We start from the raw sequence: 54,432 nt of genomic DNA, 5'->3' as shown, positions 1-54,432 counted from the left end.
AAGTCATCGACCGGATACCAGCCCGATCAAACGGTGCTCTCGCACCACGCGCCATGCCTGGCGCACACGCAAAAAAGCCCGGCAAAACCGGGCTCCTTCAAATTCCGTCGAGCAGAAGCGATTAGAGGCCGAGGCCGCCGAAACGCTTGTTGAACTTGGAGACGCGGCCACCGCGGTCCATGAGCTGCTGGTTGCCGCCGGTCCAGGCCGGATGCGACTTGGAATCGATTTCGAGGTTCATGACAGCGCCCTCCGAACCCCAGGTCGAGCGGGTTTCGTATTCGGTGCCATCGGTCATGACCACCTTGATCATGTGATAGTCGGGATGGATGCCTGCCTTCATAACAATCTTCCTGCGATACCGGAGTTCAATTTGCCGCATGCAGTTGCGGCCGACGAACCGATTGAATAAATGAAGCCGCAGTCGTGATGGCTACGGCTTCCCATTAGGATGCGGTGCCTATACATGAAGGACGCCGGGATAACAAGAGCCAACAGGCCGCATTGCGCGGGTCCTGCGGGCGATCGGAGACGATTTGGCAGAGCAGGTACGGGCTGAGGAAAACAAGAGGCGGTCGCTGCGGCCGCTCGGCAGGCTGACACCTTATGTCATGCGCTATCGCGGCATGGTCGCCGGCGCGCTGATATCGCTGGCGCTTGCCGCCGTCACCTCGCTGACACTGCCGCTTGCCGTGCGCCGCATGATCGATCACGGCTTCACCCAGTCCGACGGCCGCTTCATCAACAGCTACTTCGCCATGCTGATGGTCATGGCCGTCGTGCTCGCGGTCGCGAGCGCGCTGCGCTATTATTTCGTCATCACCATCGGCGAGCGCATCGTCGCCGATCTTCGCCGCGATGTCTTTGCCCATGTGACGAGGCTGTCGCCCTCCTTCTTCGACGTCAACCAGTCCGGTGAGATCGTCTCGCGGCTGACCGCCGATACGACGCAGATCAAATCCGCCGTCGGCGCCACCGCCTCGGTGGCGCTCAGAAACCTCATCCTCTGTCTCGGCGCGATGGGCATGATGATCGTCACCTCGCCGAAGCTTTCGAGCCTCGTCATCGGGGCGATCCCGCTGATCGTCTTCCCGCTCGTCGCCTTCGGCCGATCGGTGCGCAAGCGCTCGCGCGCCGCCCAGGATACGCTCGCCGAGGCTTCCGCCTTCGCCAACGAGACGATCGCCGCCACCCGCACCGTCCAGGCCTTCAACGGCGAGGATGCCGCAGCGACACGTTACGGCGCCGCCGTCGAATCCGCCTATGAAGCCGCCCGCGCCGCCATCCGCTCCCGCGCCCTGCTGACGGGGATTGCCATCACGCTGATTTTCGGCAGCGTTGTCGCCGTACTCTGGTTCGGCGCCCACAGCGTGCTTGCCGGCACGCTTTCGGCCGGCACGCTCGGCCAGTTCCTGCTCTATGCCGTCATATCAGCCGGTTCGCTAGGCGCGCTGTCGGAAGTCTGGGGCGAACTCTCGCAGGCAGCCGGCGCCGCCGACCGGCTGACCGAACTGCTCGACGAGGTCTCGCCGATCGCCGCCCCCACCAGCCCTGAGCCTCTCCCGTCGCCCGGCCGTGGCCGCGTCGAATTTTCCGGCGTGCATTTCGCCTATCCCTCGCGTCCTGGCAAATCGGCGCTGCATGGCTTAAGCTTCGCCATCACGCCCGGCGAGACCGTTGCTATCGTCGGCCCTTCCGGTGCCGGCAAGAGCACCGTCTTCTCGCTGCTCTTGCGTTTCTACGATCCGCAACAGGGCAGCGTGAAGATCGACGATATCGATGCGCAGCTGACGACACCAGACGAGTTGCGCCAGCGCATCGCCATCGTGCCGCAGGACGTCACCATCTTTGCGGCCTCGATCCACGACAATATCGCCTTCGGCCGTCCCGGCGCCTCGCGTGACGAGGTCCGCGCCGCAGCCCTTGCCGCCCAGGCCGATGAATTCATCACGCGGCTGGATCAGGGCTACGAGACCGAGGTCGGCGAACGTGGCATCACACTCTCGGGCGGCCAGCGTCAGCGCATCGCCATCGCGCGTGCCATCCTCAAAAACGCGCCCGTACTGCTGCTCGACGAGGCGACCTCCGCACTTGACGCCGAAAGTGAGACGCTGGTGCAGAAGGCGCTCGACGGCCTGGTCGACGGCCGCACGACGCTCGTCATCGCCCATCGCCTGGCAACCGTGCTGAAGGCCGACCGCATCCTCGTCATGGATCAGGGCCGCGTCGTCGAAGAGGGTACGCATCAGAGCCTGATCCGTCACGGCGGCATCTATGCCCGGCTGGCGCGGCTGCAATTCGACGCCGCCAACGAGGACGTGCTCGCCGCCGCGAAATAGCCGGCATGCGCATCTCTGCGAGCAGCGACTAAAGTCTGACCTCCACCGCGCTTCCCTGCGGTTGTTTTTCGCGCCTCCCGCCCTAACCTCTTCATTCCCTGGGGTGGGAATATTGCCGTTGAAATTCTTGGGAGGAGATAGGAATGGCGCTTTCCGATATGACGCGACGCACGAGCCTTGCGCTCGCTCTTGGCCTGACTGCAACGCTTGGTCTCGCCATGTCTGCCGCTGCTGCGGATTTTCCCGATCGCGCGATCACCATGGTCGTGCCCTTTGCCGCCGGCGGCTCGACCGACGTCGTTGCCCGCATCGTCGCGCAGAAGATGTCGGAGGATCTCGGCCAGCAGGTGATTGTTCAGAACGTCGCCGGTGCCGGCGGCAATCTCGGCGCCGGTAACGTCGCCCGCGCCGAACCGGACGGCTACACCATTCTGATGGGCACCGTCGCGACCCACGCGCTCAACCCGCTGATCCTCAAATCGACCCCTTACGATCCCGAGAAGGATTTCGCCCCGGTCTCGCTGCTTGTCGTCGTGCCGAACGTGCTGGTCGTCAATCCGGAATTGCCTGTAAAGACCGTGCAGGAGCTGATCGCGCTGCTGAAGGCCGAGCCTGACAAATACAGCTACGCCTCGTCCGGCAACGGCACGCCGCTGCATCTTTCCGGCGAACTCTTCAAGTCGATGGCCGGCGTCGGCATGCAGCACATTCCCTATAAGGGCGCCGGCCCGGCATTGAACGACGTCATCGGCAATCAGGTGCCGATCATGTTCGACAATCTGCCGTCCTCGTCCAGCCACATCAAGGCCGGCACCCTGCGGGCGCTGGCGGTGACGACAGCCGAGCGCGCGCCCTCCTTTCCCGATGTGCCCACGATCGCCGAGTCAGGCATTCCAGGCTACGAAACCTATACCTGGAACGCGCTTTTCGCTCCGGCGAAAACGCCGAACGACGTGGTGATGCGCCTCAATGCCTCGGCCAAAAAGGCGCTCGCCGACCCGGCCGTTGCCGAGCGCATGAAAGAATTCAGCGCCACCATCGTCGGCTCGTCGCCGGAGCAACTCGCCGCCCATGTGAAGGCCGAACTTGCGAAATGGGGACCGGTGGTCAAGGGCGCAAACATCCAGATGGAGTGAGACGAGCAGGCAATCGCTTGTCATCTCTTCGCTTGCGTCCAATCAGAGTGGTGACAATTGGACGCTAAGCAACCCAATTCTAATTAAGGCAGTGGAAAAGCTCGCCATTTTGATCTAGCCTCGCCGATGCTGATGGTTGCAATTCAGCGTTTCGGGAGACATCCATGTATAAATTCGAAGTTTATAAGGATAAGGCCGGCGAGTTCCGCTTCCGCTTCAAGGCATCGAACGGGGAAACCATGTTCCTTTCCGAAGGCTACAAGGCGAAGGCGTCCGCCATGAGTGCCATCGAATCCATCAAGAAAAACACGCCCAGTGCCGACGTCGTCGACCAGACGAAGGCCGAAGCCTGAGCAGCAGCAGTGGCGGCGCGAAGCGCCGCCCTGCCCGCGCCTCCCAGCGCCACCGGCCGTTGAGCCCGGCGCGTTTGCTTGTGACCTTGGCGCCATTTCTCTTTTTCGCATATTTTTTGAAGGCCCTGTCGAAATGATCGCTGGCCGCGCCTCATTGTCTCGGAACGGCCGAGCCGTTCCGCCGGGCGTCACTATGGGATATCGATTCTCTACACCGGGATGCCTGGATCAACGCCAACAACGAGATCAGGAGTTTTCTATGCAATATGCTCTCATCATTCGCGAAGCCCCTGAGGATTTCGCCCGCCGTGACGATCCCGCCTATCGCGACGGCTGGGTCGCCTACAGCAAGGCGCTTGCCCAGGCGGGAATCATGACCGGCGGCGCCGGGCTGACAGCGCCCGAGACCGGCACGGTCATACGCCGCAAAGGCGAGGATCACGATGTTCAAGACGGTCCCTATCCGGAAGGCAAGGAACAGCTCGGCGGCTTTTATCTGATCGACGTTCCCGACATCGACACCGCACTCGAATGGGCGACCCGCGTTCCGATCTCCGACAAGGGTTCGGTCGAGGTGCGCCCCCGCCTGCAGATGTGAGGTGACGATGCCGCCCGATGCCGGACGCGCCGCCGAACAGGTGGCGCGTCAGTCCTACGGCAAGCTGATCGCCTTTCTCGCCGCCCGCTCGCGTGACGTGCCGGCGGCGGAAGATGCCTTGTCGGAAGCACTGACTTCGGCGCTTCGCGTCTGGCCGGAACGCGGCGTTCCCGGCAATCCGGAAGCCTGGCTGCTGGTGGCCGCACGCCGCAATCTCATGCAGGCCGCCCGCCATCGCACCGTCGCGGCCAAGGCGCAACCGACGATATCGGTCGCCTTCGAAGAAGCGCAGGAACGCATGAACGAGGCCGGCAACGCGGTCTTTCCCGATGAGCGGCTGAAGCTGCTGTTTGCCTGCACCCATCCGGCCATCGACAGCTCCGTGCATACGGCGCTGATGCTGCAGACAATTCTCGGCATCGAGGCGAGAACCATCGCACGGGCCTTCGTCGTCTCGCCGGAGGCGATGAGCCAGCGGCTGGTGCGGGCCAAGGTGAAGATCCGCGATGCCGGCATTCCCTTCGCCGTCCCGCCTCGCCCCGCCTTATCAGGGCGGCTCGCCGCCGTACTTTCGGCGATCTACGCCGCCTACGGCCTCGGATGGGACGGTCTCGACGGCGAGGAAGAGCGCCATTCGCTTGCCGGCGAGGCGATCTGGCTCGGCAGAGCGCTTCTGGCAGTACTGCCGGACGAACCGGAGGCAATCGGCCTCCTCTCGTTGATGCTTCACTGCGAAGCCCGCCGCAGCGCCCGGCGCGACAGCGACGGCCGATATGTGCCGCTGGACGAGCAGGATATGGCTGCGTGGAACGCGATCATGATCACCGAGGCGGATGCATTGCTGCGCAAGGCCGGAGGTTTCGAGCGTTTCGGCGCCTTCCAGTGCCAGGCGGCAATCCAGTCCGTGCATGCCGCCCGCCGGCTGTCGGGAAAGACCGACTGGCAGGCGTTGACGACACTCTATGCGGCGCTGATGATGATGAAGCCGACGCTGGGTGCGCGTGTCAGCCAGGCTGCGGTGATCGGCAGGGCCTTAAGCGCCGCCGCCGGCCTGGAGCGGCTCGACCAGCTCGATCAGCGCGCGGTCGCAAGCTACCAACCCTACTGGGCGGTGCGTGCCTTTCTCCTGTCTGAGGCGGGCGACGATACCGCGGCGACCGACGCCTACATCGCGGCAATCGGCCTCAGCGAGAGTCCCGCCGTGCGTGACTTCCTGACAGGCCGGCTGAAGAAGGCGCGGCAGGCAATGTCACGCTGATCATTTCTCGGTCAGCTTCAGCTCGATGCGGCGGTTGGTGGAGCGCGCATCCGGCGTATCGCCCGGCGCGATCGGCTGGAACTCGCCGAAGCCCGCGGCAACCAGCCGGTCGGCCGGCACGCCCTGCGCGATCAGGAACTTAACGACCGAAATCGCGCGCGCTGAGGACAGTTCCCAGTTGTCGCGAAAGCGGCCCGTTCCGGCAAGCGGCACATTGTCGGTATGGCCGTCGACACGCAGCACCCAGTTGATCTCCGGCGGAATTTCCTTGGCGAGATCGAGAAGGGCGGCGGCAAGCTTTGCCATCTCCGTCTGACCCTCCGGATTGAGATCGGCGCCGCCCGAGGGAAACAGCACTTCCGACTGAAAGACAAAACGGTCGCCGACGATACGAATATTCTCGCGATCGGACAGGATCTCGCGCAGGCGGCCGAAGAAGTCGGAGCGATAACGGTTCAACTCCTGCACGCGCGCGGCGAGCGCCACGTTGAGGCGGCTGCCGAGATCGGCGATCTTCGTCTGCGAGACCCGGTCTTTCTCCTCCGACGCCTGAAGGGCGGCTTCGACGGCGGCGATCTGGCTGCGAAGTGCGGCAATCTGCTGGTTCAAGAGTTCGACCTGGCTGAGCGCCCGCTCGCTCACCTGCTTCTGCTCGTCGAGCTCCTGCGTCATGGTGCCGATCTTCTTCTGCGCCGCATCCTGACCGCCGGAACCGGCGCTCAGCAGCGCCTGCAGCCGCGAGCGATCGCCTTCGGCACTGGCAAGCGAGGCCTGCAGGTTGGCGACCGAATCCTGGAGATCCTGGTTGCTGCCCTTTTCGAGTGCCAGAAGCTGCGTCAGTTCGTTGATCTGGCTGTTAAGGCGACTGAGCACCTCATCACGCCCAGTGATCTCGCGACTGAGGATGAACTGCCCGACGACGAAGACCGTCAGCAGGAACATGATCGAGATGAGCAGCGTCGACAGCGCATCGACGAAGCCCGGCCAGTAATCCACCGTGCGTTCGCGGCGCCGATTGCGGGCAAGAGTCATGGCTTACTTGCCCTCGCTCGTTTCTGCCTGGCTGGCGCGGTCGCGCAAACGCTCGCCACGGTCGCCGCGATCGCCTGCCCGCTCCTGCACGCCGATACGTTCAGCAAGCCGGTCGAGCGTCCGGCGCATTGCCTTCGCCTCGTCCTGCTGCGCCTCGATCCAGTCGCGCAACATCTGCTGCTCGTTGCGCATGTTCTTGACGAGGCCTTGAATGCCTTCGGCAAGGCTCGCCATCGCGGCGACGGAGCGCTGGTTGCCGGTGCCACCCTCTTCGGAGACCTTGCGCAGATAATCGGAAAGCGCGCGCATGTCGTCCGAGGAAGCCCCGGCGACGGCGTCGAGAGCCGGGGCAAGGTCGGAGCCGACATCTGTGACCGAGGAGAGCCAGTTTTCCAGCTCCATGTAGAAGCGGTTCTGCGCGCGGCCGGCCTGCAGGTCGAGGAAGCCGAGAATGAGCGAACCGGAAAGGCCGAGCAGCGAGGAGGAGAAGGCCTGGCCCATGCCCGAAAGCGGCATCGAGAGCCCTTCCTTCAGCGCCGAGAGCACATCCCCCGTGCCGTTCGAGCTGGCATCGAGCGACTGGATGACGATGCTGATCGAGCCGATCGTGCCGATGAGGCCCCAGAAGGTGCCGAGCAGGCCGAGGAAGACCAAGAGGCCGATCAGGTAGCGCGAAACGTCGCGCGATTCGTCAAGGCGGCTGGCGACCGAATCGAGGATCGAGCGCAGCGCCGTCGTCGACAGCGCCATCGAGCTTTTGCGGCTGCCGATCAGCGCCCGCATCGGCGCAAGCAGCTTCGGATTGCGGCTGACCTTGTCGGCGCTGCCGGCGGCGCGGAACGAGTTGAACCAGCGCACTTCGGGGCGAAGCGCCAGTACATGATTGAAAACAAGAATGATTCCGACTGCTAGAACGCCGACGATCAGGCCGTTGAGGCCCGGATTGTGCATGAAGGCGGTCTGCGTCTGCCGGAAGAGGATGGCGGCGATAAAGCCGACGATGACGAGGAAAAGCAGCATCGTCCAGAGGAAGGGCATGGGACTGGAAAGCCTGTAGGCATAACCGCCAGCCGTCTTTTCGGTGGAGCCGATCTCCGCCACATTCACATTTTCCATAGGGTCCGCTGCCTCCGGCGTCATTACGGCCGGAGACTAGAGCAACATTGTGCCGAATTGAAGTATGCCGGGGCGAAAAGCGTGACTTTACAACAGCCGGATTTTCGTTCGCCTACTTGGCGGGAATCGGCCGCTTGACGACTTCGATCAGCGCCTTGTGGATGATCTCGTTGCCGGCGACGATCGCGCCGCTCTCCAGAATGGCTGTGCCGCCGTCCCAATCGGTGGCGAATCCGCCGGCTTCGCGGATGAGCAGGATGCCGGCCGCCAAGTCCCAGGGCGCAAGTTCCGCTTCCCAGAAACCGTCGAACCGCCCGGCCGCGACATAGGCGAGATCGAGCGTCGGCGAGCCCAGGCGGCGGATGCCCGCCACTTCGCCCATCACGTGGCGAAGCTCGACCAGGAACTTGCCGTGGTTGCGCTTGCCGAGCGCCGGCACGCCGCAGCCGATGACGCAATCCGACAGCGTCCGGCGCGCCGCGACGCGCAGGCGCCGGTCGTTGAGGAAGGCGCCACCGCCGCGCTCGGCGGTATAGAGTTCGTCGGTTGCCGGATTGAAGACGACGGCAGCGACGATCTCGCCGTTGCGTTCGAGCGCGATCGAGACGGCGAAGGCCGGGATGCCGTGCAGGAAGTTCGTGGTGCCGTCGAGCGGGTCGACGATCCAGCGATGCGCGCCGTCCGTGCCTTTGATCTCTTCGCTTTCCTCGCCGAGGAAGCCATAGGTGGGACGCGCCTTCAGCAGCTCTTCCCTGACGATCTTCTCGGCCTTGCGGTCGGCGGTGGAAACGAAATCGCCCGGTCCCTTCACCGAAACCTGCAGGTTCTGCACTTCGCCGAAATCACGTCCCAGCGATTTTCCCGCCTTGAGGGCAGCCTGAACCATGACATTGAGAAGAGCTGAACGGGCCATCGGCGCATTTTCCTTGGGACTGATACGAGGCGCGCTGCCAGGGGCGGGAAGTGTCCCTGAACATGCATGACAGGCAGCGCTGCTAAGATTGGCGGCCTCAAGACCACAAAATCGGGGAAATTTCAAGGGGAGGCATGCATGGCTGCCCTGCGGCGCCGGAAACCGCCGATTATGCTGAATGGATCAAATCCGGCGCAATCGCCCGAGACCACCCGCCCGGCTTGGATTCCCTCGACATCGATCTCAGAACTTCTGCTGCGTCATCAGCACTTCGCGGGCGATCTGATCGAGCGGCAGGATACGGTCGACGCCGCCCTTGGCGATCGCCTCCTTCGGCATGCCGAACACGATTGAGCTCGCCTCGTCCTGCGCCACCGTGTAGGCGCCGGCCTGATGCATCTCCAGCATGCCCAACGCACCGTCGTCGCCCATGCCGGTCATGATGATCCCCATGGCATTCGAGCCGGCCGAGCGCGCTGCCGAGCGGAACAGCACGTCGACCGAAGGCCGGTGGCGGGACACCAGCGGTCCGGTCTTCACGCTCACATGGTAACGCGCGCCCTGGCGCTCGAGCAGCATGTGCTTGTCGCCTGGCGCAATCAGCACATGGCCGCGCAGCACCGGATCGCCATCGACGGCTTCCTTGACCTCGACCTCGCAGAGACCATTCAGCCGCTTGGCGAAGGCGGCAGTGAATTTCTCCGGCATATGCTGGACGATGACCATACCAGGCGCATTGGCCGGCAATGCCTCCAGGAATTCGCGCAACGCTTCGGTGCCACCGGTGGAGGCGCCGACGCAGACGACCATCTCCGTCGTCTTCGCCATGGCCTGCCCTGTCGGCGGCGGCAGCATGACATCCGCCGACAGCTTCTTGGCCGGCGCTTCCGCAGAAGCCGGGCGGATGGTTCCGGCAGCGCGGCGCACAGTGGAAAGCCGCGCATGCGAGGCGCTCTTGACGACTTCGCGAATGCGCAGCGCGTCATCGGCAAGGCTGTCGGCGGCGCCGATCTTCGATTTCAGGATGACGTCGACGGCACCGGCCTCCAGCGCCTGGAGCAGCGTTTCCGAACCCGCTTCCGTCAGCGACGAACACATCACGACGGGGATCGGCCGCTGCGACATTAGCTTGCGCAGGAAAGTAATGCCGTCCATGCGCGGCATTTCCACATCGAGCGTGATGACGTCGGGGGTCTCCTCCAGCAGTTTCCGCGCCGCCATGAAGGGGTCTGATGCGACCGCCATGATCTCGATATCGGGGTCCTGCTCCAGCACATGGGTCAGCGTCTGGCGGACACTGGCGGAATCATCGATGATGAGAACACGGATTTTCTTACGCATGAATGCTCCTGGAGCATGGTGCCGAAAGATAGAGCATGCCGGCAATTCGAAGAAAAGCGGACATGCTCTAGATACGCTGAAACACCGTGTTCGAGACCTGCTTCAACGGCAGATCGAAACCGGTGATCGATTCGGAATGGCCGATGAACATGTACCCCCCCTTCGCCAGGCAATCGCAGAGGCGGTTGAGCACGCCCGCCTGGGTCTGCTTGTCGAAGTAGATTAGCACGTTGCGGCAGAAGATGACGTGCATCGGCTCGCCGATCGGATATTTCTCGTCCATCAGGTTCATGCGGGCAAAACCCACCTTGCTGCGCAGTTTCGGCGTGATGCGCACCTCCCGCCGATCCGGCTGCTTGGCCGTCAGCACATATTTGCGCTGCAGATCGCGCGGCACCGGCGCGATCAGATCTTCCGGGTAGATGCCCCGGCGCGCCGTCTGCAGCACGTCGGTGGAAAGATCGGTCGCCAGCACGCTGTAGGAGACGTCCTTGCGGCCCTCGGCGAATTCCGCCAGCACCATCGCCATCGTGTAGGGTTCCGCCCCCGTCGAACAGGCCGAGCTCCAGGTGCGGAGGGTCCGCGCGCCGCTGCCGGCGATCGCCGGCAGCGCTACGCTCTGCAGATAGTCGAAATGCTTGGCTTCCCGGAAGAAGTCGGTCTTATTCGTCGTCACCACGTCGATCAGGTAGACGGTTTCCTGGGCGAGGCCATCGTGATTGAACAGGAAGTCGCAATAATCGTCGAAGGTCGAATGATTGGTTGCGCGAAGGCGCCGCCTCAGCCGCCCTTCGAGCATCGTCAGCTTGGTCGGCGGCATCTTGATGCCGCTATAGTCGTAGATGAACCGGGCAAGCTTTTCGAAATTGCGCTTGCTGATCCGGTCGCCCGGCAATTGGCTTTCCACCGCTGCTGCCATACTCATAGAACGCAGTACTCCGGGTTGACGCGCGGTCAGGCCGCCGATTGCAATGCCGAGGCGTCCTCGCGCGACAAGAGCCGCGCGAGATCGATGATGACGACGAAACCGTTTTCACGGCGAACGACGCCGGCAATATAGTCCGAGCGCCAGCGCACGCCGATATCGGGCGCCGTCTCGATCTGGTCACGCCGGAACGGCGTGACCTCGAAGACACGATCGGCGACGAGACCGAGGGTAAGCAGCCGGCTTTCCAGCGGCACGTCGAGGACGAGCACCCGCGTATGCGGCGTCGGCACCGTCTTCGTCATGCCGAGCTTCAATCGAAGGTCGATCGTCGGCACGCCCTGCCCGCGCACGTCGCGCAGGCCGAGCAGATAGTCGGGACCGTTCGGAATCTTGAAAGCTTCCGCATAGTCGAGAATTTCCCGTACCACCTCAACCGGCACGGCGAAGATTTCCTCGCCGAGGCTGAAGGTCACGAATTGCGCTTCCAGAGGTGTCGGAGCCATGATCAGGCGCTTTCCTTGAATTCGGCGTCCCCATCATCGGGACCGCCCATGGAGAGATCGAGAGCAAAACCCTTTGCCCGTGCCTGCTGGCCGGCGACGCTGTTGGCCGCCGGTTTGCGGACACCGAACTTGCGGCCGGCGATGGGAGCCGAGCTGCGGACAATCACTTTTGCAGCCGGCGTGCGGGATTGGCGATCGCCTGCCGTATCGACCTTGAAGAAGGCGATCGAAGCCTGCAGTTCTTCGGCCTGGGAGGCAAGCTCCTCGGAGGTCGCCGACATCTCTTCGGAAGCGCCGGCATTCTGCTGCGTCACCCGGTCGAGCTGCTGGATCGCTTCATTGATCTGCGAAGCGCCGATATCCTGTTCGCGGCAGGCCGCGCTGATTTCGGAGACCAGCTCGGCGGTCTTGCGGATGTCGGGCACCAGACGGCCGAGCATATCGCCGGCATCCTGAGCGGCCTTGACCGTATCGCTCGACATAGAGCTGATTTCTGAGGCGGCCGACTGGCTGCGTTCGGCAAGCTTGCGGACTTCCGAGGCGACGACCGCAAAACCCTTGCCGTGCTCGCCGGCACGCGCCGCTTCGACGGCGGCGTTGAGCGCCAGCAGATCGGTCTGGCGGGCGATTTCCTGGACGATGCTGATTTTCTCGGCGATGGTCCGCATCGCCTGTACGGCACGCGATACCGCTTCACCGCTCATCTCGGCATCCTTGGCCGACTGGCGGGCGATCTTTTCGGTCTGCGCCGCATTGTCGGCGTTCTGCTTGATATTGGCCGCCATCTCTTCCATCGACGCGGAAGCCTCTTCGGCAGAAGCTGCCTGTTCGCTGGCGCCCTGCGACACCTGTTCGGAGCTTGACGAAAGTTCCTGGCTGCCGGCAGAAACATTTTCTGCGGCGGCGACCGCATCGGCGACAACACCACGCAGGCGCTCGACCATCTGCTCGAGCGCTATGCCGAGCGTGTCCTTCTCCGAAAGCGGCTTCGGAGACACCGTCAGGTCGCCGTCGGCGATCTGCGTGGCGATCTCGGCGGTAGTGCGAAGGTTATCCGTCATGGTGTTGATCATGTTGACCAGATCCTTGATCTCGTCATTGCTCCTGATCTCGACCTTCTGGTTCAGATCACCGATGGCGACGGCGCTGGCAACGTTCATGATCTTGCGCAGGCCGCTGTTGACGCCGAGCGCGATCCACAGCGCAGCGGCGAAAGCGATGAGGGAAGCCCCGATTGCGAGACCGACCAGCATGTTCCTCGTTGAGTTATAAAGAGCATCGGTATCGCTATCGGCTTGCGCCATCGACTTCTGCTGAAGCGTAACGAGTTTCCCGAAAACCTCTTCCATTTCCGCGACGAGGGCGCGAACTTCCCCAGAGGAAAGCGCCGCGGCCCCTGCTCTGTCGCCGCTTTGCTGAATGGAGGCTACTTTGTTGGAGCCTTCATCGAAGCGCTTGGCCAGTTCGATCAGCCGCTCCCAGAGGGGCTTGCCTTCAGCAGTTGCGAGCTGCAGGCCGCCTGTCGCGAAGCCGAGCATCTCATCGACGCTTTTCGCCGAATTCTGATAGTCCTTTTTGACGATTTCGGAATCCGTTTCCAGAAGCGCGTTCTTCTGCCAGCGGACCGCATCGAGCTCGGCAGTTTGCGCTTCCAGAGCCAGTTCCAGCCTTTTTGCAGGCCCGGAAACAAGGTCGCCGACAGCGTCGTTCAGCGAGCTGAGGCTGATGATTCCATAGACCGCGCTGCCCACCAGTAACAGGATAACAAAGCCGAAGGCGGCTGCGAGTTTAAGTTTGATCGTAATACGCATCTCAATATTCCTCTCTGAGAGCGAGGGCATTAATATGGTCCAGGCGGCGCGGCATCATGCAGCAAAGAAATTCCGGTCGGCGAAAACATGCCGCGGAAGGAAGGAAGTATACTTCCGCGCCGGCTCCCCCGAGCCGGAAGTCTGTGTCGCGGGCCAGGCTGGCCGGCCCGTGACGGTTGCAAACGGGGACAGCGCTCATGTGCTGCCCCGAGGGGCGCGCTATGCGCTCTCCCCTTCCAACTTCGAAGTGATGTGTCTGAAAGGGGGAAAGCGACTACATTCACTTCCCGGCAGCCGGACATCTATCGGTCGCAGCGCCAACGCCTACATGCGTTGGGGATATTCCGCCTCGGGCCACCGGAGCAGCCCGAGGGATCACCTGAGGGCGAAGGCGGTCGAGCGCCTCAGCCGTGGAGCGCTATGCGCTCTCCCGAAAATCGTCGTCGCCGGCATCAGGACCGCCCATCGACATGTCGAGAGCAAAACCCTTGAGACGCTGCTGCTGCGCCGAAACCGTCTGCCCGCGGCCCTGCGGCGCCGGTTTGCGGACAGCGGCCGGGGTTTTGAGCACCTTGACCGCAGTTTTTGGCTGCGCCTTGTGGGCGCCGGGCCGCGCGCTGCCGGCTGCATCGACCTTGAAGAAGGCGATCGACGTCTGCAGTTCTTCCGCCTGCGAGGCGAGCTCTTCCGAAGTCGCCGACATCTGTTCGGAGGCGCCGGCATTCTGCTGCGTCACCTTGTCGAGCTGCTGGATCGCCTCGTTGATCTGCGAAGCGCCGATATCCTGTTCGCGGCAGGCAGCGCTGATCTCGGAGACCAGCTCGGCAGTCTTGCGGATGTCGGGCACCAGACGGCCGAGCATGTCGCCGGCATCGGCGGCAGCCTTGACCGTATCGCTCGACATGGCGCTGATTTCGGCAGCGGCCGACTGACTGCGTTCGGCAAGCTTGCGGACTTCCGAGGCGACGACCGCGAAACCCTTGCCGTGCTCGCCGGCACGCGCCGCTTCGACGGCGGCGTTGAGCGCCAGCAGATCGGTCTGACGGGCGATTTCCTGGACGATGCCGATCTTCTGGGCGATCGTGCGCATGGCGTCGACGGCACGCGTCACCGCTTCACCGCTTATCTCCGCGTCCTTGGCCGACTGGCGGGCGATCTTTTCGGTCTGCGCCGCATTGTCGGCGTTCTGTTTGATGTTGGCGGCCATCTCCTCCATCGAGGCGGAAGCCTCTTCGGCCGAAGCCGCCTGCTCGGTGGCGCCCTGCGACACTTGCTCGGAGCTTGCCGAAAGCTGCTGGCTGCCCGACGAAACGTTTTCGGCAGCCGACAGTGCGTCGGCGACGACGCCGCGCAGACGCTCGATCATGATGTTGACGTTGCCCAGAAGCTCGCCGATTTCGTCATGGCCGGTGATCTCGGCCATCTTCGTCAGATCGCCTTCCGACACTTCGCGAACGACGGTGTTGGCGCGGCCAAGGCCCTTGCTGATCGTGTTGGCGATCCAGAAAGCGGTGAGAGCAGCGATCAGCAGGGCGACGGCGGCGACCGCAACCATCGTCGTGCGCGTCGTCTCATACTGGTTCTGGGCGCCATCGTCGGCAGCCTTCATGCGCTGCTTTTCAAGCGCCAGGATCTCGCTGAGCGTCGAGTCGATGTCGTTGGCAGCTGCCCGCGCCGTCGTGACGGAGATGGTGTTTGCGCCTTCGGCATTGCCGGCCTTCACAAAGTCGCGGATCTGATCGTCGGCCGCATCGAAGGTCTTGGAAAGTTCGGCGATGCGCGCCCAGCGCGCCTTGCCTTCTTCCGTCGCCAGCGCCAGCACCTGGCTGAACGCATTGGCGAAGTCCTTGCGAGCCTGATCGCCCTTCGCGATGGCGCCGGTCGTCTCGTCTGCGCTGCGCGCCGTAAGCAGGTTCTTCTGTTGGCGGATCGCCTCGAGCTGGGCAATATTGATCTGCTGCGCGAGATCGAGGCGAGCCGCCGGGCCGGCGAGAAGCCTGTCGATCGTGCCATTCAGCGATCCAAGGCTGAAGACACCGTAAGCGGCGGTGCCCACGAGCATCAGAATGATGAAGGTGAACGCAGTCACCAGTTTCGTCTTGATTGTCAGTCGCATCGTCAAACCCCCATGTTGACTTCATCCAGCGTCAAGTGACGGCGCGCGCCGTATTGTGCCTCGATGAAAAAATCGCCTGCAGATTGGGGAGAATGATGAACTCTCCGCCCCTCTTCACCAGGCAGTTGATGTAGTCGGCACGCCAGCGCATGCCGACGCTCGGCGGCGCCTCGCTCGCGGATTTTGCAAGCGTCGTTACCTCGTTCACCTTATCGGTTCTGAGGCCGACCAGCGTCTGCTCGCCCTGCAGGTCGATCTCGATGACGATGAAGCGGCTGTCGATCGTCGCCTCTGCCGCCTCCATGCCGAAGGCCAGGCGCAGGTCTGCAAGCGGAATGACCTTGCCGCGGAAATTGATGACGCTGGCGACGAAGGGCTGACTGCCCGGCACCGCGGTTTCCGGAAGCAGGTCCAGGATTTCCTGGACGATGACCGCTTCCAGCGCGAAGGTCTCGCCATTGAGATCGAAGGTCAGGACCTCGACTTCCTCGGCATAGCTCCAATGATTGTCGAAGCGTTCGACTGCTGCTGCTGCACTCATCCTGCTACCCGCAATTGCGCCTCCTGTTGCTGACCCGCGGCAACCAGATGCCCGACGTCGAGAATGAGGGCGACGCTGCCGTCGCCGAGAATGGTGGCGCCCGAAAAGGTCGCGACATCGTTGTGCAGTTTCGACATCGACTTGATGACCGTCTGGTGGTCGCCGATGATCTGGTCGACGACGAGGCCGACGCGCTCCGTGCCTGTGGAGATGACGACGACCTTCTGATGGACGTCGGGCTTGGTGCCGGTTCGGAAGAGGTCGCGCAGGCGTAGAAACGGCACCAGGCTGTCGCGCAGCGAGATGAAGCTGCGACCGCGCGAGCGGAGATCTTCCTCAAGCGACAATTCGAGGCACTCCTCGACCGCCGAGAGCGGGATGACGTAGCGGCCGGAACCGACCCGCACCAGCAGACCGTCGATAATGGCAAGCGTCAGCGGGATACGCAGCGACACTTCCGAACCCTGTCCCGGCACGCTGACGATGTCGATCGCGCCGCGAAGCGCTTCGACCGTCTTCTTGACCACGTCCATGCCGACGCCGCGGCCGGAAAGATTGGTGATCGCCGCTGCCGTCGAAAAGCCGGGAGCGAAGATCAGCTGCAGCAGCTCGGAGTCGGAAAGCGCCTGGCCGGGATGGATGAGGCCGGAGGATTCCGCCTTGGCGCGGACCCTTTCACGATTGATGCCTCGGCCGTCGTCCTTGATCGAGATGATCACTTCGCCGCCGGCCTGGCGGGCCGAAAGCGTCACCGTGCCGGCTTCGGTCTTGCCGGCGGCAAGGCGGTCGGCTGGTGTTTCGAGGCCGTGGTCGATCGAGTTGCGCACCAGATGCACCAACGGATCGGCCAGGCGCTCGATGACCGTCTTGTCGACTTCGGTCGTCTCGCCCTCCGTTACCAGTTCAATCACCTTGCCGGTCTCGCGGGCGAGATCGTGGACGAGGCGGCGGAAGCGGGAGAAGAGAGTGGCAACCGGTACCATGCGCAGCACCATCATCGTGTCGCGCAACTCGCCGGAGAGGCGTTCGATTTCTTCCGAGACGGAGCGCAGCGCGATATCGGCGCTGGCGCTGGCGAGCTGGCTGAGGCGCGACTGGGCGATGACGAGCTCACCGACGCGGTCCATCAGCTCGTCGAGACGTTCGGCCGGAACGCGGACATTCTCGGCCGCCTTCGCCTGGCTGACGGCGACTGGCGCCTCGCGCCTGGCCGGAACCGCCTCGACGGGACGGAACTCCGGGACGGCGGCCGGCGGAACCGGCGCCGCCGATATCCCGGCAATAGGGGCAGATGTCGGCTTGGCTTCGATCGGAGCGGCAGTTGCCGCTGCCGCGCCGTTAATCTCCTCGACGCTGAGTTCCATATCATCGAGCACGAAGATGAAGACATCGTCGATCGCCGAGCGATCCTGCTCACTGGTCAGCGTCACGTCCCAGGAAATATGGAGTTCGGTCGGAGTGAGCTCGTCGAGAGGCGGAATGGCCGATCTGTTGGCGCGCACGGTGCATTCGCCGAGATCGCGCAGCTCGTCCAGCAGGCCGAGCGGATTGGTGCCGTTGGCCATCGAATTGGCCGGCAGGCTGAAGCGGATGCGCCAGCTGTTCCTCTTCTTTGCCGGCGCTTCGCGCACGGCCGCGGGTGCGGAAACGGTGGCCGCCGCTTGAGCGGGCGCCTTGCCCCCGACGGCAGCCTGCAGCTGCGCCAGAAGTTTCTGGCCGATATCGCCGTGATCGGCGTCCGGCTGGTCGACGAGGGCGCGCATATGGTCCTGGGCGGCAAGAACGGCGGCGACCAGTTCGCTGGTCGCCGCAACCTCGCCCTTACGAACCCGGTCGAAGGCCGTTTCGCAATGATGGGTGAAGGCAGCGAGCGCCTCGAAACCGAACATCGCGCCGGAGCCCTTGAGCGTGTGGAGCCCGCGGAACACGGCGTCGACGAGATCCTTATTGTCGAGCTCGTGGGTCAGATCGAGAAGACCGGCCTCGATCGCTTCGAGGCATTCGGCTGCTTCCATGCGGAATACGGCGACCGGATCGAGCGTACTCATCTTCCGAGGACCTTTTTGACGATCTTCACGAGATTTTCCGGGTCGAACGGCTTGGTCAGCCAGCCCGTTGCGCCCGCCGCCTTGGCGCGAACCTTGAGATCGGCGTCCGATTCCGTCGTCAGGAAGATAATCGGAACGCCGGCCTGGGCCGGCAGCTTGCGCAACTCCTCGATCATCGTCAGCCCGTCCATGACCGGCATGTTGAGATCGGTCACGATCAGATCGAAGCTGCTGCTCTTTGCCTTCGCAAGGCCTTCTGCCCCGTCGGCGGCCTCGGTGACGGTGTAACCGGCATTGGTCAGCGTGACATTGGTGGTCAGGCGAATGCTGGCGGAATCGTCAACGGTCAGGATATTTGCAGTCATAATGTCACCTTTTTATGCAACCAGAAATTTTCGTCTTCTTTGTCGAAGGATTCGATGAAACCTGCGCGCTCAAGTACCTTCAGAACCGAGCCCCTGGCCGGCGAAGAAAGTTTGAACGTCTTTCCCTTGGCCTTTGCTTGGCGGCGAGCGGATTCGATGAGCTGAATGAAACTCAGATCCGCTTCAGCACTTTCGGGAATCTCGATGATGATTACATCACGGCTGTGAAATTCATCTGTAATCTTTGAATATAATTCGGACGCGCAGCGGATACTCAGCAAATCCGGCAAATTTATAGATTCGTAATATTGTTTTGGAGTATCCAACGCAGCCCCCTCGGCCAGAGAAATACTTGATGACCCTAAGAGGACTCTCACGACAGCGTTAATGCAGGGTAAACAGCGGTTGTATGAAACTACCGCATAACGAGTCCTGAGACTCCCCAATTTTCACCCGGAATAAGTTGTATTTTCCTCTCAAAATTTAGAACAAATAAAATAAAAGCAGTAGGTTAAGCGATGTTAACCAACCATGAGACTCGAGCGGCGCCTCCATCCATCTTTCGTTAATCACAACGCAGACGAGTCTGGCGCGTTTACCGGACGTTTCCATCCTACCCGTAAAAATAGAGTCAGATTAGCCTGTGTTTAAGAAAAGGTATAAATGTTGGCACACGCTCTGGTATCGCCGACCGCTACAGCCTACATGTCCGGGGGGGACATCGGCCGGACCCTGGAATCCGCCCGCAGCCGGGTCGAAGAACGTTTTCTCGAAGGCGGTACCGTGCTGCTCTCGGTGATGGATGTTCTCAACCGTCTGTTGAATTCTCTCGAGAGCGTCACCGCGGCGCTCGACAATAGCGAGTCGAGCGATACCGGCGCCGATCTCCGTGCCACGGTGGAGAGTCTGACGGTGCTGCCGGTCACCGAAGAAAATCGTCAACAGGCACTCGTCTCGCTGGCGCAGACCGGCAGGGAGCTGCGCAAATACGTCTCCGACATGCAGGAGACAATGCGCTATCTCAGAACTTTCGCCGTGACCGTGAAGATCACCGGCGCCGGCCTTGCCGAATTCGCCGGCTTCGCACAGGAGATCCTGGAGCGAATCTATTCCGGTACCGATGAAGTGAATCGTTTCGCCACGCATCTCGACAGCCTCGACAAGGAGGTCAAACTCGCCGCCTCCTTTAGCGCCAGTGTCTCTAAGGGTTACGCCGATACCGTTCCGGCCGTCGCGGCAGCCCTGCGCGACGACGCCGCCAAGATCGCCCAACACCGCAAGCATCTGGGCGTCGTCGCCCGTGAGGTCGGCGCGATCGCCCGCGGCGTCCAGAGCAAGGTCGCCTCGACGCTCTCTGCCCTGCAGATCGGAGACATCACCCGTCAGCGCATCGAGCATGTGCAGGCCACCCTTTCACTGCTTGAGGAATTCTTTGCCGGCGCGGAGGGCGCAAAGCTCGATGCCGGTGCGCGCAAGCGCCTGCAGAACGCCATCCACCATTTGACCGCAGCGCAGATGAGCGACATGTGCGCCAATTTCCAGCGGGATTCGGAGAACGTCGTCACGACGATCGCCAGTTTCGACCACGACATGCGGGAGATACTCAAGCTGCGCGACCAGATGAGCGGTAAGAGCGGCGAGGACGGCGGCAATTTCATGCGCGCGCTGGAATCCAGCGTTTCGGCCGCCCACGAAATTGTCCAGCAGGTCGACACGGCAAGCCGGCAGGCCGACCAGGTGAGCCAGTCGACGATCGGCACGGCCGCCAAGCTGTTTGAATCGATCGCCAACATCCGCGCCGTCAAGACCGACATCCATTACATGGCTTTGAACACCAACCTGCGCTGCAGCCGCCTCGGCGAGGAAGGCAGGTCGATCAACGTCGTCACCGCCGAGCTGCGCATCTTCGCCGGCAAGCTCGACGAATCCGCCGATGCCATCGTCACCGGCCTGCCGGCGCTCGAAGCGGCAGCCGGCCGCGTTGCCCCCGCCACCGATGTCGGGGCCGGCGGTCTGGGAGAAAGCCTGACGTCGGCCGTCGGCAACATCCGCTCCGCAGCCAATTTGATGGAAAACGAGCTGAAGGTGCTCGCCGAGAACGGCCGCGAGGTGGCCACCAAGATCAGCCTGCTGATCGGCAAGCTCGATTTCCAGCGCGATCTGGGCGAAGTCTTTGCCCGCTGCGCCGGTCTGCTCGAAAGCGCCGCAGGCACCGAGGTCGTCGATATCTCCGATCTCGCCGAGGCGATCGCCCCGCTCGACCGCAAGATCTTCAAGGCCTACACGATGGTCCAGGAGCGCAACATCCATCGCGACATCTTCCCGGCAAGCGAAGACAGCGCCCCCGCTCCCGCCGAGACTCCCAAGGCCGACACCGACGAGGATCTTTTCGCCGACGCGCTTTTTTAAAGCGGTCGGGAGGCCCGGCAACTAATTATCGCCGCCGGAACTTGTTGGCGGCCTCGATCGCCGCCTTCTGCTGATCGTCCTCGATGCCGAGATAGAAATCCTCGAGCGACGGATCGGCAAGCCCGGCCCGGCGCGACAGCACATACCATTTCGCCGCCTCGACCGGGTCGGGCGGCGTGCCGATGGCGTTGATGTAGAGATGGGCGAGCTTGTTCTGGGCCGCGACGTTGCCGCCATTGGCGGCAAGTTTCAGCCATTCGAAGCCCTTGACGTAATCCTTCGGCCCACCGACGCCGTTGACGAGCCAGATGCCGAGATCGAGCTGGGCCGTATCGAAGCCGGCGCGCGCCGCGCGCGCCATCCACTCGCGGGCGAGCTGCTTCTTTTCCTCCGGCAGGTCTTTCAGCGACGCATAGATCTGCGCCACGGCATATTGCGAATCGGCAATGCCCTGCTCGGCCGATTTCTCGTAGAACGGCAGAGCGAGCTTCAGCCCTTTCTCGCCGGGATTGTCGGCGACGACGATCTGCGCCCAGTTGAATTCCGCCGAAGGATTGCCGGCCTCGGCCGCCTTGTGCATGTAGTCGTCGGCTTTGACCTTGTCACGCGGCACGCCCTCGCCTTCCATCAGCATCAGCGCATATTTGAACATGGCCGCCGCATCGCCGCCTTCGGCCGCCTTGCCGTACCAAAAGGCCGCATTCTTCACGTCCTTCTTGACGCCGAGACCCTGCGACAGGATTTCGCCGATCAGCGTCTGCGCCGCCGCATCGCCGAGTTGGGCGCGCGGCAGCGCCTTGTCCATTGCCGTCAGGTAGTAACCGCGCTGGAAGGCGCCGTAAGCCTCGTCGACAGGTCCCTTATAATCCTTTTCCGGCGGCAGGTCCGGCAGCTTCGCACCCATGCGATCAAACACGCCGACACCATCGGAGGGCCGCACGACCGGGCCGGTTGGCCGGTCGGTGCGGAAAGTCGAAGTCGGCCCGGAGCCTGGCTGGTTTACGACGCTATCCGTTGCTTGCGCCAAGGCGACATCCGGCCCGGCCGCAACGACGGCGGCCATGCTGGCAAGGATAAATTTCAACAGGCGGGCGGTCTGGATCGGCATGAGCGCGATTTCAATCCTCAAACCGTGGCGCTTTTTCGTCAAGCAACGCGTTGACTTCGGCGACGATAGATGGCGCCCGGGCGGGCTCGCCGAAGACTGCCAGCCGCAGCGCCACGAACTCCGCTCCGGTCTCGGCGACGGCGAGCGCCGAAGCCGGATCGGTGCCGCCCATGACGATGCAGGGGATCTCGATCATCGAGGCCCACCATTCGCCGAGCGCAAGATTCTTCGGATGCGCCTCCGGCTTGATATCGCCGTCGAGCTTGCCGAAGAAGATATAATCCGGCCTGACTTCGCCGATCTCAAGCGCTTTATGACGGTCGGCTGCGTTACCACCGCCGACAATCAGCTTCGGCGCATGTTTGTCGATCGCTTCCGAAAGCGCCTCCGCATTGCCGGAAAGGTGCAGGCCATCGGCCTTCGCCCGGCCTGCAACACGGCTGTCGCCTGATATCAGCGCCGCCGCTCCGGCATTCTGGATCAGCGGCACCAGCTTCTCCGCATGTTTCTGGAAGGTGCCGTCGTCGAGCCCATATTGCGGCACGATCACCGAAGCGACATCGCCGCCCTTCAGCGCGTCGGCGACGATCCTCGCCTGCTCATCGGCATCGGCAATATCGGGTGCGATGAGCACAAGGCGGCAGCGGTTTTCCGGTTCGGTCATGAGGTCTTTCCGTTTCCTGCGAATTCCCCCTCGAAATCAGGGATCCGCACTCGTTTTGTGTGAGTAGTTCCGTTAGACGAGGCTTGCAAGAGGAGGACGCCGAAAGCATGCCGCAGGATTTGTCATTCTACTACGCCGCCGTGCCCGCCGTTCTGCTGGTGGGCCTCGCAAAGGGCGGCATGGGCGACGCTTTGTCGCTGATCGGCCTGCCCTTCCTCGCCCTCGTCGTCTCGCCGGTCGAGGCGGCGGCGATCCTGTTGCCGATCCTGGTCTTCATGGACATGATCTCGCTCGTCATCTGGCGCAAACACGGCGACTGGGCGACGCTGAAGATCATGCTGCCGGGCGCGGTCTTCGGCATTGCGCTCGGCTGGGCGACCTCGGCGCTCGTTCCGGGCAATATGCTGCGCATCGTCATCGGCGCGGTGACCATCCTCTTCTGCCTGCGCTATTTCTGGAACAATTACGGCCCGGGTGCCGGCAAGATCATTCCGCCGCGCGGCCAGCGGCCGGTGGCCGCCGGCCTCTGGGGCACATTTTCCGGTTACGGCAGCTTCGTCGCCCATGCCGGCGGCGCGCCCTTTCAGATCTATGCCCTGCCGCTGAAGCTACAGCCACGCGAATATACCGGCACCAGTGTGCGCTTCTTTGCGATCCTCAACGCCATCAAGCTGATCCCCTATTTCGCGCTCGGCCAGCTCGACACCCAGAACCTTGCAACCTCCGCGACACTTCTGCCCTTCGCGCCGCTCGCCACCCTTGCCGGCGCCTGGTGCGTGCGCCGCATGCAGCCGGCAATCTTCTATCCGTTCATGTATGCGATGGCCCTGATCGCCGCCTTGCTGATCGTGCGCGAGGGCCTTGGCTGGTAAGGATTCCCCCACGCTGCATTGCACAATTTCCTTGCTGCGGCCGCCGGTTTGACGTAGCGTTCCCGTTATGTCGAACACGGACCCTTTCTCTGCGATTGCCGATCCGAACCGGCGGTTTCTGCTGGAAGAGCTGCGCCGCGCACCGCGGACGGTCAACGAACTTGCCGAGGGCCTGCCGATCAGCCGTCCTGCTGTTTCGCAACATCTGAAGGCGCTGCTCGACAGCAACCTCGTCTCGGTGACATCTGAAGGCACGAAACGCATCTACACGGTCAACAACCGCGGTTTCGACAAGCTCAATTTATGGCTGGATCAGTTCTGGGCTTAAGGCATGTTCGCCTAAGCCTTATGGAACGCGATGCATATAATGCACCGCTGCTCGATGCCTGCGACGCAAAAGCGCCAGCCGCAATGCTGGCAGGCATCGGGCTGGCGCAAATCTGGTGTGAAATCACCGGGTCTTGCTGATTCTAGGCGGAATGGATGGATTTACCTTTTCTTTCGCAAGATGATCGACCGGCGACCCTTGGGAAGATCAGTGGACGGATGACTTGAGACGCTGAATCTCGTCCTTGATGCGCAACTTGCGGCGCTTGCATTCGGCAATTTCCGTATCGGAGATAGAGGGAGCTGTTCTGAGCGTATGCAACTCTTCCTCGAGAGCGACATGCTTTTTCTGGAGTGATTCAAGATGAGCTTGAACTGTCATTTGACCCTTCCTTCCTCTTACCCTCCCCGGCCATCATCGTCGGGGATTAAGGTGTCAACGGCCGGACTGTGACATATTTTTGAAGGCTTGTCGAAGGCCAAAAGATGAAGACTGAATGGCAATTTCATGATCAAGACTAACTAGCCGTTACCCGTATTTGGTGATAGGAGCTTGCGGAAATCATCGGCAGATCGGACAAGATCCGAGGACGATAACGGGGAATGCATATGGCCGATCAGGAACAGGCGGAAATCAGGCTCACGGTGGCGCGGCTGCGCCAGGAGCACGAGGATTTCGACGCCGCGATCAACGCCATGATCCAGATCGGATGCGATGCTCTGCGGATCCAGCGCATGAAGAAGAAGAAGCTCGTCATCAAGGACAGGCTCTCCAAGCTGGAAGATCAGATCATTCCTGACATCATCGCCTGAGAGGAATAGCAGCAACGATGACAGACAGACCGCTCGTCGCCATCATCATGGGCAGCCAGTCCGACTGGGAGACCATGAAGAACGCCGCCGACACGCTGGAGGCGCTGGAGATCCCTTATGATGCGCGCATCATTTCGGCGCACCGCACCGTCGACCGGTTGGTCAATTTTGCCAAGGGCGCGCGGGCGGAGGGTTTCAAGGTCATCATCGCCGGCGCCGGCGGCGCCGCCCACCTGCCTGGTATGACCGCATCGATGACGCCGCTGCCGGTTTTCGGCGTACCGGTTCAGTCCAAAGCCCTCTCCGGCCAGGACAGCCTTCTTTCCATCGTGCAGATGCCGGCCGGCATTCCTGTGGGAACGCTTGCCATCGGCAAGGCCGGCGCGGTCAACGCCGCCCTTCTCGCCGCCGCCGTCCTTGCCCTTTCCGACGAAGAAATCGCCGACCGGCTCGACGAGTGGCGCGAGCGCCAGAGTGCTGCCGTCGCCGAATACCCGATGGACGACCTATGACGGCAACAACGATCGGCATCATCGGCGGCGGCCAGCTCGGCCGCATGCTGGCCATTGCCGCCGCCAGATTGAATTTTCGCACGGTCATTCTCGAGCCGCAGACGGACTGCCCGGCCGCCCAACTCGCCAACCGGCAGATTACATCAGCCTATGACGATCCGGCGGCACTGGCCGAACTCGCCGATATCTGCGATGTCGTCACCTACGAATTCGAAAACGTGCCCGTCATGGCCGCCGAGACGCTCTCGGCAAGCGTGCCCGTCTATCCGCCGCCGAAGGCGCTGGAAGCCGCACAGGATCGCCTCGTCGAAAAGCGCTTTCTCAACGACTGCGGCATATCGACCGCCCGCTTCCACGCGGTCGACAGCCAAGCCGATCTCGATACGGCACTGAAGGATTTCGGCGGCCAGGGCGTGCTGAAAACCCGCCGTCTCGGTTATGACGGCAAGGGTCAGAAGGTTTTCCGCTCGACGGCCGACAGCGCTGATGGCGCCTATGCCGCGTTGGGCAGCGTGCCGCTCATCCTCGAAAGTTTCGTCGCCTTCGAGCGCGAGGTCTCGATCATTGCCGCCCGCGCCACCGACGGTACGGTCGTCTGCTTCGATCCCGCCGAGAACGTCCATCGCAACGGCATCCTCCACACCTCGACGGTTCCGGCCACGATCTCGCGAACGACGGCGGATGCCGCGCGCCGATCGGCCGAAACGATCCTCGCCGCATTGAACTATGTCGGCGTCATCGGCATCGAATTCTTCGTGCTTGCCGACGGCGGTCTGATTGCCAATGAGATGGCGCCGCGTGTCCACAACTCCGGTCACTGGACGGAAGCCGCCTGCGTCGTCAGCCAGTTCGAGCAACACATTCGCGCCGTTGCCGACCTGCCGCTCGGCCATGCCGAGCGCCATTCCGACTGTGTCATGCAGAACCTGATCGGTGACGATATCCTTGCCGTTCCCGACTGGCTGCGGCGTCCTGATACGCTGGTTCATCTCTACGGCAAGACCGAATGGCGCCCCGGCCGCAAGATGGGCCATATCACCACCTTGACGCGGAAATCGCCGGTTTTAACCTGAGAAAACACCGCAGCGCCTTGGGAAAAACACCTTCATGCGGTTGACATGGAAAAGGTGAAGAGGTATCTGCTCCCCCACCTAAACAGCGCGCCCGATGGCGCGCTTTTGATTGTTAAAGATACGGGCGAATGTGAATTCCCCCATAGAGATCGCGGATCAGAAAAATGAAGATCAAGAATTCGCTCAAGTCGCTCAAGGCTCGTCACCGTGACAACCGTCTGGTTCGCCGCAAGGGCCGCATCTACATCATCAACAAGCTGAACCCGCGCTTCAAGGCTCGTCAGGGCTGATTTCGCGCGTCCGGATCGCCCTGCCGCGTGAGCTTGCGCCGGCAGATATATCCGGTGGGTCGCTACGGTGATCACGTCAAATTTGTTTGATCTTCGGCGTTGGCGGGCTAATATGTCCGCCATGCGCTTTTTTGCTTTGACATCAGCGGCGCTGCCGCTCGCCCTCATCCTTCTCTCCGCCACTTTTCCGGCCACCGCCGCGGAAAAGCCGGCCGCAAAGAAGAAAGACGTCATCGTCGAGCAGGCGGATGTCAACTCTTCGCCAAAGCAGCATCTCGACCAGCTCTTCAGCCAGCTGAAGCGTGAGCGCGACCCCGACAAGGCCAGCAGCATCGCCAATGAGATCCGCATGGAGTGGAACGATTCCGGCAGCGCCACCATCAATCTCTTGATGCAATGGGCCGACAAGGCGATCGAGGAAAAGCGCAATCCCGCCGCGCTCGATTTCCTCGACGAGGCAATCGCGCTGAAGCCCGATTATGCCGAAAGCTGGAACCGTCGCGCCACGCTGAATTTCGTCATGGGCAATTATCGCAAGTCGATGTCCGACATCGAACGTGTGCTCGATCTCGAGCCGCGCCATTTCGGCGCGCTCTCCGGCATGGCGGCGATCCTCAGCAATTCCGGCAACGACCAGCTGACCTTGAAGGCTTGGGAGCGTTTCCTCGATGTCTATCCCGCCGAACGCACCGCACAGGAACAGGTCAACACGCTTGCCGAAAAACTCGCCGGCAACCGCACCTGATTCCCCGGCTGACATCTTGATGTCGGATCACGCCGCGCAATTTTAGAACCGTCGAAGAAAACGGTGCGGCGCTTCGCCCACCCCTCGTAAAACCGCCGCAACACGCCCGTTAAGATCATGCTTGCAGAAGTTTCCGCTCTTCTCGTCCCGCTCGCCGCCGCCATCGGTTACTCTTCCTACAAGGCGCGGCAATTCGAACACACCTATCCGAATATCGGCGAACTGACGGATGTCGGCGGCTACCGCATGAATGCCGTCCATATCGCGCGTCCCGAAAATGCCGACCTGCCCGCCCTCGTCTTCATTCACGGCGCCAGCGGCAATCTGCTCGATCAGGTCGTCGCCTTTCGCGCCGCACTCGAAGGCCGAGCGGAAATGCTCTTCGTCGATCGTCCCGGTCACGGTTATTCCGAGCGCGGCGGCCCGGAGAACGCTGTCCCCTCCGGCCAGGCCGATGCCATCGCCAGGCTGATGGAAAAACGCGGCATCGAAAAGGCTGTTATCGTCGGCCATTCCTTCGGCGGCGCGATCACCGCCGCCTTTGGCCTGCGCCATCCCGATAAGACATCAGGCCTGCTCTTTCTCGCACCCGCCACCCATCCCTGGCCGGGCGGCATCGACTGGTACTATCATGTCGCCACCGCCCCTGTTGTCGGCTGGCTCTTCAACCATGCGGTCGTCGTGCCGCTCGGGCTGCGCCGGCTGGAGCGCGGCACGCTGAACGTCTTTCGTCCCAATCCACGCCCGGCCGACTACATCGAAAAAACCGGTCCGTCGCTGGTGCTGCGGCCCAATGCCTTCCACAACAACGCTGCCGATTTCAAAAGGCTGCTCGCCTATGTAAAGGCATACTCGCCGCTCTATTCGCAGATCACCGCCCCGACCGTCATCATCACGGGCGACAGCGACGAGGTCGTCTGGGAGCACCTGCATTCGCGCGGCCTTGCCCGCGATATATCAGGCTCCGAACTCATCACCGTACGAGGCGTCGGCCATAAGCCGGACTATCTCGCAACCGATGTCGCCATCGCAGCCATGGAAAAGATATCAGGCAAGCCGCGCGACCTGCAGGCGGCCGCCCGCAGGGCTGAGGAGAGGCTCGCCGCTTCGCGCGAGCAGACGCGCGCAACCCTATCGTCACTGACGCCGGACGCTCTGCGCGGCGCCTGACGTCTCCGGCTGCAAAACCGAGCTCCTTGCTTAAAGCCAATCCCCTGCATTGTCTCGGGCTGCAGCGGCCCCATATGTTTCCATCATTGTCCATAGGAGGGGAAATCATGGGCCGTCTGCATATTGGGATGATCTCCGTCATATCGGCACTGTCGCTGAGCCTGACCTCGGCCTTCGCCGCGTCGCCCGCGCCAGTCGAAGCCGAGCACGGCATGGTCGTTACCGCCCAGCATCTGGCGACCGATGTCGGCGTCGAGGTGTTGAAAAGCGGCGGCAATGCCGTCGATGCGGCGGTCGCCGTCGGTTATGCCCTGGCGGTCGTCTATCCCTCGGCCGGAAATCTCGGCGGCGGCGGTTTCATGACCATCCGCCTGAAGGACGGCACCAAGACCTTTCTCGATTTTCGCGAACGCGCGCCGCTTGCCGCCACGAAAACCATGTATCTCGATGCCAAGGGCGATATCGTGCCGCGCGCCAGCCTCGACGGCTATCTCGCCGTCGGCGTGCCCGGCTCCGTCATGGGCTTCGAAACCGCGCGCGAGAAATACGGCACGAAATCGCGCCAGGATCTGATCGCACCGGCGCTCCGCTTCGCCAAAGACGGCTTCACGCTGGAACAGGGCGACGCCGCAAGCCTCGCCGGCAGCGCCAAACGTCTCGCCAAGGACGAGGCGGCGGCGAAGATTTTCCTGAAGCCGGACGGCAAGCCCTATACATCGGGCGAAAAACTCCAGCAGCCTGACCTCGCCGCGGTCTTGGCCAGCATCTCCGAAAAAGGTCACGATGCCTTCTACAAAGGCGCGCCGGCCGAAGAGATCGTCAAGGCGAGCCAGGCCAAAGGCGGCATCCTCGCCAGGCAAGATTTCGAGCAATATGCCGTGCGCGAGTTGAAGCCGATCGAGTGCAACTACCGCGGCTACGACATCATCTCCTCGCCGCCGCCCTCCTCCGGCGGCATCATCATCTGCGAGATCCTCAATGTTCTCGAAGGTTATCCGCTCTCCTATCTCGGCTATAACTCGGCCGAAACCGTGCACATCATGGTCGAGGCGATGCGCTATGCCTATGTCGACCGCAATGCCGCACTCGGTGATCCCGATTTCGTCGAGAACCCGGTCGAGAAACTGCTCGATAAGAAATATGCCTTGGAAATCGCCGCCAAGATCGACCCTTACAAGGCCGGCACGTCGGCGAACCTGAAACCGCTCGGCGGCAAGGAAAGCACCGAGACGACGCATTATTCGATCATCGACGACGAGGGCAACGCGGTTGCCGTCACCTATACGCTGAACGGCTCCTTCGGCGCCGCCGTCGTGGCGCCGGGCACCGGCGTGCTGCTCAACAACGAGATGGACGATTTCACCTCCAAACCCGGCGTGCCGAACCTTTACGGACTGGTGCAGGGAGAGGCGAATGCCATCGTGCCGAAGAAGACACCGCTCTCCTCGATGAGCCCGACAATCGTCACCCGGGACGGCAAACCCTTCATGGTGATCGGCAGCCCCGGCGGCTCGCGCATCATCACCATTACGCTGGAGGCGATCCTCAACGTCGTCGATTTCGGCATGGATATCAGCCAGGCAGTGAACGCGCCGCGTATTCACCATCAATGGCAGCCCGATAAAATCTATCTCGAACCCCATGCCATTTCGCCCGATACGGAAAAGACGCTTGCCGCCATGGGCTATAGCTTCGATGGCGGCAACGACGCGCCGCTCTGGGGCCAGGCCGCCGGCATCCTTGTCGGCGGCAAAAGCCTCACCGCCATCGAAAAGGGCGGCGGCGCCCGATATAACGGCGCCATGGACAGCCGTGCGGCTGAGGGATCGGCGAACGGTTATTGACGGTTGGCTGATCGCGGACGGCAATCGCAATCTCCATTCATGTCACGGTGACAAAGTCGCCGTTCACAATTGGTTTGCCGCGCCCTATGCATGGACGAACCCCGCAAGCAGGACGATTCCCAATGGCCAGCATTGAAATGATTGTCGCCGCCCGCGCCCGCCTGCGCGGTCATGTCAGGCGCACGCCGCTTCTCTCCTCTCCCTTCCTCAACGAGATTGCCGGCCGGCGCCTGTTCGTGAAGGCGGAATGCCTGCAGCATTCCGGCTCGTTCAAGTTTCGCGGCGGCTGGTCGGCCGTCTCCGGCCTCGATCCGGCGGTGCGCGCGAAAGGCGTCATTGCCTTCTCCTCCGGCAACCATGCCCAGGGCGTTGCGCTTGCGGCCAAGCTGCACAATATCCCCTCCGTCATCATCATGCCGAGCGATGCGCCGAAGCTGAAGATCGCCAACACCCGCGCCTTCGGCGCCGAAGTGGTGCTCTACGACCGTGTCAACGAAGACCGCGACGAGATCGGTGCGAGGCTTTCGGCCGAGCGCGGCCTGACGCTGATCAAGCCCTTCGACGAACCGCTTGTTATCGCCGGTCAGGGCACGACCGGCCTCGAAATCTCCGAGCAGGCGGAAGAGGAAGGCGTGACATCCGCCGAAGTCCTCGTTCCCTGCGGCGGCGGCGGATTGACCTCCGGCATCGCGCTCGCTCTCGAAGCCAGCGCCCCCGGCCTTCGCGTCCGCCCTTGCGAGCCCAAAGATTTCGACGACACCACCCGCTCGCTCGCCTCCGGCAGGATCGAACGCAACCTGTCGATATCAGGCTCGATCTGCGATGCGATCGTCACGCCGCAGCCCGGCAACATCACCTTCCCGATCCTCAAGCGTCTCGCCGGCCCCGGCATCGTCGTCACCGACGAGCAGGCGCTGCGCGCCATGGCGCTCGCTTTCGTCAGGCTGAAGATCGTCGTCGAGCCCGGCGGCGCGGTGGCACTCGCCGCAGCCCTTTTCCATGGTGAGGCGCTGGAAAGCGACACGGTGGTCGCCGTCACCTCCGGCGGCAATGTCGATGCCGATATCTTCGCCATAGCGCTCGAACGGTTCGGCTAAACAGCAAGCTGCCCGCCTGAAGATGGAACAGAGCCGCCGCCCTGCAGGAACTGCAGATGTGATGCACCCGGCCTGCGCGGCCGGATGCATCCTGTCCTCGCTAGTCTAGCGCTGCTGAAGCGCCCTGCGGATCGCGATCTCGACCGGCGAATAGGCGCCGTCTTGCCGTTCGAGCCGAAGCGGTTCGGAAGGGGCAAGGCTGGGCTGCGCCATGAAACGCGGCTCCTTGCCGCGATGCGTCTGCGCTGCGTGGATGAGGAACGGATGGCACAGATAGACTGCGCCCGCTCGCCCGGTCGCTAAGGCCAGCGGCCGGTCTTCCCCGACATGCTCCAGCCAGAGATGCGCCATTCCCGCTTCGCCCGCGGGCGCCAGAAGGCGGGCGATATCCTTGTGCGAGCCGATGCGGATGCGGGTCGGCGCATCCTCCTGCCCGACATCCGAGAACAGGAACAGCATCAGCAGCGCCCGTCCGCGGGAGGTGATATTCACCCGCCAGGCGGAAAAGTCCTGTTTCTCGTTCGGATCGGAACGCTCGCCGGGGAAGCTTACATCGACATGCCAGCCGGCGTCGCCCGGATCATCGGGGTGAGGAAAGCGCACTGGAAAGCTGCCGAGCCCATTGCGCGGCTCCCAGCGCCCTTTGCCGACGAGCTGGTCGAAGGCTGAATGCAAGACCGGCGTGTTGGCGGCCTTTTCGAACGGCCCACCGCCATAGCCGGCAAGCCGCACGACCGGCTGCGTCCACGTGTTGGGATCATCCGCAGCGAAGAGAATATCGCGCCACATGATGACGCGCGCCTCCTCGGCCAGCTCCCGGGGAAAAGCATCGTTGATCCTGACGAAGCCATGCTCGATGAATTGTTCGATCTGCGCGGCGCTCAGCGCCGGCGGGTAAACAGTTGGTGTCATGAAATCTCTCTATCGCCAAACCTGCCGGCTCTTTCCTTGGCCGGATGCAGGTGGTTGCAGTTCGCGGCAACGCGCCAGCCGGCAAGGCTGGTCAGCGGCCGCGTCTTCTGATGCCCGAAGGCAGAGCCTCTAGAGGCTCAGGAAGAAGACTGTCGCGATATTGAGGGTGATCATCTTCATAGCGGCCCGAAGCTACAGGCTCGCGCTCGAGGGGTCAATGCGGAGATGTCAGGCCAGCACCTCGCGCAACGCACCATGCACCGACTGCAGCACCAGTTCGCCAAGGCGCGCCGCAGCCGGCTGCGGTTCGGCTTCCGCCCGGTGCAGGACCAGACCGAGCTTCGGCAAATCGGGCAAGCCGACCGTCCCCGGCGCCAGCGGCCGCACCTTCGCCGGCAGGCCGATCGGCGTGCGGATGGTGAGGCCGAGGCCCGCCGCCGTCGCTGCCCAGAGGCCGCCGAGACTGGGGCTGACGAAGGCCAGTCGCCAGGAAATGCCGGCCTCGTCAAGCGCCCGGGTCGCCGCACTGCGCAGCAGGCACGGCGCTTCCAGCGAGGCGAGCGGCATCGGCTCGCCGCTGGCAGCTTGCCAGCCTGGCTGCCCCTCGGCAGGCCCGATCCAGCGCATCGGCACCTCGCCGATCCGCTCGCAATGCGCCGTCAGCGTCCCGTCGCTCCAGGCAAGCGCCAGATCGAGCTTGCCCGATGTGACGCGTTCGAGCAGTTCGGCATTGCGGACCACCCGCGCCTCGATCCGGACCTTCGGATGGGCGCGCGCGAAGCGGCCGAGCACTTCGGGCAGCAGCGTCTCACCGAAATCCTCCTGCAGGCCGAGCCTTACCCAGCCCTCCAGCTCGACGCTGTTGACGGCCGCAGCCGCCTCGTCGTTGAGTTCCAGCAGCCGCCTGGCATAGCCAAGCATCGTCTCGCCGGCGTCGGTCAGCGCCAGCCCGCGCCCGGCCTTGCGGAAGATCGGCGTGCCCGCTTGCTCCTCCAGCTTCTTCAGCTGTGCGCTGACCGCCGAGGTCGAACGCCCGAGCCGCTCGGCCGCCTTGGCGAAATTGCCGAGCTCCATGCCGATCGCAAAGGTGCGAAGCACATCGAGATCGAAGATCGTCCGTCGCATCATATAATCCCATTTTTCAGGATCATTAATCCATAACATTCTGATTTTCAGCATTATCGTGGCGTGCAATGGTTCTGCTGTCAAGGCCGGCAAACGGCTTGAACCATGGAGATCCCGATGCCCTTCGTTCGAATTTCCCTTCGCAAAGGCAAGTCGCCGGACTATCTCGGCGCACTCGCCGACAACATCCAGCGCGCCCTGGTAGAGACCTTTGATGTGCCCGAAAACGACCGTTTCCAGGCCATCCATCAACATGACGAGAATGAGCTGATCTTCGACCGCAGCTATCTCGCCGGCCCGCGCTCCAACGATTTCGTCTATATCTCGATCACAACAGGCAGGCCTCGAACGGCCGAGATGAAGGCGGCGCTCTATCGCCGGCTCGCCGAACGCCTGGCACAATCGCCGGGCCTCCGGCCCGAGGATGTGATGATCGTCATCAGCACCAGCGCAGCTGATGACTGGTCCTTCGGCAACGGCATGGCCCAGATGACTGACCCCGACTGGCGGCTGCGGGCAGCCGGAGGCCAGCAATGAGCGCTTCGAACCCGAAGGCGATGGCTGTCAGGCGCCCTGGCGAGGCGGTCCGCTCGCCGGAGGGCGTCGCAACGGCGCCCTTCTGGGTCGAGACGTTGCTCGAAGGCGGCGCCGACGGCGAAAATACCGCCATGCGCGCCACACTTGATCCCGGCACCATCACCCGCTGGCACACGCACCCCAGAGGCCAGTTGCTCTATGTGCTTTCCGGCCATGGACTGGCGCAGAACGAGGGCGGCCCGGTCGAAGAATTGCGTGCCGGCGACGCCGTCTGGTTTGCGCCCGGCGAGCGCCACTGGCATGGCGCAGCCGATGACAACCCCTTCAGCTATATCAGCATCCAGGCGACGGAAAACGGCAGCATCGTCGAATGGTTGCATCAGGTGGAGACACGATCATGATCGCCATGCAATACAGCTTCACCCTGCCCGCTGATTACGGCATGTCGATCATCGACCGTCGCATCCGCGACAAGGGTCCGCTGCTCGACGGCTTTCCCAATCTCGGCTTTAAAGCCTATCTCAGCGCCCGCAAGGGAGAGTTCGGCAGCCGCGACAATCTCTATGCGCCCTTCTATCTCTGGCAGAAGCCGGAGGGGGCAAGCGACTTTCTCTGCGGCCCGGGCTTCGAGGCGCTCACCAGCGCCTTCGGCTGGCCGCAGGTCAGGACCTGGATCGTCTGGCAAGCAGAAATCTCGGGCGATATCGCCTCAGCCAGGTTCGCCACGCGCGAAATCCTGCCGACGGAGCCTTACGCGCCGCTCGCCGATATCCGCCGCGCCGACAGCGCGCAGACGGAAGCAGAGATTGCGACGGGCGACGCGCTCGCCTCCGTCACCGGTTTCGAGCCGACGACATGGACGCGGGTTCGCTTCAGGCTATGGCGAGAGCTTCCTGAAATTGACGCCCGGACGCCGGCCTATCGCGTCGGTCACCTGTCCCTGGCTCGAGCCTGAACTCAGACGGTTGCCCGGCGATAGAAGGCGAGCGACCCGGCAAGGGCCAGCAGCGCCCCGCCGCAGGCCCGCTCCAGCCACATGGCGCCTGAAGTTTTCAGGAAACGCACTGCCTGCGAGCCGAAGAAGGCGTAGCCGAACATGATGACGAAATCGAGCGCGGGAAAAACCAGGGCCAGCAGCGCATACTGCGTTGCCTGCGGTTGGGTCGGGTCGATGAACTGCGGCAGGAAGGCCGAGAAGAACAGGTAGCCCTTCGGGTTGGTCGCCGCGACCATGAAGCTCTTCAGTCCGATCGAGAACGGCGATGTCGCACCCGCAGGCGCCCCGGACTTCAAAGCGGCATCGATCGTGCCCTTCGAACGCAGCAGCATGATGCCGAGAAAAGCGAGATAGGCGGCACCGGCCCATTTCAGCATCGAGAACCAGAATTCCGATGCTGCCAGCAGCGCGCCGAGGCCTATGGCGACCGCGCCGATCAGCACGAAATCGGAAAGCACCGCGCCGATCATGCCGGCGATTGCCCGGCGCAGGCCGTGTCGCGAACCGTTGGTCAGTGCCAGCAGCACCGTGGGCCCCGGCGTCGCGATGCCGACGAAGGAAACGGCTGCAAAAGCCAGAAGCGTGACGATATCCATGATGCTCCTCCCAAAACCAGAGCATGATGCCGAAAAGTGTCAGCGGTTTTCGGGCGACATCATGCTCAATTTTTTGATTGAAATCGAAACTTGCACGCTACGCGGTGCTTGGCAATGCCCGCTCTCACGTCGATACATCGCCCCGCGAACGCAAAAGCCCGCCGCCTCTTTGAGGCAGCGGGCTTTCGAAAGGATGCGATCGGATCAGATGCCGCTCTGGCCGTCGGAGCCGATATAGGCAATGCGGATCATGTTGGTGGCGCCGGGCGTGCCGAGCGGCACGCCGGCCGAGATGATGATACGGTCGCCCGGCTTGCCGAAGCCTTCGTCGGCGACGATGCGGCAGGCGCGGTTGACCATGTCGTCGAGATCGGTCGCATCATGGGTGACGACGCAATGCAGGCCCCAGACGATGGCAAGCCGGCGCGCCGTCTTGATGATCGGCGACAGCGCCAGGATCGGCACCTGCGGACGCTCGCGCGAGGCGCGAAGGCCCGTCGTGCCCGACGAGGTGTAACAGACGATCGCCGACAGCTTCAGCGTCTCGGCGATCTGGCGGGCAGCAAGCGAGATCGCATCGGCGCCGGTCGCTTCCGGCTGGGCGCGCTGGGCATAGATGATGCCGGGATAATGCGGCTCACGCTCGATGGCGCTGGCAATCGACGCCATGGTCGAGACGGCTTCGACGGGATAGTCGCCCGAGGCCGATTCGGCCGAGAGCATGACGGCGTCAGCACCTTCGAAGACGGCGGTAGCAACGTCGGAGACTTCAGCGCGCGTCGGCACCGGCGCCGAGATCATCGATTCCAGCATCTGCGTAGCGACGACCACCGGCTTGCCCGAACGGCGGCAGGCGCGGATCAGCTGCTTCTGAATGCCGGGAACCGCTTCGAGCGGCATTTCGACGCCGAGATCGCCGCGGGCAACCATCAAGGCGTCGGAAAGCTCGATGATTTCCTCGATACGCTCGAGCGCCTGCGGCTTCTCGATCTTCGACATCAGGCCGACACGGCCACGGGCGATCTTGCGCACTTCGGCAAGGTCGTCGGGACGCTGGACGAAGGAGAGCGCCACCCAGTCGACATCGTCGGTGGCGAGCACGGCGTCGAGATCGGCGCGGTCCTTGTCCGTCAGCGCGCCGACGCCGAGCAGCGTGTCGGGAAGGCTGACGCCCTTGCGGTCGGAGATGCGCGTGCCCGAAATAACGGTGGTGACGATGCTCTTGCCGTCGCATTTTTCGGCGCGGAGCGCGAGCTTGCCGTCGTCGATCAGCAGGCGGTGGCCGGGCTGCACCGATTCCAGGATCTCGGGATGCGGCAGATAGACGCGGTTCTGGTCGCCGAGCGCTTCGTTGTTGTCGAGCGTGAATGTCTGGCCGGGTTTCAGGTCGACCTTGCTGTCTGTGAATTTGCCGACACGCAGTTTCGGTCCCTGCAGGTCGGCGAGAATGCCGATCGGCCGGCCGGAGCGCGCTTCGACCGAGCGGATGCGCTCGATGAGCGTACGCATCAGGTCGTGGCTCGCATGGCTCATATTGATGCGGAAGACATCCGCACCGGCCTGGTGCAGCTTCTCGATCATCGATTCCTCGGAGGAGGCGGGCCCGAGGGTGGCGAGGATTTTAATTTTGCGATTACGCTTCATCAATTCTGGCTTTCTTGCGTCCCTGGGGTGTCGGAGAGCTGAACCATCCAGCTACCCTGGCGGCCCGTATCATATTCCTTGAATCCCATCTTCTGGTAACCGCGGGCATAACAATCCTGCACACCCGTGATCTTGAACTCGTTTTCCGCTACACACATCTGCACGTCACCCGTCCATCGTCCTCCGCGGGCAGCGTCCTCTGCGTAGAGATAATAATAGCGCGACTGCAATTCTCCCTCGATCAACGTGGCGCAGGTCGTTGCCGGCACCTGCCACCAGCCCTCCGTCATCCAGCCATCCTTGGCTCGATAGCCGATCGCGACGCCGACGAGGTTTTGCGTTCCGTTGCAGACGCGAAAATCGGCGCGTGCGGCATCTGCGAGAAAAAACGGCATGATGGCTGCAAGAGCGAACAGAGCGAGACGGACCAGCGGTCCGGACCGCGTGAGGAAACTTGGCGCGGCTTGGATCAACACGGCTCCCAAATAGCTCCACGGTTATTCGTATCCGTGCCTTCTTGCGCCGCCGTCAAGCGAAAGTCAACGCAATGCTAATCGATTATATTTCCTTTCGCAAACCACCCGTCGAGGCTCCGGCCCAACCTCTGACCGCCTGCGGCGCTTGAACCTGCCGCAGACGCATGCGATCACTGCGCCCGGCTGCACAATGAGGAACGGCAATTCCTGATGGACGACTTCCAATCCTTCGAAATCCTATCCGGCAAACATGACAAAGGCATGGTGATCCTCGCAGATCACGCGATGAACCGCCTTCCCGCCCGATATGGACAGCTCGGCCTGCCCGATGCGGCCTTTGCCCGCCACATTGCCTACGACATCGGCATCGAGGAGCTGACGCGCCAGCTTTCGGCGAAGCTCGGCGTGCCCGCGGTGCTCGGCGGTTTTTCCCGCCTGCTGATCGACCCGAACCGCGGCGAAGACGATCTGACGCTGATCATGAAAATATCGGATGGCGCCGTCATATCGGGCAATCATCCGATCACGCCGCAGGAATGGGACAACCGCATCGAAACCTTCCACCGCCCCTACCACAATGCCGTCGCCGCAACGATCGACAGCGTGGCGAACGCCACCGGCCGGGCGCCGCTGGTGCTGTCGCTGCACTCCTTCACTCCGGCCTGGAAAGGTATTCCCCGCCCCTGGCACGCCGCCGTGCTTTGGGATAGCGACCGTCGCGCCGTCGGCCCGCTGCTTGACATGCTGCGTGCCGATCCCGATCTCATCGTCGGCGACAACGAACCCTATGACGGCGCGCTGAAGGGCGATACCATGTACCGCCACTGCATGATGACAGGCATTCCGCATGCGCTGCTCGAGGTGCGCCAGGACCTGATCGCCGACGAGACCGGCATATCGGCATGGGCCGAACGCCTGGCGCCGATCTTTGCGGCGATGAATGCCGATCCCGCCTTGCACACATATGACGTGCACCTGTCGCGCACCGGCCCCTATTGAATATGAAAGGAGAGCGAGATGACCGCGCTCAGCAAGGAACAGCAGACCGAATTCGAGGCCGCCGCCTTCCGCCGCCTCCTCGCCCATCTCAGGGAACGCAGCGACGTTCAGAACATCGACATGATGAACCTCGCCGGCTTCTGCCGCAACTGCCTGTCGAATTGGTATCGTGAGGCCGCCGAGGCCGAAGGTGTCGCTGTCAGCAGGGACGAATCGCGCGAGATGGTCTATGGCATGCCGTATGAAGACTGGAAGAATCTTCACCAGAACGAGGCCTCGCCTGTGCAAAAGGCTGCTTTTGACCTGAACAACCCACACAAATAGCTCGGGCAGCCGACAACAGGCTTGACCGTGACGCCGCTTCGCGGCAGTCACGTGCATCCCAAATTGATCATCGAAAAATCAGGAGAACACGATGTCTGATGCTCATGGCGTCGCCCGCGACCAGCTTCGCGCTTTCATCGAGCGCATTGAACGACTGGAAGAAGAAAAGAAGACCATCGCCGACGACATCAAGGACGTCTATGGCGAAGCCAAGGGAATGGGCTTCGACACCAAGATCCTGAAGAAGGTCGTGGCGCTGCGCAAGAAGGACGAGCAGGAGCGCATGGAAGAGGAAGCCATCCTCGACACCTACCTGCACGCGCTCGGCATGATCGAGTCGCCGCCGGAAGGCTGATCGGCCGACATTGCCGATGTCGACAAGCCGTCGGGCCTTCCGGCGGCTTTTCTTTTGCGCGCCATGGGTTGCGCAACAGCTAAAAAGAAAAACCGCCGGATCGCTCCGGCGGTTTTTGATATTCCATGATTGACTGGCTCAGTTCGTGTTGAACTTGCGCACTTCCATGAAGTTCACTGCCGTGCCGCTGAAGCGGGCGGGATCGACCGAAGCGGTCTTGATGTTGAAGCCCTCGGCATAGACCGCGGTCGGCTGGGCGCGCATCGTCTGGCTGACGAAACGCGGCGCCTTGACCTGCTTGGAGGCCATTTCGAGGCGAGCATTGGTCAGGGCCCACTGCGAGATCATCTTTTCCGTCAGCTTCGGCTCGGTACGAACGCTCGTGCGGCTGGCATCGGCTGCGGCGGCTTCCTTCTGCGTCGGGCGGCCACCCTTGGCAGGAAGGCCCTGGGCCACGGCGCTTCCGGCAGCCGGCTCATCGAAGCCGTCGCCAAAGCTTGCCGATTTGGTCATCGGCGCCAGAGCCGCGAGCTCGAGCGGCGGCTTTGCGGCAGGCGCCTTTTGCGGCATCGCGGCGTTGATCGCCTGCTCTACCGTCATCTCAGGCGCGTGCGAGGCGACCTGGTTTTCTACACCCTTGTTCTGCTGGCCCTTATTCTGCTGATCGAGCGCATCGGCAACCGCGGGAGACAGCGCGTCCTGATCGGCTTCGTCAGCCTCTGCTTCCGGATCGGCATCGGCCGCAGCAAGAAGGTTCTCGGCAACGGCGGGCCGTTCGATCGGCGTCGGAACCGGCAGTCCGTTCGCGCCCGTCAGCATGTTGGGATCGGCCGAAGCAAGTTCGGCGTCGCCGGGTGCGCGGCGCTGGCCAAGGAGCGAGGGAACCGGGATGCTGTAGGCGCTGAGATCGGCAAACTGCTGCGGCTGGGCCTGATCGGCCGGAAGCGCTGCGGCAAGAGCCTGCTGCGCGGCATTACCCGAAGACGGCGCCACCAGCGCGCTTGCCACTTCGCTGCCGGCCGGCTGGTTGCCGAAGGCCGGGCGAACCTGCGGCACCGGCGCGTTCAGATCGGCAACTTCGGTCTGCTGCGGCTCGGCAGGCGCGGGTTCGGCCTTCGGCGGCGTCGCCTTGGCGACGGCGACAGGCGCCGAATCGTCGTTCTCGTCTTCCTGCTCGTCCGCTCCGCCGCCGAAGAGTGCTTCGAACAGCGTCTTATGCTTCGGCGCCGATTCGGAGGCGCTGGCGATCTCGATCTGCGTGCCGCTGACGCGGCGCTTGTAGTCGGCCATCGCCTGCTGATAACCCGGCAGCGGTTTGCCGTCGGCCGGAATATGGATGGTGTTGCCGTTCGGGAAAAGCCGGACCAGCTCGTCGCGGCTCATGCGCGGCCAGGCGCGAACGCCGCCAACATCCATGTGCACGAAAGGCGAACCCGACTTCGGATAGAAGCCGACGCCGCCGACCTGCATCTTCATGCCGATACCGCGCAGGGTCGCCAGCTTGACGTCGGGAATGAAGAAGTCCATCGCCTTGCCGAGCATGTGCTGGCTCTTTTCGGCAACGCCGGAGTTACGCGAGCGGCCGCGCAGCATCTCGTTGGTTCCCGGCGAACGGAAACCGCAGACGACATTGATATAATCCCTCGAACCGCTCTGGCGATAGACTTCCCAGATCAGGTCGAACAGGCGCGGATCCATCTTCGTCGGCTGGTTCTTGCGCCAGTCGCGGAGGAAGCGGTTCAGCTGCTCCAGACCCTTGGGGTCGAACTTGCCGTTGCGCTTGTAGGTGATGACGGCTTTTTCGCCGGTATGGATGAAATAGAGCTTGAGGCTGCGGGTGTCGCCCGCTGCCTCAGAAGGTGTACTGACGAATACTGGTGAGGAAACCGCGAGCGCCAGAAGGGCGGCCGCTGCCGTCCTTACTGCCTTTCCGCAGATGTCGGCGCACAAAGCACGCCAGCTCAAGCGCGAAGGCTTGGAATTCCCATTCAGATTCGGCAACTCGATCCCCGTCAGACAGACAATGTCCCGTACTGTCTCAGATGACTGTCAAATGCGGTCACACGATGGCAAAAATGCCACACATGATCAACCTTTTCTTTACATAGTGAACGAGCCACTAACAAGTGGTTTATGATCAGTAACAAATCGTGGTTGCCTTAGTCTTAACAAAAAGCGCTTAAGCCGCATCTTTCTGGGGATTGTCGGGGTCTATACCGTAGTCCTTGAGCTTGCGATAAAGTGTGGACCGGCCGATGCCAAGTTTGCGCGCCACTTGACTCATCTGTCCGCGATAGAATTTGAGTGCGAATCGGATGAGCTCCTCCTCGACATCGGCAAGCCTACGCACGTCGCCGGCAGGATTGACGCTGGCGATCGCGTTTTCGGAAGCTTCGGACAGGCGGTGGTGCACTTCTCCCGCGATCGATGCCCTGAAATCCTCACCATAATTGTCGTCGGGATCGAGGCCGGTATTGTCGGCAACGAGCGCCAGGTGATCCACGACTTCGTATTCCGGAAGCTGGGCGGCGATCTGCGGGAAGTCGGCCTCGGTCAGCTCCGGCCCTTCGGCCAGAACGACCGCACGGAAGATTGCGTTTTCAAGCTGGCGGATATTGCCCGGCCAGTCATAGGCGGTCAGCAACGCCAGCGCGCCTGCGTTCACCGTCATGCGGCGACCACTCTTCTGCTCGCTGGAGAAGCGCTCGGCAAAGACGCGCACCAGATTCGGAATGTCTTCCTTGCGTTTGCGCAGCGCCGGAATGGTGATCGGGAAGACGTTGAGGCGATAGTAGAGATCCTCGCGGAAATGGCCGTTCTTGACCTCCTCGATCAGATCCTTGTTGGTCGCCGAGATCAGCCGGACATTGACCTTGTGCGCGGTGCGCGCACCGACGGTCTCGATCTCGCCCTGCTGCACGGCGCGCAACAGCTTCACCTGCACCTCGAGCGGCAGGTCGCCGATCTCGTCGAGGAAGATGGTGCCGCCGTCGGCTTCCATGAATTTGCCGATATGGCGCTCTGTCGCGCCGGTAAACGCCCCCTTCTCGTGACCGAAGAGGATGCTCTCGACAAGATTATGCGGGATCGCCCCGCAATTGACGGTGACGAACGGCTTGTTCGAGCGGTCGCCGCCGGATTGGATGGCACGTGCCACCAGCTCCTTGCCGACGCCGGATTCGCCTTCGAGCACGACGGGAATGTTGGACTGGGCCGCCCGCTGCGCAAGATCGATGACGCGGATCATCGCCGGGCTTGCCGAGACGATGTCGTCGAAACCGACCGCGCCGGAGCGCGACCGGCGTCCGGCCCGCGCCTTGACCTCGCGCTGGTCGAGCTTCATCGCGTTCGAGATAGAGGTGGCGATGCGTTCGGGCGAGACCGGCTTGACGACGAAATCGAAGGCGCCGGCGCGCATCGCCTGCACCACCGTTTCGATGCCGCCCTGCCCCGTCTGCACGATGACCGGGATCTGCGTGCCGAATTCGTGCAGCGCGTCGAGAAATTCGAGGCCGGTCATTTCCGGCATCATCAGGTCGAGCACGATGACGTTGAAAAGGCCGCTGTCGCGTTTGACCATTTCGAGGCCGATGCGGCCGTTTTCCGCCTGGTGCACGACATGGCCGTGGCGCTCGATTGCGTTCTTGAGCAGACGGCGCTGCACCGGGTCGTCCTCGACCACGAGGATTTGCCCTGCTCCCTTGAGCTCATTGTAACCGGTCATTGTCGCTCCACTTCATGCGAAACCATGAAGCGCACTCTGGCAGAAAGGCTTGAACATCCAGTTTTGAGAAATAATTGCATTTTAACGATTGCAACGGGTCGTTTTCGTGCCGAAGCGACGCCTTTCATGCGCTGAATGGCCCTTGATACGGGGCCTTCTCACGCTTATTCAAGCAGACTGTTATGAAAGTGGAGAGGAATTGCGCCCATGAAAATCAAGCTCCCGCACGCCGGCCTTCTTTTGTCGCCAGCAGCGCCGGCTGGGGCCGCCGATCCGGCGCTCGGCGATCTGCCGGTCTGGAAGCTGCAGGATCTTTATCCCTCCGCCACCTCAACCGCTTTCGTCGCCGACATGGAAAAGGCCGGCAAGGCCGCGATCGCCTTTGAAGGGAAGTGGAAGGGCAAACTCGCTGACGCCGCGACGAAGACCGGCGCTGAGGGCATCGGCGCGGCGCTGAAGGAATATGAGGCGCTTGATGATATCATCGGCCGCCTCGGCTCCTTTGCCGGCCTCACCTATTTCTCCGACACCACCAACCCGGCGAACGGCAAGCTCTACGGCGACGTGCAGGCCAAGATCACCGAATTTTCCGGCCACCTGCTGTTCTTCGCGCTCGAACTGAACCGCATCGACGACGCGGTGATCGACGCCAGCATGGCCAATGATCCGGCCGCAGGACATTACCGCCCCTGGCTCATCGACCTCAGGAAGGACAAGCCCTACCAGCTCGACGACCGGCTGGAACAGCTCTTCCTCGAGAAGTCGATGACATCGGCCGCTGCCTTCAACCGCCTCTTCGATGAAACCATGGCGGAGCTTCGCTACGACATTGATGGCGAGAAGGTGCCGCTCGAAGTGGCGCTGAATCGGCTGCAGGAAAAGGATCCGGAAGTCCGCCGCAAGGCAGCCGTGGCGCTCGCCGAAACCTTCAAGGCAAATATCCGCACCTTCACGCTGATCACCAACACGCTTGCCAAGGACAAGGAGATCGCCGACCGCTGGCGCGGCTTCGAGGACATCGCCGACAGCAGACACCTGGCAAACCGCGTCGAACGCGAGGTCGTCGATGCGCTGGCAGCCGCCGTCCGCGAAGCCTATCCCCGCCTTTCGCACCGCTATTACAAGATGAAGGCGAAATGGCTCGGCATGGAGCAGATGAATTTCTGGGACCGCAACGCGCCCCTTCCGGAAACCTCCAGCGCCATCATTTCTTGGCCCGAAGCGAAGGACACGGTGCTTTCGGCCTACGGCAATTTCGCCCCCGAGATGGCTGATATTGCCAGGCGTTTCTTCGACGAGCAATGGATCGACGCCCCGGTCCGCCCCGGCAAGGCGCCCGGCGCCTTCGCCCATCCGACGGTTCCCTCGGCCCACCCTTACGTGCTCGTCAATTACATGGGCAAGCCGCGCGACGTGATGACGCTTGCTCACGAACTTGGCCATGGCGTGCATCAGGTTCTCGCCGGCGCGCAAGGGGCGTTGATGTGCCAGACGCCGCTGACGCTGGCCGAAACCGCGTCCGTCTTCGGCGAGATGCTGACCTTCCGTGCACTTCTGGAAAAGACCAGCGATAAACGCGAGCGCAAGGCGATGCTCGCCCAGAAGGTCGAGGACATGATCAACACCGTCGTGCGCCAGATCGCCTTCTACGAATTCGAGCGCCAGCTCCACACCGCCCGCAAATCAGGTGAACTCACCGCCGACGACATCGGCGAACTCTGGCTCTCGGTCCAGTCGGAAAGCCTCGGGCCGGCGATCAACATTTCGGAAGGTTACGAGACTTATTGGGCCTATATCCCCCACTTCATCCACTCGCCCTTCTATGTCTACGCCTATGCCTTCGGCGATTGCCTGGTGAATTCGCTCTATGCCGTCTACCAGAAGGCCGAGCAGGACTTCCAGGAGAAGTATTTCGAACTGCTGAGGGCCGGCGGCACCAAACACCACTCGGAACTCTTGAAACCTTTCGGCCTCGACGCCACCGATCCGTCGTTCTGGAGCCAGGGCCTGTCGATGATCGAAGGGCTGATCGACGAATTGGAGGCTTTGGATAGGGGCTAAGGCTCGGCCAAGACCAGAAAAAGCGAGTGCCGTGATAGGCTCAACCGCATTCTGCAACGTCCGCGAGGATCCATGACGGCACCCCACTCTCCCTCATTCCTGTGCTCGTCACAGGAATCCAGCGCGCCCAAGTCCTTGGGCGCCGGAAACTCCTTGTTTGCCGGAAATAGATCATTCACCGCGCGGACGCGCCGTGGCTGGATTCCTGTGACGAGCACAGGAATGAGGGAGGTGGGTGTTACTGCGGTCTCCGCCTACCGCAGCAAAACCATGCGTTTCGCGTCGCCCGGCATCGCAGAGAACAAAGCCGTCGCCAGCGTCGGATAACCAAGCAAGATGCGGCGAACAATGTCTGGCCCCTATATCCTCTTCCGCGACGACACATCGGGCCAGGTGATGCTTTTCGCCGAACCGGCCGAGATCATCGTCGCGCGAACGCGCGCCGAATTCTTTGCGGGCCTTTCCCGCATGGAGCAGGCCAAGGCCGAGGGCAAATGGCTTGCCGGCTACATGGCCTACGAGGCCGGATATTTCTTCGAAGACAAACTTGCCCCCTTCGCCGGAGAACACCGCGAAACCCCGCTGCTCTGTTTCGGCGTCTTCGACGCTCCGCAGCCGGATGGGCATCCGCTCGCCCAATCCAAACAGCGCCTCGAAAATGAGGAATTCCTCACCGCCCCGAAAGCCGCCTGGGATTTCCCTATATATAAGGAGCGCTTCGACCGCCTCCACAACCACCTGCGGCTCGGCGACGCCTATCAGGCGAACCTCACCATGCCGGTCGAAGCCCGCTGGAGCGGTGATCCCCGCGCCGCCTTCTGGTCGCTGATCGAACGCCAGCCGGTCAAATACGGCGCGCTGGTCGATCTCGCCGGTCCGGTCATCCTGTCGCGTTCGCCCGAACTCTTCTTCCGTACCGACGAACAGGGCTGGATCGAGACCCATCCGATGAAGGGCACGGCCAAACGCGGCGCCACCGCCGCTGAAGATGCCGAAATCATCGAGGCCATGCGCCGCGATATCAAGACGCAGGCGGAAAACCGCATGATCGTCGATCTCCTGCGCAACGACATCTCCCGCATCACCGAGGTCGGCACGCTCGACGTCCCGAAACTCTTCGACATCGAGACCTATCCGACGGTCCACCAGATGGTGAGCCATGTGCAGGCAAGGTTACGCCCCGGCCTTTCGATCCGAGACATCTTTTCCGCACTCTTCCCTTGCGGTTCGATCACCGGCGCGCCGAAGATCAGGGCAATGGAAATTCTCCATGCGCTCGAGGATGTCCCGCGCGACGCCTATTGCGGCGCAATCGGCATGATCTCGCCGACCGGCGCCATGCGGTTTTCCGTCGCCATCCGCACCATCACGCTTTTTGACGGCGGCAGGGCCGTCTTCAATGTCGGCGGCGGCATCGTCTTCGATTCCACCGCCGAGGCCGAATATGAGGAATGCCTGCTCAAGGCCCGCTTCGCCATCGGCGACCAATGGATTGCGCGATGATCGATTTTTCACTGATCGAGACGCTGCGCTGGCAGCCCGGCGAAGGCTTCATCCGCTTGAGGCTGCATCTCGCCCGACTTTCCCGCTCCGCCCGCCGCCTGGGTTTCCCGCAACCGATCGACGCGGCGGCCAAGCTCGACGACGCCGTTGCAGGTGCTGCCGGCCCGCTGCGCGTCCGCCTGACCTTCGACCCGCAAGGCCGCATCGCGGTGACGAGCGCCGCTTTCACGCCGCTCGCGCCCGATACCACCTGGACCGTACGCCTCGCCGAGACCCGTCTCGATTCCGCCGATAGGCTGCTGCGCGTCAAAACCACCCGCCGCGCCGTCTACGAGGCCGCGCGCGCCGAATATACGTCTGCCGAAGCCGATGAAGTCATCCTGTTGAACGAGCGCGGCGACGTCTGCGAGGGCACCATCACCTCGATCTTCCTGGATGACGGGACCGGCATGCTGCGCACCCCGCCGATCTCCTGCGGCCTGCTCGCCGGCGTGTTGCGCACCGAACTCATCTGCGCGCGCAAGGCGCGCGTCGGCCGCCTCACCCTTGCCGATCTCGATGCCGGCACGCTTTATGTCGGCAACTCGCTTCGCGGCCTGATCCGCGCAAGCCTTCTGAGAACTGACCATGTTCATTCTCTCCCTCACCTATCTCAAAGCCAACGATGAAGCCGACAGGCACATGGAGCCGCACATGGCCTGGGTGAAGGAGGGTTATGCCAAGGGCTGGTTCCTGGCCTCCGGCCGCAAGGTGCCGCGCACCGGCGGCGCGATCCTGGCGATCGGCGACCGCGCCGCAATCGAGGCCTATGTCGCCGCCGATCCCTTCACCATCCACGGCGTCGCCGAATACGACATCACCGAACTTGCGGTGACGACGACGGCCGAAGGGCTGGAAATCCTGAAACGCTGATTTTTACCGGGAGCCGGCCGGACATCCCGTCCGCCCGATATTTGTCCTTTCCCCCTCAACGCTCTTTATTGTGACGCGGATTTATGGTTAGAGCCGGTCACTTCGCATCTCTGCGGCAATTTCAAAAGAATTCTTCGGGCTGAACGCCTTCGTCCCCTTCCACAGGAGAAAAGAATGACGGAACAAAACTATCCGGTATATGCCGAAATCACCGGTCCGATCGTGATGATCGGCTTTGGCTCCATCGGCCGCGGCACCCTGCCCCTGATCGAGCGCCATTTCAAATTCGACAAGAGCCGGATGGTCGTCATCGACCCGCGCGAAGAGCCCTCCGACATGGAGATCCTGAAGAAGCACGGCGTTCGCCACATCAAGGAATATGTCACCAAGGACAATTACAAGGAACTGCTGAAGCCGCTGCTGACCGAAGGCGAAGGCCAGGGTTTCTGCGTCAACCTCTCGGTCGACACCTCCTCGCTCGACATTATCAAGCTCTGCCGCAAGCATGACGTGCTCTACATCGACACCGTCGTCGAACCCTGGCTCGGCTTCTATTTCGACAAGGGCATGAGCAACGCCGACCGCACCAACTATGCGCTGCGCGAAACGATGCGCAAGGAAAAGGCGAAGAACCCGGGCGGCGCCACCGCCGTCTCCACCTGCGGCGCCAATCCGGGCATGGTCTCCTGGTTCGTCAAGCAGGCGCTTGTCAACCTTGCCAACGACACCGGCCTGAAGTTCGACGAGCCGGACCAGCACGATCGCGAAGGCTGGGCAAAGCTGATGAAGAAGCTCGGCGTCAAGGGCGTCCACATCGCCGAGCGCGACACCCAGCGCACCAAGCACCCGAAGCCGCTGAACGTCTTCTGGAACACCTGGTCCGTCGAAGGCTTCATCTCCGAAGGCCTGCAGCCAGCCGAACTCGGCTGGGGCACGCATGAAGAGTGGATGCCGAAGAACGCCAAGAAGCACAAGAAGGGCAACAAGGCGGCGATCTACCTGGAGCAGCCGGGCGCCAACACCCGCGTGCGCACCTGGTGCCCGACCCCCGGCCCGCAATATGGTTTCCTCGTCACCCACAACGAGTCGATCTCGATTGCCGACTTTTTCACGGTTCGCGACAAGGACGGCGAAGTGACCTTCCGCCCGACCTGCCACTACGCCTACCATCCGGCCAATGACGCCGTGCTCTCGCTGCACGAGATGTTCGGTAATGGCGGCACGTCGCAGCCGGTTCATCACGTTCTCGACGAGGACGAACTGGAGGACGGCATCGACGAACTCGGCGTCCTGCTCTACGGCCATGAGAAGAACGCTTACTGGTACGGCTCGCGCCTGTCGCTGGAAGAAACCCGCCGCATCGCCCCCTATCAGAACGCCACCGGCCTGCAGGTCACCTCAGCCGTTCTCGCCGGCATGGTCTGGGCGCTGGAAAATCCGACTGCCGGCATCGTCGAAGCCGACGAAATCGACTACAAGCGCTGCCTCGAAGTGCAGACGCCCTATCTCGGCCCGGTCGAAGGTCACTACACCGACTGGACCCCGCTCGACGGCCGTCCGGGCCTCTTCCCGGAGGATATCGACACCAAGGATCCGTGGCAGTTCAGGAACATCCTGGTTCGCTGAGATCGCCCGCACAACCTCGAAGATGCCCGCCGCAAGGCGGGCATTTTTGTAACGCCTGCTGTCTAAATGCCGCCCGCCGCCCCTCCAAGGCTTGCCTTCACAGCGGGCGCGCGCCATGTTTTGCCCGAACTTGGCGGCTGTCCGCCGCGCCGATTCGCCGGGAGAAGCCTTATGAAAATCAGAACTGGTCTCGTTCTTGTCGGCGCAGCCGCCGCTCTTGCCGCCTGCGTTTCATCGGAGCCGCGCCGCCTGCCGGTTGCAACCGCACCCGTCGCCACCGGCGTCGAAGGCAACTGGAGCGATCCGAACGGCATCGTTTCCACCTTCCAGGGCGGTAACTTCACCACCCGCACGACCGACAGCAACCAGCTTCTTGCCTCGGGCACCTATATCAATACCTCACCGACCCTGGTGGAGATCAACATGACCTCGCTGGTGCGCAAGACCCAGTCCAAGGTCAATTGTGCGCTCGTCAATCCGAGCCAGCTCAATTGCACGTCCGATTCCGGCGCACAGTTCACGCTTTCCCGTCGCGGCTGAACGATCAGGCGATAGGCTAAGCACGCCATGCGGGCCTTCGCCTCTTACCTCATCCTGCTGCTCGCATTGCCGCTTGCGGCACTTGCGGTCGTTTCACCGGCCAACGAATATCGTGCCCAGGGCATCGCCGCTCCCGATTGCGACGGGCCGCTGCAGGTGCTGATCTTCGCCGTACCGGCGGTCCTGATCTATGGTGCAGGCGCGCTCCTTGCCTATCGGGCCGGCCGGCGCTTTCATCGCCTCGTTTCCCTTCTCTGCTTGATCGTCGCGCTCGCCATGGCTCCGAATATTGCGGAGGCCGTGCACGAACTCTATCGAAACGCCGCCGACGGCGAATGCCTGGGATAGGTAACCCGGCTTTTTTGCCCTGCCCCCTTGGAAAGCGCCTCGCCTGGCCCAGCTTTCTCTTGCGGTCGTGCATCGTCTGATGGAACATCCGCAGGCCGGGAAACCGCCCCGGCGCATAATGAAAGGGATCGGCGAGGGATCGGGGGGATCTTTCGCCTCAATCAGGAGAACAGGGATGACGAAGTCTTTCAGCTTCGGTCTTTTGACCGCGTCCATGCTGGCGCTCAGCACGGGCGCCGCCTTTGCAGATTACGAACTCAATATTCTTCATATCAACGATTTCCACTCACGCATCGAATCGATCAACAAGTTCGACTCCACCTGCTCGGCCGAGGAGGAAGGCAAGAAGGAATGCTTCGGCGGCGCTGCCCGCCTGAAGACCGCGATCGACCAGCGCCGTCAGGCACTATCCGGCAAGAACGTTCTCCTGCTGAATGCCGGCGACAATTTCCAGGGCTCGCTGTTCTACACGACCTATAAGGGCGCCGCCGAAGCCGAATTCCTGAACCTGATGAAGTTCGACGCCATGACCGTCGGCAACCATGAATTCGATGACAGCGAAGACGGGCTTGCAACCTTTCTCGACAAGGTACAATTCCCCGTCGTGACGGCAAACGTCAGGGCGACAGCCGCCTCCAAGCTCGGCGACCGCATCAAGCCCTCGCTGGTGCTCGATGTCGGCGGCCAGAAGATCGGCATCGTCGGCGCCGTCACCAACGATACAGCAGAGCTTTCCTCCCCCGGCCCGAACGTTACGATCGCAGACGACGTCCAGAGCATCACGTCGGCCATCCAGGATCTGAAGGGCCAGGGCGTCAACAAGATCATTGCGCTCACCCATGTCGGTTATCCCCGCGATCTCGCTTTGATCGCCAAGATCCCCGATGTCGATGTCGTCGTCGGCGGCCATTCCCATAGCCTGCTCTCCAATACCGACCCGAAGGCCGAAGGCCCCTACCCGACGATGGTCGACAATCCCGGCGGCTACAAGGTGCCGGTCGTTCAGGCCGCCTCCTACAGCAAGTATCTCGGCGATCTCGTCGTCAATTTCGACGACAACGGCGTCGTCAAGGATGCCAAGGGCGATCCGATCCTGATCGATTCCACCTTCACGCCCGATCCGGCTATCATTGCCCGCATCGCCGAACTGGCTAAACCGATCGAGGAATTGCGCAAGAAGGTGATCGGCTCCTCCGACAGCCCGATCGAGGGCGACCGCAAGGTCTGCCGCGTCAAGGAATGCTCGATGGGCAATCTGGTGGCCGACGCCATGCTCGACCGCACCAAGAACCAGGGCGTTACCATCGCCGTCCAGAATGGCGGCGGCCTGCGCGCTTCGATCGACGGCGGCGAGGTCACCCAGGGCGAGGTCATCACCGTCCTGCCGTTCCAGAACACGCTCGCCACATTCGAGCTGACCGGTGCCGATGTCGTCAAGGCGCTCGAAAACGGCGTCAGCCAGATCGACCAGGGCGCCGGCCGCTTCCCGCAGGTCGCCGGCCTGAAATTCTCCTTCGACCAGTCGAAGCCCGTCGGCAGCCGCGTCAGTGACGTGCAGGTTGGGAACGGCGGCAGTTTCGCGCCGATCGATCCGGCCAAGACCTACAAAATCGCCACCAACAACTTCATGCGGGCCGGCGGCGACGGCTATTCGATCTTCAAAGAGGGCCAGAACGCCTATGACTTCGGTCCGGATCTTGCCGATGTGACCGCCGAATATCTGGCCGCCCATTCGCCCTATAAGCCCTATACCGATGGCCGCGTCACAGAAATGGGCGCGATGGTAGCACAGGCGCCCGCTCCCGCGCCGGCAGCGCCTGCGCCGACAACCGAGCCCGCTCCTGCCCCTGCCGCACCGGCTGCACCAACACCTGCCGAGCCCGCCCCCGCTGCGCCAGCCCCGGCAACGCCGGCAGCACCCGCGCCCGCTGCCGAACCAGCGCCGGCAGCCTCCGCGCCTGCCGCGACGACGCCGTCCACCCACGTCATCGCCGCCGGCGACACCTTCTGGGATCTCGCGGTGACCTTTTACGGCGACGGCACGCTGTGGCGGAAGCTTTCGGATGCCAACGGCAAGCCGAACCCGCATCACCTGACGGTCGGCAAGGAGATCGAGGTCCCCGCCAAGTAAGACGATTTGTCCCGATGCCACTGGCCGGTCCGGGGTTTCCCGGGCCGGCTTTTCTTTCTATAGGGTGAACCACGATCTCGAGGCTGCGTATGAGCCGGCGGGACAAAAAGAGCGTTGGGGCCAGAATGACAGCAGATATTTCACTCCGCCCGACGGACCATCCGGCCGTCAAGTCAGGCAAGATCGGTGTCCTGCTGGTCAATCTCGGCACGCCCGACGGCACCGATTACACATCGATGCGCCGCTATCTCCGGGAATTCCTGACCGATCGCCGCGTCATCGAATGGTCGCCGTGGAAGTGGTATCCGATCCTGTTCGGCATCGTGCTCAACACCCGCCCTCAGAAGGTCGGCAAGGCCTATGAGCTGATCTGGAACAAGGAGAAGAACGAAAGTTATCTCCGCACCTACACCCGCAACCAGTCGGAACTGATGGCCGAGCGCCTGAAGGATCTTGATAACGTCAAGGTCGACTGGGCGATGCGCTACGGCACGCCGTCGATCGCCGCGCGCATCGACGCGCTGAAGCAAGAGGGCTGCGACCGTATCGTGCTCTTCCCGCTCTATCCGCAATATGCGGCAGCGACCACCGCCACCGTCAACGACAAGGCGTTCCAGAAGCTGCTCTCGATGCGCTGGCAGCCGGCGCTGCGCACCGTGCCTGACTATCATGATGACGAGACCTATATCGAGGCGCTGGCCAAGTCCGTCGAACGGCATCTGTCGACGCTCGACTGGAAGCCGGAGATGCTGCTCGCTTCCTTCCACGGCATTCCGATGTCCTATTTCAAGCAGGGCGACCCCTACTACTGTCAATGCCAGAAGACCGGACGGCTGCTGCGCGAGCGGCTCGGGCTCAGCAAGGATAACTTCATGGTCACCTTCCAGTCGCGCTTCGGGCCGGAGGAATGGCTGCAGCCCTATACCGACAAGACGGTGGAGAAGCTCGCCAAGGACGGCGTCAAGCGCATCGCCGTCATCAATCCCGGTTTCGTTTCCGACTGTCTGGAGACGCTGGAGGAGATCGCCGAACAGGCCGCCCATTCCTTCCATGAGAACGGCGGCGAGAAGTTCGCGCATATTCCCTGCCTCAACGACGGCGAGGACGGCATGAAAGTGCTGGAAACGGTCGTTCGCCGTGAATTGCAGGGCTGGGTCTAAGAAACTTTTCAGAAAGCAGCACCGCACGGATAGCTGGCGAAGCCCCGTATAACCCAACCGAGACGAAACCTCCGCCTCACACGGATGTGTGGCATCCGTGTGGCATTTCTTCCTCGCAAAGAACATGCTACCCCACCACATCAGTGTATGGGCGCACGCGCCGATAGGAGGAATTCTTCATGCTGTTCGGCGGCTTCGACATCGTCGTGATCGTGCTTGTCATCTTCGTCATCCTGGTGCTCTTTGCCGGGATCAAGACCGTGCCGCAGGGCTACCGCTATACGATCGAGCGCTTCGGGCGTTACACCCGCACGCTGGAGCCAGGCCTCAACCTGATCACCCCCTTCATCGAACGCGTCGGCGCCAAGTTGAACGTCATGGAGCAGGTGCTGAACGTGCCGACCCAGGAGGTGATCACCAAGGACAATGCCTCGGTTTCGGCCGATGCCGTCTCCTTCTATCAGGTGCTGAACGCCGCCCAGGCTGCCTATCAGGTCTCCAACCTCGAAAACGCCATCCTCAATCTCACCATGACCAACATCCGCTCGGTCATGGGTTCGATGGATCTCGACGAACTGCTCTCCAACCGTGATGCGATCAACGACCGGCTGCTGCGCGTCGTCGACGAGGCCGTGCATCCCTGGGGCATCAAGGTCACCCGCGTCGAGATCAAGGACATCCAGCCGCCGCGCGACCTCGTCGATGCGATGGCCCGCCAGATGAAAGCCGAGCGCGAGAAGCGCGCCCAGGTGCTGGAGGCAGAAGGCTCGCGCAACGCGCAGATCTTGAGAGCCGAAGGCGCCAAGCAATCCGCCATCCTCCAGGCCGAAGGCCAGCGCGAAGCCGCCTTCCGCAACGCCGAAGCCCGCGAGCGCCTGGCCGAGGCCGAGGCCAAGGCGACGAAGATGGTCTCCGAGGCGATCGCCGCCGGCGACATCCAGGCGATCAACTATTTCGTCGCGCAGAAATACACCGAGGCGCTCACCTCGATCGGTTCGGCACCGAATTCGAAGATCGTGATGATGCCGATGGAAGCCTCTTCCATCCTGGGCTCGCTCGGTGGCATCGGCGCCATTGCCCGCGAAGTCTTCGGTGATGACGGCAACAGCCCGTCAACGCCGCTGCCGGTACCGCCGCGTC

Annotated in this window: 55 protein-coding genes (1 of these 55 only partly in view); 32 read left to right on the top strand and 23 right to left on the bottom strand. The window is 62.5% G+C overall.

Annotated features, from left to right (window positions below; genetic code table 11):
* Positions 1–121: 121 nt before the first annotated feature.
* On the bottom strand, positions 122–343 hold the full coding sequence (gene rpmE / locus CO667_RS10620; protein ID WP_003566413.1) for a 50S ribosomal protein L31: 222 nt from the start codon (positions 341–343) through the stop codon (positions 122–124).
* A 193-nt stretch (positions 344–536) separates the two neighbouring features.
* On the opposite strand from rpmE, the gene CO667_RS10615 reads away from it, so the two are divergent.
* The 5 genes from CO667_RS10615 to CO667_RS10595 all read left to right on the top strand — a co-directional run bounded on the left by CO667_RS10615 (position 537) and on the right by CO667_RS10595 (position 5,684).
* On the top strand, positions 537–2,339 hold the full coding sequence (locus tag CO667_RS10615; protein ID WP_097618332.1) for an ABC transporter transmembrane domain-containing protein: 1,803 nt from the start codon (positions 537–539) through the stop codon (positions 2,337–2,339).
* A gap of 143 nt (positions 2,340–2,482) precedes the next feature.
* Positions 2,483–3,475: a tripartite tricarboxylate transporter substrate binding protein gene (locus CO667_RS10610; RefSeq protein ID WP_097618331.1), complete on the top strand. Its 993-nt coding sequence runs from the start codon at positions 2,483–2,485 to the stop codon at positions 3,473–3,475.
* Positions 3,476–3,639: 164 nt separating this feature from the next.
* A complete protein-coding gene (locus CO667_RS10605; RefSeq protein ID WP_003566419.1) occupies positions 3,640–3,828 on the top strand; it encodes a YegP family protein in 189 nt (62 codons plus the stop codon).
* Positions 3,829–4,087: 259 nt separating this feature from the next.
* On the top strand, positions 4,088–4,426 hold the full coding sequence (locus CO667_RS10600) for a YciI family protein (protein ID WP_097618330.1): 339 nt from the start codon (positions 4,088–4,090) through the stop codon (positions 4,424–4,426).
* Positions 4,427–4,433: 7 nt separating this feature from the next.
* Positions 4,434–5,684 carry a DUF6596 domain-containing protein gene (locus CO667_RS10595; protein WP_097618329.1) on the top strand — a complete coding sequence of 417 codons (1,251 nt, stop codon included), beginning with the start codon at positions 4,434–4,436 and terminating at the stop codon, positions 5,682–5,684.
* Here CO667_RS10595 and CO667_RS10590 read toward each other — a convergent pair whose 3' ends face one another.
* The 12 genes from CO667_RS10590 to CO667_RS10530 all read right to left on the bottom strand — a co-directional run bounded on the left by CO667_RS10590 (position 5,685) and on the right by CO667_RS10530 (position 18,724).
* On the bottom strand, positions 5,685–6,716 hold the full coding sequence (locus CO667_RS10590) for a peptidoglycan -binding protein (protein WP_097618328.1): 1,032 nt from the start codon (positions 6,714–6,716) through the stop codon (positions 5,685–5,687).
* 3 nt (positions 6,717–6,719) lie between these two features.
* A complete protein-coding gene (locus tag CO667_RS10585; protein ID WP_097618327.1) occupies positions 6,720–7,832 on the bottom strand; it encodes a MotA/TolQ/ExbB proton channel family protein in 1,113 nt (370 codons plus the stop codon).
* Between the two features lie 112 nt (positions 7,833–7,944).
* Positions 7,945–8,745, bottom strand: coding sequence for an inositol monophosphatase family protein (locus CO667_RS10580; RefSeq protein WP_097618326.1), 801 nt, complete (start codon positions 8,743–8,745; stop codon positions 7,945–7,947).
* Positions 8,746–8,988: 243 nt separating this feature from the next.
* Positions 8,989–10,086, bottom strand: a complete 1,098-nt coding sequence (locus CO667_RS10570) for a chemotaxis response regulator protein-glutamate methylesterase (RefSeq protein WP_097618325.1) — start codon at positions 10,084–10,086, stop codon at positions 8,989–8,991.
* A 67-nt stretch (positions 10,087–10,153) separates the two neighbouring features.
* Complete coding sequence (locus tag CO667_RS10565; protein WP_097618324.1) at positions 10,154–11,011, bottom strand: CheR family methyltransferase; 858 nt, start codon at positions 11,009–11,011, stop codon at positions 10,154–10,156.
* Positions 11,012–11,040: 29 nt separating this feature from the next.
* A complete protein-coding gene (locus tag CO667_RS10560; protein ID WP_097618323.1) occupies positions 11,041–11,517 on the bottom strand; it encodes a chemotaxis protein CheW in 477 nt (158 codons plus the stop codon).
* A gap of 2 nt (positions 11,518–11,519) precedes the next feature.
* Positions 11,520–13,328, bottom strand: a complete 1,809-nt coding sequence (locus tag CO667_RS10555) for a methyl-accepting chemotaxis protein (protein WP_097618322.1) — start codon at positions 13,326–13,328, stop codon at positions 11,520–11,522.
* A 418-nt stretch (positions 13,329–13,746) separates the two neighbouring features.
* Positions 13,747–15,444 carry a methyl-accepting chemotaxis protein gene (locus tag CO667_RS10550; RefSeq protein ID WP_097618321.1) on the bottom strand — a complete coding sequence of 566 codons (1,698 nt, stop codon included), beginning with the start codon at positions 15,442–15,444 and terminating at the stop codon, positions 13,747–13,749.
* Between the two features lie 31 nt (positions 15,445–15,475).
* Positions 15,476–15,985, bottom strand: coding sequence for a chemotaxis protein CheW (locus CO667_RS10545; RefSeq protein ID WP_097618320.1), 510 nt, complete (start codon positions 15,983–15,985; stop codon positions 15,476–15,478).
* Positions 15,982–18,033, bottom strand: coding sequence for a chemotaxis protein CheA (locus tag CO667_RS10540; RefSeq protein ID WP_097618319.1), 2,052 nt, complete (start codon positions 18,031–18,033; stop codon positions 15,982–15,984). Before CO667_RS10540 ends, CO667_RS10545 begins: the two co-directional genes overlap by 4 nt.
* Complete coding sequence (locus CO667_RS10535; RefSeq protein ID WP_097618318.1) at positions 18,030–18,398, bottom strand: response regulator; 369 nt, start codon at positions 18,396–18,398, stop codon at positions 18,030–18,032. Before CO667_RS10535 ends, CO667_RS10540 begins: the two co-directional genes overlap by 4 nt.
* Positions 18,395–18,724, bottom strand: a complete 330-nt coding sequence (locus CO667_RS10530) for an STAS domain-containing protein (RefSeq protein ID WP_065281217.1) — start codon at positions 18,722–18,724, stop codon at positions 18,395–18,397. The genes CO667_RS10535 and CO667_RS10530 overlap by 4 nt, the downstream gene beginning before the upstream one ends.
* Positions 18,725–19,064: 340 nt before the next feature.
* Between CO667_RS10530 and CO667_RS10525 the strand changes: the two genes are divergently transcribed.
* Positions 19,065–20,807: a chemotaxis protein gene (locus CO667_RS10525; protein WP_179874110.1), complete on the top strand. Its 1,743-nt coding sequence runs from the start codon at positions 19,065–19,067 to the stop codon at positions 20,805–20,807.
* Positions 20,808–20,832: 25 nt separating this feature from the next.
* On the opposite strand, the gene CO667_RS10520 is transcribed toward CO667_RS10525, so the two are convergent.
* Positions 20,833–21,915 carry a tetratricopeptide repeat protein gene (locus CO667_RS10520; RefSeq protein ID WP_097618316.1) on the bottom strand — a complete coding sequence of 361 codons (1,083 nt, stop codon included), beginning with the start codon at positions 21,913–21,915 and terminating at the stop codon, positions 20,833–20,835.
* A gap of 10 nt (positions 21,916–21,925) precedes the next feature.
* Positions 21,926–22,579: a thiamine phosphate synthase gene (locus CO667_RS10515; RefSeq protein WP_097618315.1), complete on the bottom strand. Its 654-nt coding sequence runs from the start codon at positions 22,577–22,579 to the stop codon at positions 21,926–21,928.
* Between the two features lie 107 nt (positions 22,580–22,686).
* On the opposite strand from CO667_RS10515, the gene CO667_RS10510 reads away from it, so the two are divergent.
* Both CO667_RS10510 and CO667_RS10505 read left to right on the top strand, forming a co-directional pair.
* Positions 22,687–23,451 carry a sulfite exporter TauE/SafE family protein gene (locus CO667_RS10510; protein ID WP_097618314.1) on the top strand — a complete coding sequence of 255 codons (765 nt, stop codon included), beginning with the start codon at positions 22,687–22,689 and terminating at the stop codon, positions 23,449–23,451.
* A gap of 67 nt (positions 23,452–23,518) precedes the next feature.
* Positions 23,519–23,779, top strand: a complete 261-nt coding sequence (locus CO667_RS10505) for a metalloregulator ArsR/SmtB family transcription factor (protein WP_003542830.1) — start codon at positions 23,519–23,521, stop codon at positions 23,777–23,779.
* 207 nt (positions 23,780–23,986) lie between these two features.
* Here CO667_RS10505 and CO667_RS10500 read toward each other — a convergent pair whose 3' ends face one another.
* The gene (locus CO667_RS10500) at positions 23,987–24,160 is read right to left on the bottom strand and encodes a DUF465 domain-containing protein (protein ID WP_097618313.1); all 174 of its coding nucleotides are present in this window, start codon (positions 24,158–24,160) and stop codon (positions 23,987–23,989) included.
* Between the two features lie 227 nt (positions 24,161–24,387).
* Between CO667_RS10500 and CO667_RS10495 the strand changes: the two genes are divergently transcribed.
* The 8 genes from CO667_RS10495 (at position 24,388) to CO667_RS10460 (ending at position 31,322) form a co-directional block, all read left to right on the top strand.
* The gene (locus CO667_RS10495) at positions 24,388–24,591 is read left to right on the top strand and encodes a YdcH family protein (RefSeq protein ID WP_003566445.1); all 204 of its coding nucleotides are present in this window, start codon (positions 24,388–24,390) and stop codon (positions 24,589–24,591) included.
* Positions 24,592–24,608: 17 nt separating this feature from the next.
* The gene (gene purE / locus CO667_RS10490; protein WP_097618312.1) at positions 24,609–25,103 is read left to right on the top strand and encodes a 5-(carboxyamino)imidazole ribonucleotide mutase; all 495 of its coding nucleotides are present in this window, start codon (positions 24,609–24,611) and stop codon (positions 25,101–25,103) included.
* Positions 25,100–26,176 carry a 5-(carboxyamino)imidazole ribonucleotide synthase gene (locus CO667_RS10485; RefSeq protein WP_097618311.1) on the top strand — a complete coding sequence of 359 codons (1,077 nt, stop codon included), beginning with the start codon at positions 25,100–25,102 and terminating at the stop codon, positions 26,174–26,176. The genes purE and CO667_RS10485 overlap by 4 nt, the downstream gene beginning before the upstream one ends.
* A 164-nt stretch (positions 26,177–26,340) precedes the next feature.
* A complete protein-coding gene (ykgO, locus tag CO667_RS10480; protein ID WP_003566454.1) occupies positions 26,341–26,466 on the top strand; it encodes a type B 50S ribosomal protein L36 in 126 nt (41 codons plus the stop codon).
* Between the two features lie 112 nt (positions 26,467–26,578).
* Entirely contained in the window at positions 26,579–27,211 is a 633-nt protein-coding gene (locus CO667_RS10475; protein ID WP_097618310.1) for a hypothetical protein, read from the top strand.
* A gap of 117 nt (positions 27,212–27,328) precedes the next feature.
* The gene (locus CO667_RS10470; protein ID WP_097618309.1) at positions 27,329–28,381 is read left to right on the top strand and encodes an alpha/beta hydrolase; all 1,053 of its coding nucleotides are present in this window, start codon (positions 27,329–27,331) and stop codon (positions 28,379–28,381) included.
* Positions 28,382–28,488: 107 nt separating this feature from the next.
* Positions 28,489–30,225, top strand: a complete 1,737-nt coding sequence (gene ggt / locus CO667_RS10465) for a gamma-glutamyltransferase (RefSeq protein ID WP_097618308.1) — start codon at positions 28,489–28,491, stop codon at positions 30,223–30,225.
* Positions 30,226–30,347: 122 nt separating this feature from the next.
* Entirely contained in the window at positions 30,348–31,322 is a 975-nt protein-coding gene (locus tag CO667_RS10460; protein ID WP_097618307.1) for a threonine/serine dehydratase, read from the top strand.
* A gap of 105 nt (positions 31,323–31,427) precedes the next feature.
* Here CO667_RS10460 and CO667_RS10455 read toward each other — a convergent pair whose 3' ends face one another.
* Both CO667_RS10455 and CO667_RS10450 read right to left on the bottom strand, forming a co-directional pair.
* A complete protein-coding gene (locus tag CO667_RS10455; RefSeq protein ID WP_097618306.1) occupies positions 31,428–32,234 on the bottom strand; it encodes a phytanoyl-CoA dioxygenase family protein in 807 nt (268 codons plus the stop codon).
* Positions 32,235–32,462: 228 nt separating this feature from the next.
* Positions 32,463–33,359, bottom strand: a complete 897-nt coding sequence (locus tag CO667_RS10450) for a LysR substrate-binding domain-containing protein (RefSeq protein ID WP_097618343.1) — start codon at positions 33,357–33,359, stop codon at positions 32,463–32,465.
* A gap of 117 nt (positions 33,360–33,476) precedes the next feature.
* Here CO667_RS10450 and CO667_RS10445 point away from each other — a divergent pair, with 117 nt between their 5' ends.
* The 3 genes from CO667_RS10445 to CO667_RS10435 are packed head-to-tail and all read left to right on the top strand — an operon-like array spanning position 33,477 to position 34,851.
* Positions 33,477–33,896 (top strand): tautomerase family protein, encoded by a 420-nt coding sequence (locus tag CO667_RS10445; RefSeq protein WP_097618342.1) that lies wholly within the window; start codon positions 33,477–33,479, stop codon positions 33,894–33,896.
* A complete protein-coding gene (locus CO667_RS10440; protein ID WP_097618305.1) occupies positions 33,893–34,297 on the top strand; it encodes a cupin domain-containing protein in 405 nt (134 codons plus the stop codon). Before CO667_RS10445 ends, CO667_RS10440 begins: the two co-directional genes overlap by 4 nt.
* Positions 34,294–34,851, top strand: a complete 558-nt coding sequence (locus tag CO667_RS10435) for a DUF4865 family protein (protein WP_097618304.1) — start codon at positions 34,294–34,296, stop codon at positions 34,849–34,851. The genes CO667_RS10440 and CO667_RS10435 overlap by 4 nt, the downstream gene beginning before the upstream one ends.
* A 2-nt stretch (positions 34,852–34,853) precedes the next feature.
* Here the strand turns inward: CO667_RS10435 and CO667_RS10430 are convergent, their stop codons facing one another.
* From CO667_RS10430 to CO667_RS10420, 3 genes are all read right to left on the bottom strand, one after another.
* Positions 34,854–35,489: a LysE family translocator gene (locus CO667_RS10430; RefSeq protein ID WP_097618303.1), complete on the bottom strand. Its 636-nt coding sequence runs from the start codon at positions 35,487–35,489 to the stop codon at positions 34,854–34,856.
* A 204-nt stretch (positions 35,490–35,693) separates the two neighbouring features.
* Complete coding sequence (gene pyk, locus CO667_RS10425) at positions 35,694–37,133, bottom strand: pyruvate kinase (RefSeq protein WP_097618302.1); 1,440 nt, start codon at positions 37,131–37,133, stop codon at positions 35,694–35,696.
* Positions 37,133–37,618, bottom strand: a complete 486-nt coding sequence (locus CO667_RS10420; RefSeq protein ID WP_097618301.1) for a DUF1036 domain-containing protein — start codon at positions 37,616–37,618, stop codon at positions 37,133–37,135. The genes pyk and CO667_RS10420 overlap by 1 nt, the downstream gene beginning before the upstream one ends.
* 201 nt (positions 37,619–37,819) lie before the next feature.
* Between CO667_RS10420 and CO667_RS10415 the strand changes: the two genes are divergently transcribed.
* The 3 genes from CO667_RS10415 (at position 37,820) to CO667_RS10405 (ending at position 39,287) form a co-directional block, all read left to right on the top strand.
* The gene (locus CO667_RS10415; protein WP_097618300.1) at positions 37,820–38,608 is read left to right on the top strand and encodes an N-formylglutamate amidohydrolase; all 789 of its coding nucleotides are present in this window, start codon (positions 37,820–37,822) and stop codon (positions 38,606–38,608) included.
* A gap of 18 nt (positions 38,609–38,626) precedes the next feature.
* Complete coding sequence (locus tag CO667_RS10410) at positions 38,627–38,932, top strand: DUF1244 domain-containing protein (RefSeq protein ID WP_097618299.1); 306 nt, start codon at positions 38,627–38,629, stop codon at positions 38,930–38,932.
* A gap of 91 nt (positions 38,933–39,023) precedes the next feature.
* Positions 39,024–39,287, top strand: coding sequence for a DUF2312 domain-containing protein (locus CO667_RS10405; RefSeq protein ID WP_003585771.1), 264 nt, complete (start codon positions 39,024–39,026; stop codon positions 39,285–39,287).
* Between the two features lie 138 nt (positions 39,288–39,425).
* Here CO667_RS10405 and CO667_RS10400 read toward each other — a convergent pair whose 3' ends face one another.
* Positions 39,426–41,288 (bottom strand): DUF882 domain-containing protein, encoded by a 1,863-nt coding sequence (locus tag CO667_RS10400; RefSeq protein WP_097618298.1) that lies wholly within the window; start codon positions 41,286–41,288, stop codon positions 39,426–39,428.
* Positions 41,289–41,466: 178 nt separating this feature from the next.
* Positions 41,467–43,011, bottom strand: a complete 1,545-nt coding sequence (locus CO667_RS10395) for a sigma-54 dependent transcriptional regulator (RefSeq protein WP_097618297.1) — start codon at positions 43,009–43,011, stop codon at positions 41,467–41,469.
* Positions 43,012–43,218: 207 nt separating this feature from the next.
* Between CO667_RS10395 and CO667_RS10390 the strand changes: the two genes are divergently transcribed.
* The 10 genes from CO667_RS10390 to CO667_RS10340 all read left to right on the top strand — a co-directional run.
* Positions 43,219–45,072 (top strand): M3 family oligoendopeptidase, encoded by a 1,854-nt coding sequence (locus tag CO667_RS10390; RefSeq protein ID WP_097618296.1) that lies wholly within the window; start codon positions 43,219–43,221, stop codon positions 45,070–45,072.
* Positions 45,073–45,420: 348 nt separating this feature from the next.
* Positions 45,421–46,575 (top strand): aminodeoxychorismate synthase component I, encoded by a 1,155-nt coding sequence (locus CO667_RS10380; protein ID WP_097618295.1) that lies wholly within the window; start codon positions 45,421–45,423, stop codon positions 46,573–46,575.
* On the top strand, positions 46,572–47,243 hold the full coding sequence (locus CO667_RS10375) for an aminotransferase class IV family protein (RefSeq protein ID WP_097618341.1): 672 nt from the start codon (positions 46,572–46,574) through the stop codon (positions 47,241–47,243). Before CO667_RS10380 ends, CO667_RS10375 begins: the two co-directional genes overlap by 4 nt.
* Positions 47,203–47,487, top strand: coding sequence for a YciI family protein (locus CO667_RS10370; protein WP_097618294.1), 285 nt, complete (start codon positions 47,203–47,205; stop codon positions 47,485–47,487). Before CO667_RS10375 ends, CO667_RS10370 begins: the two co-directional genes overlap by 41 nt.
* 174 nt (positions 47,488–47,661) lie before the next feature.
* On the top strand, positions 47,662–49,113 hold the full coding sequence (locus CO667_RS10365; RefSeq protein WP_097618293.1) for a homospermidine synthase: 1,452 nt from the start codon (positions 47,662–47,664) through the stop codon (positions 49,111–49,113).
* Positions 49,114–49,284: 171 nt separating this feature from the next.
* Positions 49,285–49,653 carry an outer membrane lipoprotein Omp10 gene (omp10, locus tag CO667_RS10360; protein WP_097618292.1) on the top strand — a complete coding sequence of 123 codons (369 nt, stop codon included), beginning with the start codon at positions 49,285–49,287 and terminating at the stop codon, positions 49,651–49,653.
* A gap of 27 nt (positions 49,654–49,680) precedes the next feature.
* Positions 49,681–50,001 carry a hypothetical protein gene (locus CO667_RS10355; protein WP_097618291.1) on the top strand — a complete coding sequence of 107 codons (321 nt, stop codon included), beginning with the start codon at positions 49,681–49,683 and terminating at the stop codon, positions 49,999–50,001.
* 175 nt (positions 50,002–50,176) lie between these two features.
* The gene (locus CO667_RS10350) at positions 50,177–52,132 is read left to right on the top strand and encodes a bifunctional metallophosphatase/5'-nucleotidase (protein ID WP_097618290.1); all 1,956 of its coding nucleotides are present in this window, start codon (positions 50,177–50,179) and stop codon (positions 52,130–52,132) included.
* Between the two features lie 125 nt (positions 52,133–52,257).
* Entirely contained in the window at positions 52,258–53,292 is a 1,035-nt protein-coding gene (hemH, locus tag CO667_RS10345) for a ferrochelatase (protein ID WP_097618289.1), read from the top strand.
* A 179-nt stretch (positions 53,293–53,471) separates the two neighbouring features.
* Positions 53,472–54,432 carry the 5' portion of an SPFH domain-containing protein gene (locus CO667_RS10340; RefSeq protein ID WP_097618288.1) on the top strand. The gene runs 80 nt beyond the window's last position, so only the first 961 of its 1,041 coding nucleotides appear in the window; the start codon lies at positions 53,472–53,474; its stop codon lies beyond the right edge, outside the window.

The sequence above is a fragment of the Rhizobium sp. L43 genome, from assembly GCF_002531725.1.
Classification (GTDB): domain Bacteria; phylum Pseudomonadota; class Alphaproteobacteria; order Rhizobiales; family Rhizobiaceae; genus Rhizobium.
This window is presented reverse-complemented; position numbering and strand designations above follow the sequence as displayed.

Bases quoted from the DNA above. Each gene is read 5' to 3' on its own strand.
- rpmE (WP_003566413.1), bottom strand. From the start codon at position 343: ATGAAGGCAGGCATCCATCCCGACTATCACATGATCAAGGTGGTCATG.
- CO667_RS10610 (WP_097618331.1), top strand. From the start codon at position 2,483: ATGGCGCTTTCCGATATGACGCGACGCACGAGCCTTGCGCTCGCTCTT.
- CO667_RS10605 (WP_003566419.1), top strand. From the start codon at position 3,640: ATGTATAAATTCGAAGTTTATAAGGATAAGGCCGGCGAGTTCCGCTTC.
- CO667_RS10600 (WP_097618330.1), top strand. From the start codon at position 4,088: ATGCAATATGCTCTCATCATTCGCGAAGCCCCTGAGGATTTCGCCCGC.
- CO667_RS10595 (WP_097618329.1), top strand. From the start codon at position 4,434: ATGCCGCCCGATGCCGGACGCGCCGCCGAACAGGTGGCGCGTCAGTCC.
- CO667_RS10590 (WP_097618328.1), bottom strand. From the start codon at position 6,716: ATGACTCTTGCCCGCAATCGGCGCCGCGAACGCACGGTGGATTACTGG.
- CO667_RS10585 (WP_097618327.1), bottom strand. From the start codon at position 7,832: ATGGAAAATGTGAATGTGGCGGAGATCGGCTCCACCGAAAAGACGGCT.
- CO667_RS10580 (WP_097618326.1), bottom strand. From the start codon at position 8,745: ATGGCCCGTTCAGCTCTTCTCAATGTCATGGTTCAGGCTGCCCTCAAG.
- CO667_RS10570 (WP_097618325.1), bottom strand. From the start codon at position 10,086: ATGCGTAAGAAAATCCGTGTTCTCATCATCGATGATTCCGCCAGTGTC.
- CO667_RS10565 (WP_097618324.1), bottom strand. From the start codon at position 11,011: ATGAGTATGGCAGCAGCGGTGGAAAGCCAATTGCCGGGCGACCGGATC.
- CO667_RS10560 (WP_097618323.1), bottom strand. From the start codon at position 11,517: ATGGCTCCGACACCTCTGGAAGCGCAATTCGTGACCTTCAGCCTCGGC.
- CO667_RS10555 (WP_097618322.1), bottom strand. From the start codon at position 13,328: ATGCGTATTACGATCAAACTTAAACTCGCAGCCGCCTTCGGCTTTGTT.
- CO667_RS10550 (WP_097618321.1), bottom strand. From the start codon at position 15,444: ATGCGACTGACAATCAAGACGAAACTGGTGACTGCGTTCACCTTCATC.
- CO667_RS10545 (WP_097618320.1), bottom strand. From the start codon at position 15,985: ATGAGTGCAGCAGCAGCAGTCGAACGCTTCGACAATCATTGGAGCTAT.
- CO667_RS10540 (WP_097618319.1), bottom strand. From the start codon at position 18,033: ATGAGTACGCTCGATCCGGTCGCCGTATTCCGCATGGAAGCAGCCGAA.
- CO667_RS10535 (WP_097618318.1), bottom strand. From the start codon at position 18,398: ATGACTGCAAATATCCTGACCGTTGACGATTCCGCCAGCATTCGCCTG.
- CO667_RS10520 (WP_097618316.1), bottom strand. From the start codon at position 21,915: ATGCCGATCCAGACCGCCCGCCTGTTGAAATTTATCCTTGCCAGCATG.
- CO667_RS10515 (WP_097618315.1), bottom strand. From the start codon at position 22,579: ATGACCGAACCGGAAAACCGCTGCCGCCTTGTGCTCATCGCACCCGAT.
- CO667_RS10510 (WP_097618314.1), top strand. From the start codon at position 22,687: ATGCCGCAGGATTTGTCATTCTACTACGCCGCCGTGCCCGCCGTTCTG.
- CO667_RS10505 (WP_003542830.1), top strand. From the start codon at position 23,519: ATGTCGAACACGGACCCTTTCTCTGCGATTGCCGATCCGAACCGGCGG.
- CO667_RS10500 (WP_097618313.1), bottom strand. From the start codon at position 24,160: ATGACAGTTCAAGCTCATCTTGAATCACTCCAGAAAAAGCATGTCGCT.
- CO667_RS10495 (WP_003566445.1), top strand. From the start codon at position 24,388: ATGGCCGATCAGGAACAGGCGGAAATCAGGCTCACGGTGGCGCGGCTG.
- purE (WP_097618312.1), top strand. From the start codon at position 24,609: ATGACAGACAGACCGCTCGTCGCCATCATCATGGGCAGCCAGTCCGAC.
- CO667_RS10485 (WP_097618311.1), top strand. From the start codon at position 25,100: ATGACGGCAACAACGATCGGCATCATCGGCGGCGGCCAGCTCGGCCGC.
- ykgO (WP_003566454.1), top strand. From the start codon at position 26,341: ATGAAGATCAAGAATTCGCTCAAGTCGCTCAAGGCTCGTCACCGTGAC.
- CO667_RS10475 (WP_097618310.1), top strand. From the start codon at position 26,579: ATGTCCGCCATGCGCTTTTTTGCTTTGACATCAGCGGCGCTGCCGCTC.
- CO667_RS10470 (WP_097618309.1), top strand. From the start codon at position 27,329: ATGCTTGCAGAAGTTTCCGCTCTTCTCGTCCCGCTCGCCGCCGCCATC.
- ggt (WP_097618308.1), top strand. From the start codon at position 28,489: ATGGGCCGTCTGCATATTGGGATGATCTCCGTCATATCGGCACTGTCG.
- CO667_RS10460 (WP_097618307.1), top strand. From the start codon at position 30,348: ATGGCCAGCATTGAAATGATTGTCGCCGCCCGCGCCCGCCTGCGCGGT.
- CO667_RS10455 (WP_097618306.1), bottom strand. From the start codon at position 32,234: ATGACACCAACTGTTTACCCGCCGGCGCTGAGCGCCGCGCAGATCGAA.
- CO667_RS10450 (WP_097618343.1), bottom strand. From the start codon at position 33,359: ATGCGACGGACGATCTTCGATCTCGATGTGCTTCGCACCTTTGCGATC.
- CO667_RS10445 (WP_097618342.1), top strand. From the start codon at position 33,477: ATGCCCTTCGTTCGAATTTCCCTTCGCAAAGGCAAGTCGCCGGACTAT.
- CO667_RS10440 (WP_097618305.1), top strand. From the start codon at position 33,893: ATGAGCGCTTCGAACCCGAAGGCGATGGCTGTCAGGCGCCCTGGCGAG.
- CO667_RS10435 (WP_097618304.1), top strand. From the start codon at position 34,294: ATGATCGCCATGCAATACAGCTTCACCCTGCCCGCTGATTACGGCATG.
- CO667_RS10430 (WP_097618303.1), bottom strand. From the start codon at position 35,489: ATGGATATCGTCACGCTTCTGGCTTTTGCAGCCGTTTCCTTCGTCGGC.
- pyk (WP_097618302.1), bottom strand. From the start codon at position 37,133: ATGAAGCGTAATCGCAAAATTAAAATCCTCGCCACCCTCGGGCCCGCC.
- CO667_RS10415 (WP_097618300.1), top strand. From the start codon at position 37,820: ATGGACGACTTCCAATCCTTCGAAATCCTATCCGGCAAACATGACAAA.
- CO667_RS10410 (WP_097618299.1), top strand. From the start codon at position 38,627: ATGACCGCGCTCAGCAAGGAACAGCAGACCGAATTCGAGGCCGCCGCC.
- CO667_RS10405 (WP_003585771.1), top strand. From the start codon at position 39,024: ATGTCTGATGCTCATGGCGTCGCCCGCGACCAGCTTCGCGCTTTCATC.
- CO667_RS10395 (WP_097618297.1), bottom strand. From the start codon at position 43,011: ATGACCGGTTACAATGAGCTCAAGGGAGCAGGGCAAATCCTCGTGGTC.
- CO667_RS10390 (WP_097618296.1), top strand. From the start codon at position 43,219: ATGAAAATCAAGCTCCCGCACGCCGGCCTTCTTTTGTCGCCAGCAGCG.
- CO667_RS10380 (WP_097618295.1), top strand. From the start codon at position 45,421: ATGTCTGGCCCCTATATCCTCTTCCGCGACGACACATCGGGCCAGGTG.
- CO667_RS10375 (WP_097618341.1), top strand. From the start codon at position 46,572: ATGATCGATTTTTCACTGATCGAGACGCTGCGCTGGCAGCCCGGCGAA.
- CO667_RS10370 (WP_097618294.1), top strand. From the start codon at position 47,203: ATGTTCATTCTCTCCCTCACCTATCTCAAAGCCAACGATGAAGCCGAC.
- CO667_RS10365 (WP_097618293.1), top strand. From the start codon at position 47,662: ATGACGGAACAAAACTATCCGGTATATGCCGAAATCACCGGTCCGATC.
- omp10 (WP_097618292.1), top strand. From the start codon at position 49,285: ATGAAAATCAGAACTGGTCTCGTTCTTGTCGGCGCAGCCGCCGCTCTT.
- CO667_RS10355 (WP_097618291.1), top strand. From the start codon at position 49,681: ATGCGGGCCTTCGCCTCTTACCTCATCCTGCTGCTCGCATTGCCGCTT.
- CO667_RS10350 (WP_097618290.1), top strand. From the start codon at position 50,177: ATGACGAAGTCTTTCAGCTTCGGTCTTTTGACCGCGTCCATGCTGGCG.
- hemH (WP_097618289.1), top strand. From the start codon at position 52,258: ATGACAGCAGATATTTCACTCCGCCCGACGGACCATCCGGCCGTCAAG.